At 41.5% G+C, this 56,966-nt stretch carries 54 protein-coding genes and 1 pseudogene (1 of these 55 running past the window's edge); 38 read left to right on the top strand and 17 right to left on the bottom strand.

All coding sequences use genetic code 11. The features are described from left to right. The 4 genes from HMPREF1516_RS02665 to HMPREF1516_RS02650 all read right to left on the bottom strand — a co-directional run. Positions 1-360, bottom strand: the 5' portion of a protein-coding gene (locus HMPREF1516_RS02665) for a DUF1700 domain-containing protein (RefSeq protein WP_033605744.1). Its footprint begins 234 nt before the window's first position; only the first 360 of its 594 coding nucleotides appear in the window; its start codon is at positions 358-360; its stop codon lies beyond the left edge, outside the window. Then, a complete protein-coding gene (locus HMPREF1516_RS02660; RefSeq protein ID WP_033605743.1) occupies positions 347-673 on the bottom strand; it encodes a PadR family transcriptional regulator in 327 nt (108 codons plus the stop codon). Before HMPREF1516_RS02660 ends, HMPREF1516_RS02665 begins: the two co-directional genes overlap by 14 nt. A gap of 155 nt (positions 674-828) precedes the next feature. Then, complete coding sequence (locus HMPREF1516_RS02655; RefSeq protein ID WP_050595432.1) at positions 829-2,940, bottom strand: DUF2971 domain-containing protein; 2,112 nt, start codon at positions 2,938-2,940, stop codon at positions 829-831. Between the two features lie 203 nt (positions 2,941-3,143). Then, on the bottom strand, positions 3,144-4,310 hold the full coding sequence (locus HMPREF1516_RS02650; protein WP_033605742.1) for a CynX/NimT family MFS transporter: 1,167 nt from the start codon (positions 4,308-4,310) through the stop codon (positions 3,144-3,146). A gap of 221 nt (positions 4,311-4,531) precedes the next feature. On the opposite strand from HMPREF1516_RS02650, the gene HMPREF1516_RS02645 reads away from it, so the two are divergent. Continuing rightward, complete coding sequence (locus tag HMPREF1516_RS02645; RefSeq protein WP_001114311.1) at positions 4,532-5,362, top strand: glycosyltransferase; 831 nt, start codon at positions 4,532-4,534, stop codon at positions 5,360-5,362. 75 nt (positions 5,363-5,437) lie between these two features. After that, positions 5,438-7,288, top strand: coding sequence for a polysaccharide biosynthesis protein (locus HMPREF1516_RS02640; protein WP_001035719.1), 1,851 nt, complete (start codon positions 5,438-5,440; stop codon positions 7,286-7,288). Positions 7,289-7,383: 95 nt separating this feature from the next. Here the strand turns inward: HMPREF1516_RS02640 and HMPREF1516_RS02635 are convergent, their stop codons facing one another. Genes HMPREF1516_RS02635 through sdaAB form a run of 3 tightly spaced genes read right to left on the bottom strand, consistent with a single transcriptional unit; the run spans position 7,384 to position 9,587 of the window. Next, the gene (locus HMPREF1516_RS02635; RefSeq protein WP_033605741.1) at positions 7,384-8,013 is read right to left on the bottom strand and encodes an HAD hydrolase-like protein; all 630 of its coding nucleotides are present in this window, start codon (positions 8,011-8,013) and stop codon (positions 7,384-7,386) included. A gap of 21 nt (positions 8,014-8,034) precedes the next feature. Continuing rightward, entirely contained in the window at positions 8,035-8,907 is an 873-nt protein-coding gene (gene sdaAA, locus HMPREF1516_RS02630) for an L-serine ammonia-lyase, iron-sulfur-dependent, subunit alpha (protein ID WP_009729627.1), read from the bottom strand. An 8-nt stretch (positions 8,908-8,915) separates the two neighbouring features. Continuing rightward, on the bottom strand, positions 8,916-9,587 hold the full coding sequence (sdaAB, locus tag HMPREF1516_RS02625; RefSeq protein ID WP_033605740.1) for an L-serine ammonia-lyase, iron-sulfur-dependent subunit beta: 672 nt from the start codon (positions 9,585-9,587) through the stop codon (positions 8,916-8,918). Positions 9,588-9,828: 241 nt separating this feature from the next. Between sdaAB and HMPREF1516_RS02620 the strand changes: the two genes are divergently transcribed. Then, positions 9,829-10,434, top strand: coding sequence for a LysM peptidoglycan-binding domain-containing protein (locus HMPREF1516_RS02620; protein ID WP_033605739.1), 606 nt, complete (start codon positions 9,829-9,831; stop codon positions 10,432-10,434). Between the two features lie 51 nt (positions 10,435-10,485). On the opposite strand, the gene HMPREF1516_RS02615 is transcribed toward HMPREF1516_RS02620, so the two are convergent. Then, positions 10,486-11,349, bottom strand: a complete 864-nt coding sequence (locus HMPREF1516_RS02615; RefSeq protein WP_033605738.1) for a helix-turn-helix domain-containing protein — start codon at positions 11,347-11,349, stop codon at positions 10,486-10,488. 572 nt (positions 11,350-11,921) lie between these two features. Here HMPREF1516_RS02615 and HMPREF1516_RS02605 point away from each other — a divergent pair. The 10 genes and pseudogenes from HMPREF1516_RS02605 (at position 11,922) to mnmG (ending at position 23,266) form a co-directional block, all read left to right on the top strand. Then, entirely contained in the window at positions 11,922-12,542 is a 621-nt protein-coding gene (locus HMPREF1516_RS02605; RefSeq protein WP_033605736.1) for a hypothetical protein, read from the top strand. A gap of 189 nt (positions 12,543-12,731) precedes the next feature. Beyond that, positions 12,732-13,010 (top strand): annotated as a pseudogene (locus HMPREF1516_RS02600) (lactococcin 972 family bacteriocin); the annotation flags it as partial. Positions 13,011-13,064: 54 nt separating this feature from the next. Further along, positions 13,065-15,173: a bacteriocin-associated integral membrane family protein gene (locus tag HMPREF1516_RS02595; protein ID WP_033605735.1), complete on the top strand. Its 2,109-nt coding sequence runs from the start codon at positions 13,065-13,067 to the stop codon at positions 15,171-15,173. Continuing rightward, positions 15,170-15,799 (top strand): ABC transporter ATP-binding protein, encoded by a 630-nt coding sequence (locus tag HMPREF1516_RS02590; RefSeq protein ID WP_033605734.1) that lies wholly within the window; start codon positions 15,170-15,172, stop codon positions 15,797-15,799. Before HMPREF1516_RS02595 ends, HMPREF1516_RS02590 begins: the two co-directional genes overlap by 4 nt. Positions 15,800-16,027: 228 nt before the next feature. Then, complete coding sequence (locus HMPREF1516_RS02585) at positions 16,028-16,834, top strand: ABC transporter substrate-binding protein (RefSeq protein WP_033605733.1); 807 nt, start codon at positions 16,028-16,030, stop codon at positions 16,832-16,834. A gap of 15 nt (positions 16,835-16,849) precedes the next feature. Further along, complete coding sequence (locus HMPREF1516_RS02580) at positions 16,850-18,046, top strand: argininosuccinate synthase (protein ID WP_033605732.1); 1,197 nt, start codon at positions 16,850-16,852, stop codon at positions 18,044-18,046. Positions 18,047-18,073: 27 nt separating this feature from the next. After that, positions 18,074-19,465 (top strand): argininosuccinate lyase, encoded by a 1,392-nt coding sequence (argH, locus tag HMPREF1516_RS02575; RefSeq protein WP_001125692.1) that lies wholly within the window; start codon positions 18,074-18,076, stop codon positions 19,463-19,465. Positions 19,466-19,626: 161 nt separating this feature from the next. Next, positions 19,627-20,748, top strand: a complete 1,122-nt coding sequence (mnmA, locus tag HMPREF1516_RS02570) for a tRNA 2-thiouridine(34) synthase MnmA (RefSeq protein WP_001282955.1) — start codon at positions 19,627-19,629, stop codon at positions 20,746-20,748. 140 nt (positions 20,749-20,888) lie between these two features. Then, positions 20,889-21,344, top strand: a complete 456-nt coding sequence (locus HMPREF1516_RS02565) for an NUDIX hydrolase (protein WP_000193652.1) — start codon at positions 20,889-20,891, stop codon at positions 21,342-21,344. 8 nt (positions 21,345-21,352) lie between these two features. Continuing rightward, positions 21,353-23,266: a tRNA uridine-5-carboxymethylaminomethyl(34) synthesis enzyme MnmG gene (gene mnmG / locus HMPREF1516_RS02560; RefSeq protein WP_033605731.1), complete on the top strand. Its 1,914-nt coding sequence runs from the start codon at positions 21,353-21,355 to the stop codon at positions 23,264-23,266. Between the two features lie 142 nt (positions 23,267-23,408). Here the strand turns inward: mnmG and rnjA are convergent, their stop codons facing one another. Then, positions 23,409-25,088: a ribonuclease J1 gene (gene rnjA / locus HMPREF1516_RS02555; protein ID WP_000331973.1), complete on the bottom strand. Its 1,680-nt coding sequence runs from the start codon at positions 25,086-25,088 to the stop codon at positions 23,409-23,411. A gap of 1 nt (position 25,089) precedes the next feature. After that, positions 25,090-25,323: a DNA-dependent RNA polymerase subunit epsilon gene (locus tag HMPREF1516_RS02550; RefSeq protein WP_000639588.1), complete on the bottom strand. Its 234-nt coding sequence runs from the start codon at positions 25,321-25,323 to the stop codon at positions 25,090-25,092. 802 nt (positions 25,324-26,125) lie between these two features. Between HMPREF1516_RS02550 and HMPREF1516_RS02545 the strand changes: the two genes are divergently transcribed. The 17 genes from HMPREF1516_RS02545 to dltD all read left to right on the top strand — a co-directional run bounded on the left by HMPREF1516_RS02545 (position 26,126) and on the right by dltD (position 41,134). Beyond that, the gene (locus tag HMPREF1516_RS02545) at positions 26,126-26,341 is read left to right on the top strand and encodes a hypothetical protein (protein WP_000492029.1); all 216 of its coding nucleotides are present in this window, start codon (positions 26,126-26,128) and stop codon (positions 26,339-26,341) included. Between the two features lie 333 nt (positions 26,342-26,674). Beyond that, positions 26,675-27,358, top strand: a complete 684-nt coding sequence (gene tsaB, locus HMPREF1516_RS02540; RefSeq protein ID WP_033605730.1) for a tRNA (adenosine(37)-N6)-threonylcarbamoyltransferase complex dimerization subunit type 1 TsaB — start codon at positions 26,675-26,677, stop codon at positions 27,356-27,358. Beyond that, complete coding sequence (gene rimI, locus HMPREF1516_RS02535) at positions 27,355-27,792, top strand: ribosomal protein S18-alanine N-acetyltransferase (protein ID WP_033605729.1); 438 nt, start codon at positions 27,355-27,357, stop codon at positions 27,790-27,792. The genes tsaB and rimI overlap by 4 nt, the downstream gene beginning before the upstream one ends. After that, entirely contained in the window at positions 27,782-28,792 is a 1,011-nt protein-coding gene (gene tsaD / locus HMPREF1516_RS02530) for a tRNA (adenosine(37)-N6)-threonylcarbamoyltransferase complex transferase subunit TsaD (protein ID WP_033605728.1), read from the top strand. Before rimI ends, tsaD begins: the two co-directional genes overlap by 11 nt. A gap of 103 nt (positions 28,793-28,895) precedes the next feature. Next, entirely contained in the window at positions 28,896-29,759 is an 864-nt protein-coding gene (locus HMPREF1516_RS02525; protein ID WP_033605727.1) for an XRE/MutR family transcriptional regulator, read from the top strand. 283 nt (positions 29,760-30,042) lie between these two features. After that, positions 30,043-30,243 carry a peptide pheromone VP1 gene (locus tag HMPREF1516_RS02520; RefSeq protein ID WP_033605726.1) on the top strand — a complete coding sequence of 67 codons (201 nt, stop codon included), beginning with the start codon at positions 30,043-30,045 and terminating at the stop codon, positions 30,241-30,243. 66 nt (positions 30,244-30,309) lie between these two features. Beyond that, on the top strand, positions 30,310-30,975 hold the full coding sequence (locus tag HMPREF1516_RS02515; protein ID WP_033584772.1) for a CPBP family intramembrane glutamic endopeptidase: 666 nt from the start codon (positions 30,310-30,312) through the stop codon (positions 30,973-30,975). Positions 30,976-31,045: 70 nt separating this feature from the next. Beyond that, positions 31,046-32,272, top strand: a complete 1,227-nt coding sequence (locus HMPREF1516_RS02510) for an MFS transporter (protein ID WP_033584774.1) — start codon at positions 31,046-31,048, stop codon at positions 32,270-32,272. 158 nt (positions 32,273-32,430) lie between these two features. Further along, positions 32,431-33,126: an AzlC family ABC transporter permease gene (locus HMPREF1516_RS02505; protein ID WP_081730819.1), complete on the top strand. Its 696-nt coding sequence runs from the start codon at positions 32,431-32,433 to the stop codon at positions 33,124-33,126. Continuing rightward, entirely contained in the window at positions 33,116-33,439 is a 324-nt protein-coding gene (locus HMPREF1516_RS02500) for an AzlD domain-containing protein (RefSeq protein ID WP_033605725.1), read from the top strand. Before HMPREF1516_RS02505 ends, HMPREF1516_RS02500 begins: the two co-directional genes overlap by 11 nt. A 103-nt stretch (positions 33,440-33,542) precedes the next feature. Continuing rightward, a complete protein-coding gene (locus HMPREF1516_RS02495; RefSeq protein WP_000724973.1) occupies positions 33,543-34,373 on the top strand; it encodes an amino acid ABC transporter substrate-binding protein in 831 nt (276 codons plus the stop codon). 153 nt (positions 34,374-34,526) lie between these two features. Beyond that, entirely contained in the window at positions 34,527-35,381 is an 855-nt protein-coding gene (locus HMPREF1516_RS02490; RefSeq protein ID WP_000694517.1) for a MetQ/NlpA family ABC transporter substrate-binding protein, read from the top strand. Positions 35,382-35,479: 98 nt separating this feature from the next. Next, positions 35,480-36,853 (top strand): M20 family metallopeptidase, encoded by a 1,374-nt coding sequence (locus HMPREF1516_RS02485; protein WP_000231829.1) that lies wholly within the window; start codon positions 35,480-35,482, stop codon positions 36,851-36,853. Further along, a complete protein-coding gene (locus HMPREF1516_RS02480) occupies positions 36,846-37,907 on the top strand; it encodes a methionine ABC transporter ATP-binding protein (protein WP_033605724.1) in 1,062 nt (353 codons plus the stop codon). Before HMPREF1516_RS02485 ends, HMPREF1516_RS02480 begins: the two co-directional genes overlap by 8 nt. Position 37,908: 1 nt before the next feature. Beyond that, a complete protein-coding gene (locus HMPREF1516_RS02475; protein WP_000137507.1) occupies positions 37,909-38,601 on the top strand; it encodes a methionine ABC transporter permease in 693 nt (230 codons plus the stop codon). Between the two features lie 158 nt (positions 38,602-38,759). Further along, the gene (gene dltB, locus HMPREF1516_RS02470; RefSeq protein WP_033605723.1) at positions 38,760-39,914 is read left to right on the top strand and encodes a D-alanyl-lipoteichoic acid biosynthesis protein DltB; all 1,155 of its coding nucleotides are present in this window, start codon (positions 38,760-38,762) and stop codon (positions 39,912-39,914) included. 47 nt (positions 39,915-39,961) lie between these two features. Continuing rightward, positions 39,962-41,134 (top strand): D-alanyl-lipoteichoic acid biosynthesis protein DltD, encoded by a 1,173-nt coding sequence (gene dltD / locus HMPREF1516_RS02465; RefSeq protein WP_033605722.1) that lies wholly within the window; start codon positions 39,962-39,964, stop codon positions 41,132-41,134. Between the two features lie 174 nt (positions 41,135-41,308). On the opposite strand, the gene HMPREF1516_RS02460 is transcribed toward dltD, so the two are convergent. Beyond that, positions 41,309-41,878, bottom strand: coding sequence for an MptD family putative ECF transporter S component (locus HMPREF1516_RS02460; protein ID WP_007520842.1), 570 nt, complete (start codon positions 41,876-41,878; stop codon positions 41,309-41,311). 133 nt (positions 41,879-42,011) lie between these two features. Here HMPREF1516_RS02460 and HMPREF1516_RS02455 point away from each other — a divergent pair, with 133 nt between their 5' ends. From HMPREF1516_RS02455 to nrdI, 5 genes are all read left to right on the top strand, one after another. After that, complete coding sequence (locus HMPREF1516_RS02455) at positions 42,012-42,626, top strand: YesL family protein (RefSeq protein WP_000514462.1); 615 nt, start codon at positions 42,012-42,014, stop codon at positions 42,624-42,626. Continuing rightward, complete coding sequence (locus tag HMPREF1516_RS02450) at positions 42,604-44,274, top strand: sensor histidine kinase (RefSeq protein WP_084647635.1); 1,671 nt, start codon at positions 42,604-42,606, stop codon at positions 44,272-44,274. The genes HMPREF1516_RS02455 and HMPREF1516_RS02450 overlap by 23 nt, the downstream gene beginning before the upstream one ends. A gap of 11 nt (positions 44,275-44,285) precedes the next feature. Next, positions 44,286-45,572: a response regulator transcription factor gene (locus tag HMPREF1516_RS02445; RefSeq protein ID WP_000278915.1), complete on the top strand. Its 1,287-nt coding sequence runs from the start codon at positions 44,286-44,288 to the stop codon at positions 45,570-45,572. Positions 45,573-45,630: 58 nt separating this feature from the next. Further along, entirely contained in the window at positions 45,631-46,164 is a 534-nt protein-coding gene (locus HMPREF1516_RS02440; protein WP_000740034.1) for an ABC transporter permease, read from the top strand. A 77-nt stretch (positions 46,165-46,241) separates the two neighbouring features. Continuing rightward, complete coding sequence (gene nrdI / locus HMPREF1516_RS02435; RefSeq protein ID WP_007520838.1) at positions 46,242-46,712, top strand: class Ib ribonucleoside-diphosphate reductase assembly flavoprotein NrdI; 471 nt, start codon at positions 46,242-46,244, stop codon at positions 46,710-46,712. A gap of 81 nt (positions 46,713-46,793) precedes the next feature. Here the strand turns inward: nrdI and HMPREF1516_RS02430 are convergent, their stop codons facing one another. The 4 genes from HMPREF1516_RS02430 to argS form a co-directional block, all read right to left on the bottom strand. Next, complete coding sequence (locus HMPREF1516_RS02430; RefSeq protein WP_232216677.1) at positions 46,794-47,903, bottom strand: NRAMP family divalent metal transporter; 1,110 nt, start codon at positions 47,901-47,903, stop codon at positions 46,794-46,796. Positions 47,904-47,915: 12 nt separating this feature from the next. Further along, positions 47,916-48,056, bottom strand: a complete 141-nt coding sequence (locus HMPREF1516_RS10100) for a hypothetical protein (RefSeq protein ID WP_232216676.1) — start codon at positions 48,054-48,056, stop codon at positions 47,916-47,918. A 214-nt stretch (positions 48,057-48,270) separates the two neighbouring features. Beyond that, complete coding sequence (locus HMPREF1516_RS02425) at positions 48,271-48,516, bottom strand: hypothetical protein (RefSeq protein ID WP_000084849.1); 246 nt, start codon at positions 48,514-48,516, stop codon at positions 48,271-48,273. Between the two features lie 327 nt (positions 48,517-48,843). Continuing rightward, entirely contained in the window at positions 48,844-50,535 is a 1,692-nt protein-coding gene (gene argS, locus HMPREF1516_RS02420) for an arginine--tRNA ligase (RefSeq protein WP_033605721.1), read from the bottom strand. Positions 50,536-50,690: 155 nt separating this feature from the next. On the opposite strand from argS, the gene argR reads away from it, so the two are divergent. Further along, a complete protein-coding gene (argR, locus tag HMPREF1516_RS02415; protein WP_001231483.1) occupies positions 50,691-51,137 on the top strand; it encodes an arginine repressor in 447 nt (148 codons plus the stop codon). Positions 51,138-51,187: 50 nt separating this feature from the next. Further along, complete coding sequence (mutS, locus tag HMPREF1516_RS02410; RefSeq protein WP_033605720.1) at positions 51,188-53,722, top strand: DNA mismatch repair protein MutS; 2,535 nt, start codon at positions 51,188-51,190, stop codon at positions 53,720-53,722. Between the two features lie 40 nt (positions 53,723-53,762). Here the strand turns inward: mutS and HMPREF1516_RS02405 are convergent, their stop codons facing one another. Continuing rightward, complete coding sequence (locus HMPREF1516_RS02405) at positions 53,763-54,221, bottom strand: DUF3021 domain-containing protein (protein WP_033605719.1); 459 nt, start codon at positions 54,219-54,221, stop codon at positions 53,763-53,765. Beyond that, on the bottom strand, positions 54,218-54,658 hold the full coding sequence (locus HMPREF1516_RS02400; protein ID WP_000861954.1) for a LytTR family DNA-binding domain-containing protein: 441 nt from the start codon (positions 54,656-54,658) through the stop codon (positions 54,218-54,220). Before HMPREF1516_RS02400 ends, HMPREF1516_RS02405 begins: the two co-directional genes overlap by 4 nt. 207 nt (positions 54,659-54,865) lie before the next feature. Between HMPREF1516_RS02400 and mutL the strand changes: the two genes are divergently transcribed. After that, positions 54,866-56,815, top strand: coding sequence for a DNA mismatch repair endonuclease MutL (mutL, locus tag HMPREF1516_RS02395; protein ID WP_033605718.1), 1,950 nt, complete (start codon positions 54,866-54,868; stop codon positions 56,813-56,815). Positions 56,816-56,966: the final 151 nt, after the last annotated feature.

Genomic DNA, 56,966 nt, shown 5'->3' with positions numbered 1-56,966 from the left:
GGTAAAGAATGCTAAAATGACGGAGACGGCTGCGATAATAATACCGATGATAGCAATGAGGATGCCGATCCCGACCGGAATTCCGATAGGAGCTACTAGCAGGGCCAGGAGGGCAATGTGTAGCAGTTGACGGTCATTCTTTTGAGCAGGGGCTTCATTGACTTTTTTATCGAGAAGATCAGAGAGGACATCATGGGCAGCTTCTTTTGGTGTTCCCAGACTGGCAATGAGTTCCTCTTCGCCCTCTGGGCCTGCATCGTCAAATAGTTCCTTAAAGTAGTCCATAGCTTCGATGCGGTCAGCTTCAGGCAGTTTATTGAGATAGGTTTCTAACTGAGTCAGATAGTCAGATCTTGTCATGGCGGATACTCCCTTCTATGATGCCGTTGACGGTGTCGGTATAGAGCGTCCACTCTTCCTTTAGAGTAACGAGCTGCTCTACGCCCCGATTGGTCAAGGAATAGTATTTGCGCATACGCCCCTGAAACTCTCTAGAGTAGGTGGTCAGAAAGCCACTGGCTTCCAATTTTTTGAGAATGGGATAGAGCGTAGATTCTTTTATATTGGCGATGAGCTTAATGGTTTGACTAATCTCATAACCATAAGAATCCCCCTGCTCCAGTACAGCCAAGATGAGAAACTCAATCAAGGCAGAGGATGTTGGGAAGTACATGGGAAACCTCCTTTATATTATATAAAAATTTTATATATACTCTTTTCAAATATATTGTATCTCAAAATGAAAGCCCTGTCAAGAAATATGTGTAAAAATTTTACATATAAAAAACTCCTAGTAAAAATTAGGAGTTTAAGGGATTTTATCAGCCTTTATCTAAATTTTATCGTAGATTTCTTATACTTAATTTTCTTATCCAAAAGTTTCAATAAAGGAGTCACGTACTCAGGATTCGGAAACTTAGGACCGAAAATGACTTCACCGATTTGAATTGAATTTTTTCGCTCTACATAAAGTTTACCTACTCCAGAAGTTTTATCAATTTTAATTTCCTTATTGTTAGGGTCTAGGTTCGCATAGCGTAAGATACGAAGTTCGTTTTCATATTTGTAATCGACAGATTTAAATAAGTAGCGGATTTCTTCGATACATTCAGAGATGGCATCTTGATAATTCTCCTCCGTGACTTTTGAACCGATATCTAGTTTTTCTTTTAAACTATTCAATAAGCTTTCTAAATCTTTTATTTCGGACCTATCAAATAGTTCGGTTTGTTCAAGTTCTATATCTTCACGTATATTTTTAACATAGGCAATTCGGTAGAGATAATCTACATTTCCTTTTGAAGCACTATCTTTTTCTTCAGGATTCGTTTCAGTTCCTTCGCCATTAACTGCATTGACTGAATTTTCGCTTTCATTCCGAGAGATAGATCTTTCAAAACCACTATCTAATTCAGATTTCATTAAATACATCTTATCAGAGAATTCTAAAAAGTTTTTTTCTTGACGCCAAGAAACATCATTGAAGGAAGTAAATCTTGAAAAATCATCTTCCCGAAGTACTAGACAAACACCTTTAGCGTCATCACCATACTGAGACCACATGGCTAGGTCATCTGTTTTACTAGTAAAACTCATTAAAAACCAGGAGCTTGGTTCCAAAACATCTCGTCTATCTAAGCCCAACATCTGTTCTATGACGATTCCTTCCTCAGGATCATTCATATAATTTGCATTATACAGGCGAGTTTTTCCAGATACTGAAAAATAACCTTTCTTCTTTTCATTCTCCTCTTGATCTAACATAATTTGGAGAGTGCTTCCCTTGGTGTAATGGCCGAATTTAAGCACCTGATTTTTATCCTCGTCTTTTAATCCCAGTTGATATTTGATTTTCTGAACAAGTTGATAAATTGATAGCAAGTTATTTAGTTCAATCGAGTCTTCTTTATAACAATCTGCCCATTTTTGTAAGATAGCATATTTAGTATTCTTTAAAAGACCTTCCCTTAGGATAAAGTTGAATAGTTTATAAGCAACACTGTTACAAACATTATCATCACGAAAAAATAGGTCATCAAAGTTTTGTAACATAAAGTTGGAGAATTGTTCATAGAGATCTTCAATTATTTCTTTGGTTTGAAGACGTTCATCTAACTCCGTTTGATGATTAAATAAGCTTGCTAAGACCATACCATATATAAAAGCAATTTCTTCAGATTCTCGGAAGGGTTCATGTTCATGCAATTCCTGTAATTTTTTAGCAGTGGTTTTGAGTTTATTTAACTCAGTCTGCTCGGTGGATAAATTGAATAAAATCCTAGCAAATGCTTCTGCTATATCATGCGAATCCTGGAATTGTTGCTGTAATTTCTCTAATTTTTCGACAGTAGCCTCTAGTTCTTTCAACTCAGTTTGCTTGGTTGACAAATTGAACAAAATCCTGGCATAACGTAAAGCTATATCATGCGAATCCTGGAATTGTTGCTGTAATTTCTCTAATTTTTCGACAGTAGTCTCGAGTTCCTTCAACTCAGTCTGCTCGGTTGATAAATTAACCAAAATCATGGCATACGGCAAAGCTATATCATGTGATTTATGGAATTGTTGCTGTAATTTCTCTAATTTTTTAGCAGTAGCCTTCCGTTCTTTCAACTCAGTTTGCCTGGTTGATAAATTAACCAAAATCCTAGCAAATGCTTCTGCTATATCATGTGATTTATGGAATTGTTGCTGTAATTTCTCTAATTTTTCGACAGTAGCCTCTAGTTCTTTCAACTCAGTTTGCTTGGTTGATAAATTAACCAAAATCCTAGCATACCGCAACGCAATGTCTTCTGATTCAGGATATTGTTCATAAATATTTCTTGCTTTTTCTGCTAGAGCTTCACAGGCAGTCTTATCTGTCTCCTTGGTTGATAAGTCAAAGAGCTTATCTAAATCTGCTTTACTTTGATCCAAATTGTATTTCTGTTCATCCATTCTATGCACCTCGCTTAAAATAGTAGCTATCTTATAAACTAATTTATTTTTCGCATGACAATTAGTTTCTATACATCTTATTATATCAAAAACACTACCTTTCTGCTAACAGATGGATGGTGCTTTTTCTTGATAGAAACGCCTAAAAAACCAGACAGAGTCTGGCTTTGCATTGTTTATAGCTGTGATGGATTTTAGAAGAATTAAAGAATCTTATCCGCCCGATCTACCATAAAGAGCGAGACGGTCATGATGATATCGATGACTAGAAGGGCAAGGACAGCTGGAACCCAAGATTGGAAAAGTTCAAAACTGTAACCAAACAAGGTAGGACCAAAGGCCGCCAAGATGTAGCCCCCTGTTTGCGCCAGACCTGAGAGTTGCGCAGTCTTTTCAGGCGAGCTGGTCTTAAGTGAGAAGCAAACCATGAGATAAGGAAAGAGGGCGCTACAGGCCGTTCCAATCAAGAGATGGACGACTAACCAGTAGAGGAAATTATTGGCTGGATACAAGAGCATAGCAATTCCTATCATACCAGCGATAGAGATAATTGCCAGCATGATTCGACGATGACCATCTGACAGACGAGTTGTCAGACTTGGAACAGTCATTGAAAAAGGAATGCTGATCAGCGAGAAGATAGAAGCCAGAAGAGCCGCATCACTATTAGAAAGACCAGCACTAATAGCCATAGTTGGCAACCAGGTCATGCTTGTATAAAAGAACAAGGACTGAAGACCACCAAAGATAATGATGGCCCAGACATCTTTACTTTTTAGAATATTTTCTTTGGCTTGCTTTTCTTTTTGGCCTTCTAGGTGGTGGTTGTGGCGATGATTTGGCAACCAGACTAGCAGAGTGACCAAGCAGAGAAGGCTGAGCACGAGGATGAGGCCCTTCCAAGAACTAGCTTGAGTGATAGGGACCGAAAGATAAGAAGCGATGGCCGTTGAAACCCCCATGGCAGTGACATAGAGAGTTGTTAGGAAACTAATCTTTTGAGGCTGATTTGCCTGGATCATACTTGGGAGGAGTACATTGAAAATGGCAATGCTCGCTCCGATGATCAGAGTTCCTAGATAGAGAAGGGGAAGATTGAAAATCCGAATGGCAGAGCCAACAGTTAAGAGGAGGAGACAGTAAGTAAAGAGATGTTCCAACCCGATTTTTTGTGCCAAGCGACTCGCAAAAGCAGAGAAAAGAGCAAACATCAAGAGAGGGAGACTGGTTAAAATCCCAAGAGAACTAACCTCCACTCCTAGTCCTTGAGCGATATCTCCTAAAATGGTTGGAAGAGCAGTGAAAGGAGAGCGTAAAACAGTCCCGATTAAGACAATTCCTAGGATAAAAAAGAGTGATTGTTTTTTCATAAAAACCTCGAATAGATGATTTTATTAACAGCTTATTTTAAGGTTTTTCCTATATAATGTCAAGTAATGACAGCTAAGAAAGTTCGATTGATTTAAGCGAGAATAGAGTGAAAGGAGATACATTTCTTTACTAGAATTTTCCTTGATTTGATATAAAAATAGGAAAGTGAGAAAATTTGTGATAAAATAGTGGAAGGAAATCTATATATTGGAGAAAAACGGTGCCTGAAAAGCAAAAAATCAGCGTCTTGATGTCGGTCTATGTAAAGGAAAGCCCGACGTTTTTGAGAGATGCTATCAAAAGTGTTCAAAATCAAACCTTGAAACCGAGTGAACTTGTTCTTGTTGAGGATGGGCCCCTCACGCCTGAGCTCTATCAGGTGCTAGATGAAGTGGAAGCTCAGTCAGACATTCCAGTGAAACGGTGCCCCTTAGAGCAAAATCAAGGTTTAGGCTTGGCTCTTCGTTACGGTGTTTTGCAGTGCCAGCATGACATTATTGCCCGCATGGATACGGATGATTTAGCCGTTCCGGATCGTTTTGAGAAACAGCTTCAATTAATGGAGAAAGAAAATCTCGATCTCTTAGGTGGGCAGATTGCAGAGTTTATTGATAATCCAGATGAGATTGTGTCTTATCGTCGTGTTCCAACTCAGCACGCAGACATTGTGGCTTATCAGAGAATGAGAAGCGCCTTTAACCATATGACAGTCATGTTCAAAAAGGACATGGTCCTCAAGGCGGGCAACTACGAAGACGGGCTTTACATGGAGGATGATCTCCTTTGGCTCAATATGATTACGGCAGGTGCCAAGACTGGCAACCTAGATCAAATCTTGTGTAAGGTTCGTGTAGGTGCCGGGATGTTTGAGCGTCGAGGTGGCTTGCGTTACCTTAAATTCTACCGTCAGGCTCGCCAACGGATGCTGGAGCGAGGGCAAATTTCTTACATAGAATATGCTAAAAGTATGTTCATTCAGGCAATTGTTGCACTTTGTCCAGGTTTTGTACGTCAGTTTATCTTTGTCAAACTTTTAAGAAAGAGCAAGTAAGACCTGATAGATTGAACGATTCGGGTTATCATAACAATAGTATCATTTGACTCTTTTAAGGGGGAGTAAATTCCTATGAATAAAAAACTAACAGATTACGTGATTGATCTGGTTGAAATTTTAAATAAACAGCAAAAACAAGTATTTTGGGGGATATTTGATATTCTGAGTATGGTGGTTTCCATCATCGTGTCTTATATCTTGTTTTACGGCCTAATAAATCCTGCGCCTGTGGACTATGTGATCTACACTCTTTTAGCCTTCCTTCTCTATCAAATCATAATTGCATTTTGGGGGCTGAATGCTAGTATTAGTCGCTACAGTAAGATTACGGATTTTATGAAAATCTTTTTTGGAGTGACACTCAGTAGTGTTCTTTCTTATGGAATCTGCTATGCCTTTCTTCCATTATTTTCAATCCGTTTCATCGTGCTCTTCATTTTGTTGAGTACCTTCCTCATCTTGCTTCCTCGCATCACCTGGCAGTTGATTTATTCCAAACGTAAAAAGGGTAGTGGAGATGGAGAGCATCGTCGTACCTTCTTGATTGGTGCGGGAGATGGTGGTGCCCTCTTTATGAATAGCTACCAACATCCAACCAGTGAGCTTGAGATAGTGGGGATTTTGGACAACGATGAAAAGAAAAAAGGGCAAAAACTAGGTGGAATCCCAGTTCTAGGCTCTTATGACAATCTACCTGAATTGGCCAAACGTCACCAAATCGAGCGTGTTATCGTAGCAATCCCTTCGCTTGATCCATCAGAGTATGAACGTATCTTGCAGATGTGTAATAAACTAGGTGTCAAATGTTACAAGATGCCTAAAGTTGAGACAGTTGTTCAAGGATTACATCAATCAGGTAGTGGTTTCCAAAAAATTGATATCACAGACCTTTTGGGCCGTCAGGAAATTCGCCTTGACGAATCACGTCTGGGTGCAGAAATTACAGGTAAGACCATCTTGGTGACAGGAGCCGGTGGTTCGATTGGTTCGGAGATTTGTCGCCAGATTAGCCGCTTCAACCCAGAGCGTATCGTCTTGCTTGGACATGGTGAAAATTCAATCTACCTTATTTATCATGAGTTGATTCGTAAATTCCAAGGGATTGATTATGTTCCTGTCATTGCAGATATTCAGGATTATGATCGTCTTTTACAAGTGTTTGAACAGTATAAACCAGCAATCATCTACCATGCTGCAGCCCACAAACACGTTCCGATGATGGAGCGCAATCCAAAAGAAGCCTTCAAGAACAATATCCTCGGGACCTACAATGTTGCCAAGGCTGTTGATGAGGCCAAAGTACCTAAGATGGTCATGATTTCGACTGACAAGGCGGTCAATCCACCGAATGTTATGGGTGCGACTAAGCGCGTGGCAGAGTTGATTGTCACTGGCTTTAACCAACGTAGCAAATCAACCTACTGTGCAGTTCGTTTTGGGAATGTTCTCGGTAGCCGTGGTAGCGTGATTCCTGTCTTTGAACGTCAGATTGCTGAAGGCGGTCCCGTAACGGTGACAGACTTCCGTATGACACGTTACTTCATGACCATTCCAGAGGCTAGCCGTCTGGTCATCCATGCTGGTGCTTATGCTAAGGACGGAGAAGTCTTTATCCTTGATATGGGCAAACCGGTCAAGATCTACGACTTGGCTAAGAAAATGGTCCTTCTAAGCGGGCACACAGAAAGTGAAATTCCAATCGTTGAAGTCGGTATTCGCCCAGGCGAAAAACTTTACGAAGAACTCTTGGTTTCGACCGAATTGGTTGATAACCAAGTCATGGATAAGATTTTCGTTGGTAAGGTTAACGTCATGCCTCTAGAAGCCATTGATCAAAAGATTGAAGAATTCCGTTCACTCAGCGGAGATGAGCTCAAAGAAGCGATTATTTCCTTTGCAAATGAGACAACCCACGTTGAGTAAGAGTGTCCAACCAATTAATTATAAATAGAAGGCCAAGGTTCTGTTTGTACAGGACCTTGGCCTTTTTACTCTGTAATTTCAAATCGTTGTATTATTTATAGTTGCTTAATGATATCGTCAATGGTACGGGCAATCCAGTCAGGTTGATAGCTGAGTAAATCAGCCTCTTCTCCAAATCCCCAAGTAACAGCGAACTTTTTAATGCTAGTTTCTTGGGCTCCAATCATATCAAACTTGGTGTCCCCAATGATGAGGACTTGGTCTGCAGGGAGTTGATGCGTCTGTAAGGCGTAACGGATGACATCCGCCTTGTGTGGCGTTTCAGGACTAGAGCCGTAAATGCCATCAAAGAAATGATGGATTCCCAGATTTTTAGTCATATCATGAGCAGTAGGAGTATTCTTTGTTGTAGTGATATAGAGAGGGTAGTTTTGTGAAAGTGCTTGAAGCAATTCCGTCATTCGGGGGAAGAGCTGCGCTTCGTGGATTCCTTTTTTCTTGTAGTAAGAGCGGTAGATTTGAACAGCCTCTGAGATTTGCTCCTTGGGAAGACACGTTGCAAAACTACTTTCAAGTGGCGGTCCCATAAAACCACGAATGGTTTTGGCATCAGGGCTTGGAACTCCTAGCTCTTTAAAGGTATGGGTAAAGGCATTGTGGATCCCTAGGGAACTGTCAACCAGAGTTCCGTCTAGATCAAAAAAGATAGCTGAGATAGAGGGCATGATTTCTCCTAGTAGATAAGCTTATTCTCCGAAGATTTCTTTTTGTAGGCGACGACCAGTCGGGGTGGCTGCGAGTCCACCTTCAGCCGTTTCACGAAAGGCAGTTGGGAGGCTGGATCCGACTTGGTACATGGCATCGATAACTTCATCGACAGGGATCTTAGACTCGATACCTGCTAAGGCCATATCTGCCGCGATAAAGGCAAAGCTGGCTCCCATGGCATTTCGTTTGACACAAGGAACTTCAACCAAACCAGCGACAGGGTCACAGATGAGACCCAGCATATTTTTAATGACAAAGGCGATGGCTTGGCTAGCCTGATAGGGGGTTCCACCTGCAGCCAAGGTCAAGGCTGCGGCACTCATGGCAGAGGCAGAGCCGACTTCGGCCTGGCAGCCACCTTCAGCACCTGAGATAGAGGCGTTGTTTGCGATAACCAATCCAAAGGCACCAGCAGCAAAGAGGAAATCCAGCTGTTCTTCGTGGCTAAGGTCTAATTTTTGGATAGCGGCAGTGAGAACGGCTGGCAAACAACCAGCACTTCCTGCGGTTGGGGTGGCACAGACCAAACCCATTTTAGCGTTGTGTTCGTTGACCGCGATGGCATTACGGGCTGCTGATAGGATGGTAAAGTCAGACAAGGCCTTGCCACTTTTGAGATGGCGGTCTAGTTTGGCAGCATCGCCACCCGTTAAGCCACTACGGGATTTATTTTCACTGAGACCGAGCTCAACAGAGGCTTTCATGACTTCTAGATTGCGTTCCATGAGGAGGAGAACTTCTGGCCGTTCTCGACCGGTTAATTGATATTCTGTCGCAATCATGAGTTCGGCGACATTTCCTTGGAAGTCTATATCTGCTTGCTCGACCAATTCTTTGATAGAATAAAACATGCTTCCTCCTACTTAAAGAAATTGACATTGTGGAGATGAGGGATTTTTCGGATTTCTTCAATCGCCTCTTCGCAACTTCGACTATCGACTTCGATAATCATAATGGCTTTTTCTCCAGCTTTTTCTCGAGTCACATTCATCTGAGCGATATTGATATCGAAACGAGAGAGGGATTCAGTAACATGGGCAATCATACCTGGAACATCCTGATGCACGATGATAATGGTTGGTGTGTTCATGTTGAGAGAGACAGCAAAGCCGTTAAGCTCCGTAACTTGGATATTTCCTCCACCGATGGAAATTCCTGTCACACTGATGGACTTGTGTTCATTCTTCACAGTAATTTTAGTGGTGTTTGGGTGAGGAGCGTTGCTGTCTTTCTGAATGGTCCAGACAATCTTGATACCACGTTTATGGGCAATTTCTAGGCTATTTGGAATGTCAGGATCGTCCGTATCCATACCTAATATACCAGCGACGAGAGCAAGGTCAGTTCCATGACCACGGTAGGTCTTGGCAAATGAATTAAATAATTGGAATTCGACTTCTGTTGGCGTATCGTCAAAGATGGAGGAGACGATTTTCCCAATACGAACAGCTCCAGCTGTGTGGCTACTTGATGGGCCAATCATGACTGGTCCGATAATATCAAAGACAGATTGAAAACGAAGTGATTGCATCTGTTTCCCCTTACAAAGATTCTTATATCTATTATATCAAAGAATGGACCTCTGCGCTTATTTCCCTTATCAAAAGCTTAAAATGATTAAAGATAGTATAAAATAAGGTCTTTTGTGACAAAACGCTCCTTAAAACGGTAAATATAAAACATTTTTGTAATATTTCTACATATAACCGTTAAACAACGGTAACATTTAAAAGGTATCATAGATGTATTCAATGGAAGGAGAATTTTTAGATATGTCATTAACAACTAAAAAAATCAAAACAACTATCGCAGGAGTAGCAGCTTTGCTTGCTTTCTTTGCTCCAGCTCTTGCCTCTGCGCAAGAAACTGTAACTTACACTGTTAAATCAGGTGATACTCTTTCAGAAATCGCTGAGAAGTACAACACGACTGCTGAAAAATTAGCAGCAAAAAACAACATCAAAGATATTCACCTTATCTATGTTGACCAAGTTTTGGTCATCGAAGGAACAGCTTCTACTGCAGCTCCAGCAGTAACAACGGAAGAAACAGCTCCAGTAGCTACAGAAACAGTTGAAGAAGCTCCAGCTGCAACTACAACTTATGAAGCACCAGCAGCAGAAAGCAACACTGTAGCAACATCTACTGTAAGTGGTTCTGAAGCAGAAGCCAAAGAATGGATCGCTCAAAAAGAATCAGGTGGTAGCTACACAGCTACAAACGGCCAATACATCGGACGTTACCAATTGACAGATTCATACTTGAACGGTGACTACTCAGCTGAAAACCAAGAACGTGTAGCAGATGCCTACGTTGCAGGACGTTACGGTTCATGGACAGCTGCCAAGAACTTCTGGCTTAACAACGGTTGGTATTAAGAACTAGCTAACAGAAAAATATGTAAAAGTCGAGGAAATCCCTCGACTTTTTTATATTTCCTTTGGTTGATGATAGGTCTCTACTTCTTTTTTGAGATGAGATAGCATGGAGGTTTCATCGGTTAGTTCCAGAAGGGAGAATCCTTTTTGGATAAGTTTAGAATCATGCGTACAAATCCCAATACGGACATAGCAGATAGCAAGCCTATCGTAGCTTTTCTTGTTCTTGGCATCCTCCAGTAAAGTGTAGCATATTTGTTTACACATATTTCTATCTTGATTGTATAAGTAAATGGTAGAGAGGTTGAGTAGGATTGCCATTCGCAAGTCATATAAATGTTGATAGTCTTTATAGACTTCTAAGCGTTGCAAGATTTTTCCAGTGATGAGATGGATATGTTCTATAGGAAAGGTAAAGAGAATGGTATTGAGGATTTTTAAGTCATTCCCGTACCAAGTGTCCTGCTTTTCTATCTTCTTCCATAGCTTCTTTACAGTATTGTTAACTTCGATTGACAGTTTTTTAGTCCCATTTTGGCGGATATAGATAACAATTTTTAGCATATCTCTTATCTCTTTTATAGGGAGGTCGTGGTGAGTTTTGAGGTAGTCTTGACATTTTTGAAATAGTTTTTCGAGTTCACTAGTCCCTAGGATTGAGCTCATATTGAGATAGGTTTGCATAATTTCTGTGCGTTGACTTGGTTGATAAAGTTGACAGATATATTCAAACTCTTCAAAACTCATATTGACTTGTCGGAGAAGAAACTCCATATTCTCATATTTAGGAGTTGTTTTCCCGCTTTCGATTTTTGATAGGCTGGTTCTTGAGAGAACATCCCCACAGACCTCCTCTTGAGTTAACCCTTTTGACTCACGGATTTCTTTATAAACATTTCCAAAATCGTAGCGCATGATTTCCTCCTTATTTGTGAAAAAAGTTAACAAAAAATAGAAATTGATTAAAAATATTGTATCATAAAGACAGAAAAAGTAAAATAAAGATCTAAGATAATTTTGTGAAAAAGCAAACAAAGATCTTTGGCGTTAAGAAAAAGAGTTATAATATAGCTATAAAAAGATAGGAGAAACATTATGGATAAAAAAGTATTTCGCTTTTTGGTCTTTTTTGCATTCTTGGTCACCTTAGCTTCACAGTTTCCGTGGAATTGGCCAATATAATGCGCTAGTTATTTAATCAAGAGAGGAGGGAGCTTACGACATATAGAGACGTAATGTGCTATCATTAGCCAATTGGTGTTAGATTTGTATAGTGCTAGGAGGTGATATTTTTGAAAAGAAATAAAAATGACTATATAGTTGATTTTATTTTTGGTGTCGTTTTCATGGGATTGTTGTTGACGGGTTGTTATATTTCATTTTTTCAACCAGATATTTATAAGATTCAAATTATATTTTTGATACTGTTAACATTCCCTATTAGTTATGTTGTCATTAAATATTTTATAAAAAAGTAGGTTTGCAAAATGAAAAAATGTTCTCTGTTTCTTTTGACCATAATTTTTCTTAATATATTCTCTCCAACGGCTTTAGCTTTAGAATCTGCTATGAATAGCAAATCTAATTTGACAACGTCTGATTTTCAATCCAATCCGTCGTATGTTCGTGTTGTAGATTCACATAATCTAGCAATCACAAACGAAGATGGAACGGTGTCAAAAGTATATATTGATGACGAACACAATGTTTTTATTGATGGGGTCTTAGAATTAACCTCAGATGAATTTGATAGTATGGTTCAAGTAAGTAAAGATGAAGAGCAGTCAACTGAACAGCCTGTTATGGCGAGATCAGCTACTACTTGGTATTATCTTGATACACATACTTATAATATTGACTTTCAAAATAGAGGTCGTACAGTATTGCTAGGTGTTATTTCTTCTCTAATCCCTTATTTAACCCCTGCGATTGGTATTGGTTCAATATTAGATGCCTTATTAGGACAAGGAGCTCCGGGCATGTATGTAAAACTAAACAGATACTATCGAAAAGGGTATCAATTTTACAAATACTGTTACAATTTTTACTATGATGCAGCAATGAGATATAAGGTCGCTTATAGAGAAGAAATCAAACGAATGTGGTAATATATTACAATTTCTAGTTTTAAGAATAAAGATAATAGTTAAAATATTTTTCAAATCAAGGGAGTCAATATGGGACTCCCTTGTATTCTTCAAAAAATGTTATAATCAATCTTGTTTAAAGAACAGAACTTCGATGTTTACAAATGAATAATTCTATCTTTTTTCTGAAAATACTGTATAATATGAAGCAAATATGAAAAAAATGGTGTAGCAACCGTAATGGCATGCGGTTTGCTTGCTACTACAAATGCTTTAGCAGTATGGGTTGATGGTGGTCAATGGAATTATGGAGTAGGTTGGACAGGAACTTTTGGATATTCTGATTATTTACATTCTACTCGATCTCATACAGCAACGGTCCGACATGGTAGTAGAATCTCTAAGGAGCGTGAAGCTCCCTAGGTTTGGGCTCAAGCTTCCCTCACAAAGATTCCGCCAACAGGATTAGAATATTTCTATGGATTTTAAGTGGAATTTTCCCTCTCCTATTAGGAGAGGGAGAACTTTATTGGAGATATCTTTATGAAAAAAATCAGTAATTTCTGTATGTTACTCCTGCTTTTGTGTACCACTTTTTTTGTTTTTAATATAAACTACACACAAGAAGTGGTGCGGATTCGGGAAATGGGAAAGACTGTAGATTCTTTGGATTTGTATTTGAAAGGTATTAACGAACCTGCAGCATCTGTACTTCGATTTTTTGAGGATGTATCAAAGGAATACAAAGTTTCCATCATCAAAACAGACAGTGGTGATGAGGTGGTCAAGTCTGGTGTTTTTGATAAAGATACCTTCCCCTACCAAGAGTTTGGGATTTCTTCTCTTGATTTTACCACAGATGGTGAGGGAGTTTACAGTAATAAAGAAATTTCCAATAAACTTGGTACGATTCCGACTTTTCTAAAAGCCAAGCCTATTCAGCTTATGACTTTTCAAACCTATATCAAGGATACATCTCGTAGTTTAAATGGTCGCTATACGATAACTTCTACACAAGAGATGGACAAGGATAGGATTGTACAGAAATGGAGCGATTTTTTCAAGATAGACCAGGCTACCTTGCTAGAGCCGACCTATAAAAGTGCAGTGGAAGTCATAAATCGAGATTTGCTTTTATCTGCCATTGTTTTTGTCTTGGCTATTTTACTTCTTGTGTTAGTGACAGTGTATCAACCGATGATGGAGATGAAAAGAGTTGGAGTACAAAAATTACTTGGTTTTCAAGATCGGGCTGTTTTAGCTGATGTTGTGAAAGGCAACCTCTACCTCCTCCTAGGTGGGGCGCTTGTGATCAATCTAGGAGTGTGTTTCTTGCTTGATTACAAGCCAAAAAATTTGTTCCCTATGTTATGGTTGTCGCATTTTTTGCTTTTGCAACTTTATCTCTTTATCAGTTGGTTGACCTATCTCTTGATCCAAAAAATGACAATCAGCTCTCTGCTGAAAAGTTTTTCATCTTTCAAATTTGGTTTACTCTTTAATTATTTGATGAAAATTGGAACTACCATTTTACTGACAGTCTTGCTAGTTGGGGTAGGAAAAAGTTTGGAGCAAGAAAACAAAGAGTTGGATTACCAGAAACAGTGGATCAGTCAAGGAAATTATCTGACCTTGGAAACTTTCCAACTCAATGATAACTTGTGGCAAGAGCAGTTGGCAGGCTCAGGGCAGGCAGTAGATTATTTCTATCGATTTTATCAGGATTTGGTAGAAAAAACGCAGGCGGGCTATGTGCAAACTAGCAACCTGCCTATAAAAAATTTTGCCACTGCAGAACAAGTGCAACGGTATCAACTGGCTGATATGCTAACTGTTTACTATGCCAATCGTCATTTTTTAGAAAGTCAGGGATTCAAGTTACCAGATACCGGCGCAAAAAAAGTTATTTTGATGCCAGCAAGTACGAAAGGTGAAGAAGATAAAAATCAGCTCTTGGGGAAATTAATTGCCTATCTTTCGATGAAGTATGAAGAGCAGCAAAAACGAACGATAGAGGAGATGGATGTCGAGATTGCCTATTATGAAGGAGATTGGTCGTTCTTTCCATATAGTGATAAGCGAAAGGAAAATCTCTACAATCCAATTATTAGCTTGGTCAATGATTCTGATATGATGTGGGATGAAAAAGCTCGCCTGTCAACAACAGGTTTAAATAACCCGATTAAAATCGAAAATACGGCTCAACACCAAAAAGAGGTGACAGCGTTAGTTGAGAAATTATCAGATGGGAATTATTTAAAATTTTCATCTATTCAAGCCATTCAACAAGATAAAGTAGATTCTTATAGGGATGCTGTTCGGAATTTCAACATACTCTTTGCTTTGGTTGGTCTTCTTAGTATGATGATTTCCTACTTCTTACTAGTAACAACTTTCTTGTTGAAGCGAACAGATATTATTACCAAGAAGTTTATGGGTTGGAAATTGATAGATCGGTATCGTTCCTTGCTGGGCCTTCTATTAGCCGTTTATAGTCTTCCTTTTATGGTTTTGCTATTCTTTACACAGGCACTTTTCCCGCTCCTACTTTTCGCAGGATTTACAGGCTTAGATATTTTGTTTGTACTTTTCTTGGGCTCTAAGATGGAAAAAAGAAATGTAGTGCAGTTATTGAAAGGGGATCACTTATGATAAAGTTGGAAAATGTTACGAAAACCATTGGGAAAAAAGTTATTTTGGAGAACTTATCTCTAAAAATTAACCAAGGAGATTTAGTTGCCATCGTTGGGAAAAGTGGTAGTGGCAAGTCGACCTTGTTAAATCTATTGGGTTTGATAGATGGCGATTACAGTGGGCATTATGAAATTTTCGGTCAGAAAAATGTACCTGTCAATTCTGTTAAGTCGCAAGCGATTATCCGCGAACATATCTCTTATCTGTTTCAAAATTTTGCTCTGATTGCCAATGAAACGGTAGAGTATAATCTCATGCTTGCTCTAAAGTATGTGAAATTGTCCAAGAAAGACAAAGTCAAAAAGATAGAAGAAATTTTAGAGAGAGTGGGGTTGCCATCAACTCTACATCAAAAGGTTTCAGAGTTATCTGGAGGGGAACAGCAGCGAATCGCAGTTGCTAGAGCCATTTTAAAACCCAGTCAGCTCCTTTTAGCAGATGAACCAACCGGTTCTCTAGATCCTGAAAATCGAGATTTGGTTTTGAACTTTCTCTTAGATATGAACAAGGAAGGGAAAACGGTCATTATCGTTACCCACGATGCCTATGTGGCTCAACAATGCCATCGAGTTATTGAATTGTGAAAGAGAATGTGGAGAGTTCGTTGATCTCTTCATCTTACCTGTAATTGGACAATTGTATTTTTAAAAAATCAAACAGTATAAATAATCTTATTATGTGCAAAAATATATCATATAATAACCTTTTGCTTGTATTGAATGAAATAAAATACAGTTTTCTCTTGACAAACGAGAATGGGAAGGGTATTATTTATACAATGATAAAGTATAAAAACAAAAGGAGGCTCTTCTATGAATAAAGTGAAGAAGGTGTTGATGACGATGTTTGGTTTGCTTATGTTTCCCTTATTATTTGCTTGTAGTAACACTCAATCCCAAGGTGTTGAAGCCATTAAGGCTAAAGGAAAATTGGTGGTGGCCCTAAATCCAGAGTTTGCTCCATTTGAATATCAGAAATTAGTTGATGGGAAAAATCAGATTGTAGGTTCAGATGTTGAACTAGCCAAAGCCATCGCAAAGGAACTGGGTGTAGAAGTGGAGTTCTCTCCAATGAGTTTTGACAATGTACTGGCTAGTCTTGATTCAGGTAAGGCCGATCTTGCCATATCAGGTGTTTCTAAAACGGAGGAGAGAAGTCAAGTCTACGATTTTTCAATTCCCTACTACACTTCGAAAAATAAGGTTATCGTAAGAAAATCTGAATTAACGAATTACCAATCAGTCAAGGATTTGGCTCAGAAAAAGGTTGGAGCGCAGAAAGGTTCTATCCAGGAAACTTTGGTCAAAGAAACCTTGCAGAATTCTTCTCTCGTTTCACTTCCTAAAAATGGAAATTTGATAACAGACTTGAAATCAGGGCAACTGGACGCGGTTATCTTTGAGGAGCCAGTGGCGAAAGGATATGTAGAGAATAATCCAGACCTAGCCATCGCTGAGTTTGATGTTGACAATGACAAAGAAGATTCCTACGCTGTTGCGATGAAAAAAGACAGTAAAGAATTAAAAGATGCGGTTGACAAAACCATCCAGAAGCTGAAGGATTCTGGGGAATTGGACAAATTGATTGACGATGCTTTTAAAGCCTCTATCGAAAAATAGAAAGAAGGAAGAGAAATGAGTAAGGAAAAAGTTATTTTAGCCTATTCAGGTGGATTGGATACATCAGTTGCGATTACATGGTTAAAAAAAGACTATGATGTGATTGCTGTTTGTATGGATGTGGGTGAAGGAAAAGATTTGGAGTTCATCCACGATAAAGCTCTCAAGGTTGGGGCTGTTGAGTCTTATGTCATTGATGTTAAGGAAGAATTCGCTAATGACTATGTTTTAGTGGCCCTTCAGGCTCATGCCTACTATGAACAGAAGTATCCCTTGGTATCTGCTCTGAGTCGCCCTCTTATTTCAAAAAAACTCGTTGAAATAGCTCATCAGACGGGGGCAACCACAATTGCCCATGGTTGTACAGGTAAGGGAAACGACCAAGTTCGGTTTGAAGTCTCTATTGCAGCTTTGGATCCCAATTTAAAGGTAGTTGCACCTGTTCGTGAGTGGAAATGGTCTCGTGAAGAAGAAATCCAATATGCCAAAGAAAACGGCGTCCCAGTTCCCGCTGACCTTGACAATCCTTACTCTGTCGATCAAAATCTTTGGGGACGTGCAAATGAATGTGGTGTCTTGGAAAACCCTTGGAACCAAGCGCCAGAAGAAGCATTTGGAATCACATCTTCTCCAGAAGAGGCGCCAGACAGTCCAGAATTTATTGACATTGAGTTTAGCTGCGGGGTGCCCATCTCCCTTAATGGTAAGAAGATGAAAGTGGCAGATTTGATTCAAAAGCTCAATGAAATTGCAGGCAAACATGGTGTCGGACGGATTGACCATGTGGAAAATCGCCTAGTTGGTATTAAGTCAAGAGAGATTTATGAGTGCCCAGGTGCTGTGACTTTATTGGCAGCTCATAAGGAGATTGAAGACTTGACTCTTGTGAGAGAAGTGGCTCATTTCAAACCCATTATCGAAAATGAGTTGTCCAATCTCATCTATAATGCCTTGTGGTTTAACCCAGCAACTCAGGCTTTGATTGCCTATATCAAGGAGACACAGAAAGTTGTCAATGGAACTGCAAAAGTTAAACTCTATAAGGGGAACGCCCGGGTAGTGGCGCGGAAATCTCCAAATTCTCTTTACGATGAAAATTTGGCGACTTATACTAGTGCGGATACCTTTGACCAAGATGCGGCTGTTGGATTTATCAAGCTTTGGGGGCTTCCGACTAAGGTTTATTCAGAAGTTCAGAAAAATGTTGAGTAGTGACGCGATAGAAAGGGACGACAGGATATGCCGAAAAATACAAAATTATGGGGTGGTCGATTTGAAGGCACTGTGGAAGATTGGGTAGAGCAGTTCGGTGCGAGTATTTCCTTTGACAACCAGCTGGCAAAATTTGATTTGATGGGTTCCCTAGCTCATGTTCAAATGCTAGGACAGACTGGCATTTTGAGCTTGGAAGAGGTAGATCAGATCCAAGATGGTCTGAAAGCTTTGTTGCGAGATTTAGAGGCAGGAGAGCTTCATTTTGATATTGCAAATGAAGATATTCATATGAATATGGAAGTGTTGCTGACAGAGAAAATCGGTCCTCTGGCTGGGAAATTGCACACGGCTCGTTCTCGGAATGACCAAGTCGCAACGGATATGCACTTATATCTAAAGGAGCAACTTGGGCATGTCTTGGATAAGTTGGCGAATCTGAACAGTGTTTTGCTGGGTTTGGCTGAAAAACATGTGGAAACCATCATGCCAGGCTATACCCATTTGCAACACGCCCAACCGATTAGTTTTGCCCACCATCTCATGGCTTATTACAATATGTTCCAAAGGGATAGCGAACGATTTGCATTCAACCTAAAACATACGGACCTATCTCCCCTGGGTGCGGCTGCCTTGGCGGGGACAACTTTTCCAATCGATCGTCAATTATCGAGTGATTTATTGGGCTTCCAACAACCCTATACCAATTCCTTGGACGCAGTGAGTGACCGTGATTTTATCTTGGAATTCCTGTCAAATGCCAGCATTTTGATGATGCATATGAGTCGTTTTTGTGAGGAAATCATCAATTGGTGCAGTTTTGAGTATCAGTACATTAGCTTGTCTGATAGCTTTTCAACGGGTTCGTCTATCATGCCCCAGAAGAAAAATCCTGATATGGCTGAATTAATTCGAGGGAAGACAGGACGGGTTTACGGGCACTTACTCGGACTATTGACCGTCATGAAGTCTTTGCCTCTGGCCTATAATAAGGATTTGCAAGAAGACAAGGAAGGCATGTTTGATACAGTAGAAACGATTTTAAATTCTCTGGATGTGCTGGCAGGTATGCTATCGAGCATGCAGGTTAATCAGGCCAAAATGCAGCAGTCCACAGAGAATGATTTTTCGAATGCGACCGAACTGGCAGATTATTTGGCAGAAAAAGGCCTCCCCTTTAGAGAAGCGCATGAAATAGTAGGGAAATTGGTTCTAGACTCTATCAAACATGGTAAAAATATCCAAGATTGGGATTTGGAGGAGTTGCAAGCCTACCATCCCTTGATTGAAGAGGATATTTATATCTACTTGCGTCCGGAGACTGCTGTTCAGAGACGGAATTCCTTAGGAGGAACCGGCTTTGAGCAAGTGAAATACCAGATAGAACAAGCGAAGAAAGAACTTGAAGGGGAAAATTGATTCGTTTGCAAAGTAAGAAAGAGAGGTTGAGATGATTTATCAGCCTCTTTCTTGTCTTCTCCAACCAAGCGTGTTATAATGAATACTGCTCAAGCGACCTTCAATCGTTAAAGCACACACGACCTTCAATCGTGAATAAACGAATAGATGGGAGACTTACCATGAGTGATAACTCTAAAACACGTGTTGTCGTGGGGATGAGTGGTGGTGTTGATTCGTCGGTGACGGCTCTCTTGCTCAAGGAGCAGGGCTACGATGTGATCGGTATCTTCATGAAGAACTGGGACGACACAGATGAAAACGGCGTCTGTACGGCGACCGAAGATTACAAGGATGTGGCTGCAGTGGCAGACCAGATCGGCATTCCTTACTACTCTGTCAATTTTGAAAAAGAGTACTGGGACCGCGTCTTTGAGTATTTTCTAGCGGAATACCGTGCAGGACGCACGCCAAATCCAGATGTGATGTGCAACAAGGAAATCAAGTTCAAGGCCTTTTTGGACTATGCCATGACCTTGGGTGCAGACTATGTAGCGACTGGGCACTATGCCCGAGTGGCGCGTGATGAGGACGGGACAGTTCACATGCTTCGTGGCGTGGACAATGGGAAGGACCAGACCTATTTCCTCAGTCAACTTTCGCAAAAACAACTCCAAAAAACCATGTTCCCCTTGGGACATTTGGAAAAGCCTGAAGTTCGCAGACTAGCTGAAGAAGCAGGACTTGCGACTGCTAAGAAGAAAGACTCGACAGGGATTTGCTTTATCGGAGAAAAGAACTTTAAAAACTTTCTCAGCAACTATCTGCCAGCTCAGCCTGGTCGCATGATGACTGTGGATGGTCGCGATATGGGCGAGCATGCAGGTCTGATGTATTATACAATCGGTCAGCGTGGCGGACTCGGTATTGGAGGCCAACACGGCGGTGACAATGCACCGTGGTTCGTTGTCGGAAAAGACCTAAGCAAGAATATCCTCTATGTCGGACAAGGATTCTACCATGACTCGCTCATGTCAACAAGCCTAGAGGCCAGTCAAGTCCACTTTACTCGTAACATGCCAGAGGAATTTACGCTCGAATGTACAGCTAAATTCCGCTACCGTCAGCCTGACTCTAAGGTGACAGTACATGTTAAAGGAGATAAGGCAGAAGTTATCTTTGCGGAACCGCAACGCGCGATCACACCAGGACAGGCAGTTGTCTTTTACGATGGTGAAGAGTGTCTAGGTGGTGGTTTGATTGACAATGCCTACCGCGATGGACAAGTTTGTCAGTACATTTAGATTGACAAATTTTCTCAATTTGCTACAATAATAAAAGCAATAGAAATGATGGTCAAAGCTCATGGATGTTGCAGGCTTTTTTGTCCTGCACTTCTTTGGAGTTTTGACTGTTTTTGTGTCGTTTAAGGGAAAGGACAAAAATGACTCAACAAGACTTTCGGACAAAAGTGGGAAATACAGTCTTTGGTGTTCGGGCGACAGCCTTGATTCTTCAAAATCGCAAGCTCCTAGTTACCAAAGATAAGGGCAAGTATTACACTATCGGCGGTGCGATTCAAGTCAATGAAAGCACGGAAGACGCGGTAGGCCGTGAAGTGAGGGAAGAACTGGGTATCAAATCTCAAGCAGGGCAGCTAGCTTTCGTAGTTGAAAATCGTTTTGAACAAGACGGTGTTTCCTATCACAACATCGAGTTTCATTATCTGGTAGACTTGCTTGAGGATGCACCATTGACCATGCAGGAAGATGAGAAAAGGCAGCCCTGTGAGTGGATTGACTTGGATCAGCTCCAGAATATCCAGCTAGTTCCAGCCTTTTTAAAAACAGCCCTACCAGAATGGGACGGCCAACTAAAACACATTCATCTTGAGGAATAGGAGAGAAAATGACTTATAATTTTATAGAAGAATACGATATTATTGTAATCGGTGCGGGGCACGCTGGGGTAGAAGCATCTCTAGCAGCCAGCCGTATGGGCTGTAAGGTTTTGCTTGCGACCATCAACATCGAAATGCTGGCTTTCATGCCTTGTAACCCTTCGATCGGTGGTTCTGCCAAGGGGATTGTCGTGCGTGAAGTCGATGCCCTTGGTGGTGAAATGGCCAAGAATATTGACAAGACTTACATACAGATGAAGATGCTCAACACAGGGAAGGGGCCAGCTGTCCGTGCCCTTCGTGCGCAGGCTGACAAGGAACTTTACTCTAAGGAGATGCGCAAGACAGTTGAAAATCAAGAGAATCTGACCCTTCGTCAAACCATGATTGATGAGATTTTGGTGGAAGATGGCAAGGTTGTCGGTGTGCGTACAGCCACTCATCAAGAGTATGCTGCCAAGGCTGTTATCGTGACGACAGGGACTGCACTCCGCGGAGAAATCATCATTGGAGACCTCAAGTACTCGTCTGGCCCTAACCACAGCCTAGCTTCGATTAACCTAGCTGATAATCTCAAGGAATTGGGCCTCGAAATCGGTCGTTTCAAGACAGGAACTCCTCCACGTGTCAAGGCTTCTTCTATCAATTACGACGTGACAGAGATTCAGCCAGGGGACGAAGCGCCAAATCACTTCTCATATACTTCACGTGATGAGAATTATGTCAAAGACCAAGTCCCATGTTGGTTGACCTACACCAATGGTACCAGTCATGAGATTATCCAAAATAATCTCCACCGTGCGCCTATGTTTACAGGTGTGGTTAAGGGAGTGGGACCTCGTTACTGTCCATCAATTGAGGACAAGATTGTGCGCTTTGCGGACAAGGAACGCCACCAACTCTTTCTAGAGCCAGAAGGGCGTAATACAGAGGAAGTCTATGTCCAAGGTCTTTCAACCAGTCTGCCTGAGGATGTACAGCGCGAGCTGGTTCATTCCATCAAAGGGTTGGAAAATGCTGAGATGATGCGAACAGGTTATGCCATTGAGTACGACATGGTCTTACCTCACCAGTTGCGTGCGACTCTGGAAACCAAGAAAATCTCAGGCCTCTTCACAGCTGGTCAGACAAATGGAACGTCAGGTTACGAAGAAGCTGCTGGTCAAGGGATTATCGCGGGTATCAATGCGGCTCTGAAAATCCAAGGCAAGCCTGAGTTGATTTTGAAGCGCAGTGATGGTTATATCGGGGTGATGATTGACGACTTGGTGACCAAGGGAACCATTGAACCCTATCGTCTCTTGACCAGTCGTGCTGAATACCGTCTCATCCTCCGTCATGACAATGCGGATATGCGTTTGACAGAGATGGGGCGTGAGATTGGCCTTGTGGATGATGAACGCTGGGCTCGTTTTGAAATCAAGAAAAATCAATTTGACAATGAGATGAAGCGTCTCGACAGCATCAAACTCAAGCCAGTCAAGGCAACCAATGCCAAGGTTGAGGAGATGGGCTTCAAGCCGTTGACAGATGCGGTTACAGCCAAGGAATTCCTTCGCCGTCCAGAAGTTTCTTACCAAGATGTGGTGGCCTTCATCGGACCTGCTGCCGAGGACTTGGATGACAAGATTATCGAATTGATTGAAACAGAGATCAAGTACGAAGGCTATATTTCCAAAGCTATGGACCAGGTTGCCAAGATGAAACGCATGGAAGAAAAACGAATTCCAGCCAATATTGACTGGGATGATATTGATTCTATCGCGACAGAAGCTCGTCAGAAGTTCAAACTTATCAATCCAGAAACTATCGGCCAAGCCAGCCGTATTTCGGGAGTAAACCCAGCAGATATTTCTATTTTGATGGTGTATCTGGACGGTAAAAATCGTAGTATTTCTAAAAATCAAGAAAAGAAAGCATAGAAAAAACAGCTCCGAAGACGGAGCTGTTTTGTTGACTTGTACTCAATGAAAATCAAAGAGCAAACTAGGAAGTTAGCCGAAGGCTGTACTTGAGTACGGCAAGGCGAAGCTGACGTGGTTTGAATTTGATTTTCGAAGAGTATTATTCTTCATCTGGTGTGAGGATCATCGGGATGATGATCGGTTCACGTTCTGTATTTTCATAGAGGAAGGGGCGAATGGCGTTGACAATGGCACCATTGACAGATTGTACGCTAGCATCCTTATTTTTTAGTGCGATACGAATAGCATTGAAGAGGATGCGCTGGCTTTGGCGAATCAAGTCACCAGACTCTCTCATGTAGACAAAGCCTCGGCTGAGGATGTCTGGGCCAGACAGAATCATCTGCGATTTGAAGTCAACAGTTGCGACTGCTAGAACGACACCGTCTTCAGATAGATCACGACGGTCTTTGAGGACAGCAGCGCCGATTTCACCGATACGATTTCCATCGACATAGATGTCTTGGGCATTGAAATGGCCTGCGATACGAGCTGAGTTAGCAGTAAGAGCAAGCACATCACCATTACTCATGATAAAGATATTGTCCTTCTCGACACCCGTATCCACCGCTAGTCCAGCATGGACTTTTTGCATGCGGTATTCACCGTGGACAGGCATGAAGTATTTTGGCTTAATCAAGCGGAGCATGAGTTTTTGCTCTTGCTGACCACCGTGTCCAGATGTATGGATATTGTTCACTTTACCGTGGATAACTTCGACACCAGCTTCAGAAATAGTGTTAATCAATTTGTTGACGCTAGTGGTATTTCCAGGGATTGGGCTAGAAGAGAAGATAACAGTATCGCCGGGTTGGAGTTGCACCTGACGGTGGGTTCCGTTAGCGATACGAGAGAGGGCTGCCATCGGCTCACCCTGACTACCTGTACAGAGGATAAGAACCTCGCCAGCAGGGTAGTCTTTGATTTCATTTGGCTCGATAAAGGTTCCCTTAGGAGCTTTGATGTAGCCAAGCTCGATCCCGTTGACAATGGCCTTTTCCATAGAACGACCAAAGACCGCAATCTTGCGTCCAGTCTTAACAGCAGCATCTGTTGCTTGCTGGAGACGGAAGATATTTGAGGCAAAGGATGCAAAGATGATACGTCCTTCAATGCCTTGAATGATCTTCATGATGGACTGGCCAACGACTTTTTCAGAGTTGGTAAAGGTTGGCACTTCTGCATTTGTCGAGTCAGAGAGGAGACAGAGAACACCCTCTTCACCAAGGGCAGCCATACGGTGCAAGTCTGCAGGTTCACCAACTGGAGTGAAGTCGAACTTGAAGTCACCCGTACAGACGATTTTTCCTTGAGGAGTATGGATAACAATCCCCAAAGGCTCTGGAATGGAGTGGGTTGTTCTAAAGAAAGTTGCCTTGAGATTTTTAAAGGTTAACTCAGTGTTATGGTTGATTTCGTAAAGTTTGGCGTTACGCAAGAGACCGTGTTCTTCGAGTTTTCCACGGATCAAAGCCAGGGCAAGCGGTCCAGCGTAGATAGGGACATTTGCTTGTTTGAGCAGGAAAGGAATTCCACCAATGTGGTCCTCGTGTCCGTGTGTGATCAAGACAGCCTTGACGCGGTCAATATTGTCTACGATGTAAGAGTAGTCGGGGATAACATAGTCGATACCCAGCAAGTCATCTTCTGGGAATTTAATCCCAGCATCGACGATGATAATCTCGTCTTGGTATTCAATCCCATATGTGTTTTTTCCGATTTCTCCCAGACCACCGATGGCAAAAACGCCGACTTCTTCAGGTTTAAGAGTATAAGCCATATTAGAACTCCGTGATTTCGAAGACGCCAGTTTCTTTTTCGTAATCTAGCAATTTGTCAGACAAGAGTTCGATATACTCGATGTTGTACTCTGGGCGATTTTCTTCGACAAGTTGGCGAGCAGCGATACGGCCCTCAAGTTCTGAGCTGGCATCGATGTCTAGGTAAAGTGAGCGTGTTGTTTCACGGCGTGGGCTACGTTCTTTTGTTTCTTGATAAAAAACTTTGTAAATCATATAGTTCCTTTCTATTTATAGGTCAACTTATTCCAAACTTTTAGCAGAGATTTGCTTGATTTCATTCCATTTTGTGTCTAGATTGACCTTGATTCGTTACAATTATTTCAATTATACCACAAAATGAAAAATTAGTAAAAGACGGAAAATGAGAAAGTCGTGAGGGGAAAAAGGAGCAAAAAGACAGGTGGAATTTGGTCGGAGAGTACTTAGGTGTTATAATTAAAGGGGAAATCTAAAGAGATAGTAGATTTAAGGAAAAACATAGTTCTAGTTTCATTAATCGTTGGAGTAGATGGTTGGGAAAAATGATATCTTTGAAAAAAGAAAAAGCCCTTGAGAAATCTCAAGAGCAACCAAAAAGGCTGAGACAAAACTCGGGGATTTTCCTGAAGCAGTCCAGATGGCAGCACCTCTACCTGAAGCGAATGCATCGCAACCTTTGAATGACTTGTCACCAAATCAAACTCGATCTCAGCCTTTACTTAATTCTATCATCTATGAGGCTAAGAAGTCAATCTATAAGTAAAATGATGTAGAAATAGCAAGATGGAGTGGATTGCTTACTAAAAGGTAAAGAAAAGCCCTTGACCGAAGTCAAGAGCCATCTAACACTGGGGGCGAATTGTTCAATCGCAATTTCAGTTCTTTAGAAACCAAAGTTTCAGGGATAGCACTGCAACCCGAGGAGTCAACGACTCAACCTGATTTTCCTACCAGTGTTAAATTACATCTTAACATTGATAGACCAACATTGTCAACAGTTTATATAAAAATAGGAATACCAAAAGGAGGATTAAGAATGTTTAGTTTGTTTGAATTTGCAGTAGGGGTTCGCCTCTTGATGTTTGTAGTCTTTGTAGCTTGTGTCTATGGGGGAAATGCCCTGTTTGTGCATCTGGAACACCGCAAAACAAAATTCCTTTGGAAGCTTGCTTTTGTGACGCTCTATTCAATTTTTCTCCTCCTGGTCACCTATGTTGTCTGGCTCGTTTTCTACTTTGGTTTAAATGCCTAAAGTCAATTATTCATCTAGATATACAGAAAATCCACCTCGTCTTGATAGATGGGATGGACTTTTTCTATTTTTAGATGCTATCTTTATTGTTATGACGATGATTTCTAACGTCGAAAATCGAGTTGAAACATATATGACTTATCTAAACTTCCTACGAAGAACCTTTCAATTTCCTTGTTCACTTTTCTATTCAAAAAAGCTACAACTTTTTTGAATTTTCTGTGTAGAATTGCTTGTCTAAATGACATGCCCTTTTGTTTCAAAACAAAGAAAATTCCCATGTGCTGGCTTTTGTAGTATAATAGTAAACAGACAAAAAGATAGGAATGTGTTATGAAAGTATTAGCTTTTGATACGTCCAGCAAGGCTCTTTCTCTCGCTATTTTAGAGGACAAGCAGGTTCTTGCCGAGACGACGATTAATATTAAGAAGAATCACAGTATTACCCTCATGCCTGCCATCGATTTTTTGATGGCAAGTTTAGATTGGACACCCAAGGATTTGGACCGAATCGTGGTGGCGGAAGGGCCAGGTAGCTACACAGGCTTACGAATCGCGGTAGCAACTGCCAAGACCTTGGCACATACTCTGAACATTGAGTTAGTGGGGATGTCTAGCCTTTTAGCTCTGGTACCGAGCCAGCAGGAAGGTTTGGTTGTTCCTTTGATGGATGCGCGTCGCAACAATGTTTATGCAGGATTTTATGAAAATGCCAAACCTGTCATGCCAGAAGCACACCTGTCCTTTGCGGAAGTGCTAGAAAAAGTCAAGGATGTTGAACAGGTGACCTTTGTTGGAGAAGTTGGAGCCTTTGTGGAGCAGATCCAGGAACAGCTGCCACAAGCTAGCTATCAAGAAACCTTGCCAAATGCAGCTAATCTAGCTCTTTGGGCATGGGACAAGGAAGCAGACTCCTTGCACGACTTTGTACCAAATTACCTCAAACGTGTTGAAGCCGAGGAAAATTGGCTCAAGAACCACACCGAGTCTGGCGAGTCCTACATTAAACGCCTATGATAGAAATCAAACGAATCCAACAGCGACCTGCCCTAGCTCAAGCCATCTACGCTGTCATGGCAGCTGTTTACCCAGTCAGCCCTTGGACACTGGAACAAATCCAAGCAGACCTGTCCCAAGACCAAACTTGGTACGCTCTAGCCTATGATGGAACAGAAGTGATTGGATTTCTAGCTGTGCAGGAGAATCTCTTTGAGGCAGAAGTCCTGCAAATCGCTGTCAAAGGGGCCTATCAGGCTCAGGGAATTGCGTCAGCCTTGTTTGCAACATTGCCGACAGACAAGGAGATTTTCCTCGAAGTCAGAAAGTCAAACCAACGAGCGCAAGCATTTTACAAGAAAGAAAAGATGGCGGTCATCGCTGAGCGAAAGACCTACTACCATGACCCAGTCGAGGACGCCATTATCATGAAGAGAGAAATAGATGAAGGATAGATATATTTTAGCATTTGAGACATCCTGTGATGAGACCAGTGTCGCCGTCTTGAAAAACGACGATGAGCTCTTGTCCAATGTCATTGCGAGTCAAATTGAGAGTCACAAACGTTTTGGGGGCGTAGTGCCAGAAGTGGCTAGTCGCCACCATGTCGAAGTTATCACAGCCTGCAACGAGGAGGCGCTAGCAGAAGCAGGGATTACCGAAGAGGATGTAACAGCTGTGGCGGTTACCTACGGACCAGGCTTGATTGGAGCACTGCTAGTTGGTTTGTCAGCTGCCAAGGCCTTTGCTTGGGCACATGGACTTCCGCTGATTCCCGTTAACCACATGGCTGGCCACCTCATGGCAGCTCAGAGCGTAGAGCCTTTGGAGTTTCCCTTGCTAGCCCTCTTGGTCAGCGGTGGGCACACGGAGTTGGTCTATGTTTCTGAGGCTGGGGATTATAAGATTGTTGGGGAAACGCGGGATGATGCAGTTGGTGAGGCCTATGATAAGGTCGGCCGTGTCATGGGCTTGACCTATCCAGCAGGTCGCGAGATTGATGAGCTAGCTCATCAGGGGCAGGATCTTTATGATTTCCCTCGTGCCATGATTAAGGAGGACAATCTAGAGTTTTCATTCTCCGGTTTGAAGTCTGCCTTTATCAATCTTCACCACAATGCCGAGCAAAAGGGAGAGAGCTTGTCCAAGGAAGACCTGTCAGCATCTTTCCAAGCAGCAGTCATGGATATTCTTATGGCCAAAACCAAGAAGGCTTTGGAAAAATATCCTGTTAAAACCCTAGTTGTGGCCGGTGGCGTGGCAGCTAATAAAGGGCTCAGAGAACGCCTAGCAGCTGAAATCACAGATGTCAAGGTCATCATCCCACCTCTGCGCCTCTGCGGAGACAATGCAGGTATGATTGCCTATGCCAGCGTCAGCGAGTGGAATAAAGAAAACTTTGCAGACTTGGACCTTAATGCCAAACCGAGTCTCGCCTTTGATACCATAGAATAAAGAGTCAGCTTGAGGCTGGCTTTTTAACTCCGGAAAATGTCAGAATATTTTGACATAAATGTAAAAATGATGATATAATATGTAAAAATTAGGAGGTGGTCAGATGATTGAGAGAATGGAATTGGGAGAATTTTACAAGGAATTACGTTTGGCGAGAAAACTCAAGCAGTCAGATGTGGCTTGTGAGGGTCTGACAGCATCCCAGCTATCCAAGTTTGAACTGGGACAGTCTATGCTGTCTGCGGATAAACTGATACTAGCTATCCAAGGAATAAATGTGACTTTCGACGAGTTTGGACACAAGCTTAACAACTATCAAGAATCTCCACATATGAAATTTGGTAGAATGGTTGTCGATCGCTTTGCCCATCAAGATGTGGCTGGCTTAGAGAAACTATTAGAGGAAGTCGAGCAAGAACAGATGGCACATACCTATCGTCGTTTGAATGCCGTCGTGATTAAAAATGCTATCCATTCCTTGGATAAAAACTATCCGCTAGAGGAGGAGGATCGTGAGTTTTTGACCACCTACCTTTATGCTATCGAGTCTTGGACCTGGTTTGAACTCTATATATTTTGTAACACCATGCCCTTCTTGAGTAATCAAGATCTGATCTTCTTATCAACCTCCTTACTCGAAAAATCCAAGGAATTTAAAGAATTGGCACACAATAGACTGTATATGAAAAGTGGCTATCTGAATATCATATCAGAGCTCATGGAGCGTAAGCTTTTCTCTTACATCCCAATCTTTGAAGCCGAGTTGGAGAGTATGCTCCGACCATATGATGTTTTTGAGAAATTATTGTGGCAGTTTTTAAAGAAATTGAGCATTTTCCTTCAAACCAAAGGAAGCAATCAAAAAGAGATTGAACACTTTATCCAATCTCTACAAATATTAGAGAATCCCCAATTAACAGCCCTTTTTGAACTACGATTACAGCAATACAAAGACCTGATCGATTAGTTAAAGATGGGAAATGATAATAATATCAGCAACGATTGTCAATAATGCTATGATTTGTTTCTTCATTTCATGTCCTCCTACATAACAGCAACTATATTATATCAGTGAAATAATCAAATCTACAAAAATCGCAAATGTGAAATTTCCATGAGAAAAAATATCAAATATGCGATTTTCTAAAATGAGCTAATTTCCGTGTTATACTATCCTTGTAAATCATTTGAAGCAAATCCTAGGTCGCAGGAGTGGTTTACAAAGAAAAATAATTGAAGGAGAGTAAATAATGTTGAATTTACAATTTGCAGAAACAATGGAACTAACAGAAATGGAGTTAGAGGCGGTTTACGGAGGAGATCTTGTGTATGCTGCTGTTATCCCAGGCGGTGGAGGCTGGGGAGGTTTCGGAACACCTTGGTCAATCACTAATTTCTGGGAGAAATATTTTAACCATGATTCTTCCACTGTTAATCGTCGCCGTTATTGATATTAAAAGCCCTTGCCTTATCTTGGGTAGGGGCTGTTTTTATTTCATAGTATAGGAGAAAATAGAATGAAAAAGATAATCTCACGCTACTATTTTTTAATAGCTATTCTACTTGTCATTTCTGACCAGTTCTTCATTCGTTTGCTTTTACATAGCGACCTTGCTGCTGGTCTATCTGACTTTGCCTATTATTTGTCAGATATGCTGTTGAATTTTCTTGTGGTTCTGCTTGCTATTATTGTTATGATTCGGTCAGGGAAATGGCAGAAAATCAACAGTCGAAAATTTAGAGGTTCCTATCTTCTCTATTGCTTCCTATCTCTCCTAGCTTTTGTTATTTGGAACTTCGTCACATTTTTTATTTTTCCGCCTACCAAAAATGAAATTGCTTATCAACTGGATGTTCCTACTTTTACGGGAGCAACGGCATTTTTGATGTATTTTTTCTATCCTGTGATTGCAGGTCCTATTTTTGAAGAGATGATTTATCGTGGATTGGTGATGACAGCTCTGGAAAAAGGAAAGAAATGGGGACTGGATGTGCTCGGTTCGGCTGCTTTGTTTGGAATCTTGCACATTAGTAACCACGGTTGGGTCTTGACAGACTTTTTCGTATATATGGGTGGCGGTCTCATATTTGCAGTCTTATTTAGAGTGACAAAGTCCATTTATTGGCCTATTGGACTGCACATAGTCTACAATGGCATTGGTCAAATTTTACCGTTGCTGTAATTTTGGGTGCTCAGCAATATCGGTCTATCCTTGGGGAAAAGTTCCCATTTGAACTCAAAAAGGAGTTGCGATGAAAGTATTTATTCAAAATAGAGATTTTAGGCAACTAACCATCAACCAGTGGATTTCAATGGTTGGGGATACAATTTTTTATCTTGCTTTTTTGAATTATGTGGCAGATGCTTCGTTTGCCCCCTTGGCAATTTTACTCATTACGATTTCAGAGACTGTTCCTCAAGTTCTGCAAATTTTTATGGGAGTTTTGGCTGACTTTCAACACCATCGTGTTCTAAAGTATACGGTTATTAGTTTTGTCAAATTTGTACTTTATTCTATAGTGGCGCTTTCGCTTTCAGGGCAGCCCTTTTCCTTATGGCTTGTATTCTTTATTTGTTTAATGAACCTTTTGTCGGATACATTGAGTTACTTTTCAGGAGCCATGCTTACTCCTATTTTTATAAGAATCATTGGGAAAGAACATCTGACAGAAGCTATTGGCTTTAAACAATCAACAGTTAGTTTAGTTCGGACAATCAGTAATATTCTAGGAGGGGTTTTACTAGGAATTCTTTCCATTCAGTTCATTTCCTTGCTAAACGCTCTGACGTTTCTGATAGCATTTGTAGGTATTCTTCTCATAAAAAATGATCTTTTGAAAGTTGAAAAAACAATTAGCTATCAAGAAGGTCTTTCTATAAAATCGTTTTGCCAGCATTTGTTCCAATCATCAAAATTGATCTGGAATATGGATAGAGTGATCTTCATTTTATTTATCGTCTCTATCAGCCAAGCTGTGATCAATGTCACTGTTCCTATTTCAACTCTTTTTTTAAGAAACCAACCGTTTTTGGATTTACAAACTGGTCAATCACTCGCTTTGTTATCAACACTAGAATTGTTAGCACTTATTGTCGGAAGCCTTGTAAGTGGCTATCTGAAAAATACGATTTCTATAAAAACAGCTCTATACGCTTCGGTCGTCATCCAGTTACTCCTTCTAGTAGGATTTGCCACAGTTCATTTTGGTTTGATTCTGCTTTTCAGCTCCTTGGATGCCTTCATCGCAGGGTTACTCTCTCCTAGATTGCAAGAACTCGTCTTTAAACAAATACCTGAGGAGTCAATGGGAGCGGTTCAATCCTCTATTGGTGCTATTACGGTTGTCTTACCAAGTCTATTCACAATCGTTTTCGTAACGATTGCTACAAGTTTTGGGGTCCTAGCGGTCAGCTTTATTCTATTGCTATTACTCCTAACCGCATTTGTCATGCTCTTGAATATTCGTGAGAGCATTTAGAGGAGAATTTGTATAATAGGTGTTTGAGACTGGATCGCCAGTCTTTTTATGACGGCCAAAATCAGCAGACTTTTTTCTCTTCTTTGAATATGTTATAATAGTCCGTGCTGTGGCTGTGATGATGAACAGCCTCAACTGGAGAAAATATGAGGAGAAGGATGAAAGAAAAAGGATTTTGGGAAGGTGTACATGCGGCCATGCCGACTGCCCTCGGCTATGTTAGTATCGGTCTGGCTTGTGGGATTATCGGTGCGCCCTATGTGACACCTGTTGAGATGGGTTTGATGAGCCTCTTTGTTTATGCTGGGAGTGCCCAGTTTGCCATGTTGGCACTGATTGCGGTACAAGCGCCTGTGGCAGCTATTGCTATGACGGTCTTTTTGATCAACTTGCGACTCTTTTTGCTGAGCTTGCATGCATCGACCTATTTCCGTCATACTAGTCTCTGGCAAAATATCGGCATGTCTAGTCTCCTGACAGATGAGACCTATGGCGTTTTGATGGGAGAATTAGCCCATACAGATAAAGTCCATCCTATGTGGATGCACGGGAACAATCTCAATAGTTATGTAGCCTGGTTTATTGGGACAGTGGCGGGGACGGCTTTAGGTGGCCTTCTTCCAAATCCTGAAGTCTTTGGCTTGGACTTTGCCCTTGTTGGGATGTTTATCGGGATTTTTACTTCACAATTTCAGATTATGCAAAGACGGGTTCCTGTACGGAATCTGCTACTAATCCTAGCCGTTGTTGCGGTGTCCTTCTTTTTGCTCTTGACAGTAGTGTCTCAGTCGCTAGCTGTTTTGTTTGCGACCTTGCTAGGTTGTACCATGGGGGTGGTCTTAGATGGTCAGTAAATATCTTTTGTTAGCCGTTATCTTTTCAGGCCTAGTGACTTGGATTCCCCGTATGATTCCCTTCATCTTGGTTAAGTACAAGGGCTTGCCAGCTATCGTCGAGCGGTTTTTGAAGTTTTTGCCTGTTTCCATTATCTTTGCCTTGATCCTTTCAAGCGTAGTGACTGGCAAAGTTGGCAGTCTCCCTCAAATCAAATGGCTGGACTTTTTAGCAGTCTTTCCAACGGCTTGGGTAGCCTTTCGCTACCGCAATCTAGTAGGTACGGTTCTTTTTGGGGTAGTCTTGGTTGCAGTCTTGCGTCTGGTCTTTTAAATCAGCCATAAAAAAAACCTATCACCGAGATAGATATCATATAATGGCAAAAAAAAATATTTTCTGTTAAGATAGTAAAGTATTCTATTTTGGAGGAAATGACATGAAAAAAATCGTTAAATACTCATCTCTTGCTGCTCTAGGACTTGTGGCTGTAGGTGTGTTAGCAGCTTGCTCAGGTGGTGCGAAAAAAGAGGGAGAAGCAGCTAGCAAGAAAGAAATTATCGTTGCAACTAATGCTACACCAAAACCATTCAACTATGAAGAAAATGGCGAATTGACTGGTTACGAAATTGAAGTGGTTCGCGCTATCTTTAAAGACTCTGACAAGTATGATGTCAAGTTTGAGAAGACAGAGTGGTCAGGAGTCTTTGCAGGACTTGATGCTGACCGTTACAATATGGCTGTTAGCAACATCAGCTACACTAAAGAACGTGCTGAAAAATACCTTTATGCAGCTCCAACTGCTAAAAACCCTAACGTTCTTGTAGTGAAAAAAGATGACCCTAGCATCAAATCGCTTGATGATATCGGTGGAAAATCAACAGAAGTTGTTCAAGGGACAACTTCTGCTAAACAGCTAGAAGACTACAACAAACAACATTCAGATAATCCAACTGTCCTAAAGTATACTAAAGCGGACTTCCAACAAATCATGGGACGCTTGAGCGATGGCCAGTTTGACTACAAGATTTTTGATAAAATCGGTGTTGAAACAGTCATCAAGGACCAAGGTTTGGACAACTTGAAAGTCATTGAACTTCCAAGCGACCAACAACCTTACGTTTACCCACTTCTTGCTAAAGGTCAAGATGAGTTGAAAACATTTGTAGACAAACGTATCCAAGAACTCTACAAAGACGGAACTCTTGAAAAGTTGTCTAAACAGTTCTTCGGAGACACTTATCTCCCAGCAGAAGCTGATATTAAATAAGTTTGTAAATCATCCATTCTCTCGTAGGTGGATGATTTTGCAACTTCTAGACTTATAGTTTCAAACTATATGTCTGCCTATCTAATAACAATTTGCGAAATCAAATAAAGTATGAGATACTATTACGGTATTATTTTTAAAGGAGAAAGAATCATGAAAATTAAAAAATGGTTAGGCGTAGCAGCTATTGCTACAGTAGCAGGCCTTACACTTGCAGCTTGCGGAAATTCAGACAAGAAAGCAGACAATACAACTACAGTTAAAATTGCGACTGTTAACCGTAGTGGCTCAGAAGAAGCACGTTGGGACAAAGTCCAAGAATTAGTTGAAAAAGACGGCATTAAATTGGAATTCACAGAGTTTACAGATTACTCACAACCAAACAAGGCAACTGCTGATGGTGAAGTAGACTTGAACGCTTTCCAACACTACAACTTCTTGAACAACTGGAACAAAGAAAACGGGAAAGACCTTACAGCGATTGCAGATACGTACATCTCACCAATCCGTCTTTACTCAGGTAAAAATGGTGAAGAAAACAAGTACACCAAAGTGGAAGAAATCCCAGATAAGGGTGAAATCGCTGTACCAAACGATGCAACAAACGAAAGCCGTGCGCTTTACTTGCTTCAATCATCTGGTTTGATCAAATTGGATGTTTCTGGAACTGCTCTTGCAACAGTTGCTAACATCACAGAAAATCCAAAGAACTTGAAGATTACTGAATTGGACGCTAGCCAAACAGCTCGTTCATTGTCATCAGTTGATGCTGCTGTTGTAAACAATACCTTCGTTACAGAAGCAAAATTGGACTACAAGAAAGCACTCTTCAAAGAGCAAGCTGATGAAAACTCAAAACAATGGTACAACATCATCGTTGCGAAAAAAGATTGGGAATCATCACCTAAGGCTGATGCCATCAAGAAAATTATCGCAGCTTACCACACTGATGAAGTGAAAAAAGTTATCGAAGAGACATCAGACGGTTTGGACCAACCAGTTTGGTAATAAGACACAGGGAGGTGGGAGAGAGTTTCCACCTCTTGCTTTTGTATAGAGCATGAATTGTAAAGAAGACTATAGGTTCATAGAAAGGTAGAGAGAATATGGTTTTTCCTAGCGAACAAGAACAGATTGAAAAATTTGAAAGGGATCATGTAGCCCAGCATTATTTTGAGGTTTTGCGTACCTTGATTTCTAAGAAATCAGTCTTTGCCCAGCAGGTTGGACTCAAGGAAGTTGCCAACTATCTGGGTGAGATTTTCAAGCGTGTAGGGGCTGAAGTGGAGATTGATGAGACTTATACGGCTCCCTTTGTCATGGCGCATTTCAAGAGTTCGCGTCCGGATGCCAAGACCTTGATTTTCTATAACCACTATGACACCGTGCCAGCGGATGGGGATCAGGTCTGGACAGAGGATTCCTTTACGCTTTCGGTCCGCAATGGTTTCATGTATGGGCGTGGGGTTGATGATGATAAGGGTCATATCACAGCTCGTTTGAGTGCTTTGAGAAAATATATGCAGCATCATGATGACCTGCCTGTCAATATCAGTTTTATCATGGAAGGAGCGGAGGAATCGGCTTCAACAGACCTAGATAAGTATCTGGAAAAACATGCGGACAAACTCCGTGGGGCGGACTTGCTAGTCTGGGAACAAGGGACCAAGAACGCCTTGGAACAGCTTGAAATCTCTGGCGGAAACAAGGGAATTGTAACCTTTGATGCCAAGGTAAAAAGTGCGGATGTGGATATCCACTCGAGTTATGGTGGTGTCGTGGAGTCAGCGCCGTGGTATCTTATCCAGGCTCTAAGTAGTCTGCGAGCTGCTGATGGATGTATCTTGGTAGAAGGCTTGTACGAGGATGTTCAAGGGCCAAATGAACGAGAACTAGCCTTGGTAGATACCTATGCCCAACGCAATCCTGAGGAAATTAGTCGCATTTATGGTTTGGAATTGCCTCTCTTACAAGAGGATCGTGCAGCCTTTCTAAAACGGTTCTTTTTCGAGCCGGCCCTTAATATCGAAGGGATTCAGTCAGGTTATCAAGGGCAAGGGGTTAAAACGATTTTGCCAGCAGAAGCCAGTGCTAAGTTAGAGGTTCGTTTGGTTCCTGGCCTAGAACCGCATGATGTTCTGGAAAAAATTCGGAAACAGCTAGACAAAAATGGCTTTGATAAGGTAGAATTATACTATACCTTGGGAGAGATGAGCTATCGAAGCGATATGAGCGCGCCAGCTATTCTCAATGTGATCGAGTTGGCCAAGAAATTCTATCCACAGGGCGTTTCAGTTTTGCCGACAACAGCGGGGACAGGCCCCATGCATACGGTCTTTGATGCCCTAGAGGTACCAATGGTGGCCTTCGGTCTAGGAAATGCCAATAGCCGAGACCATGGTGGAGATGAAAACGTGCGAATCGCCGATTACTACACCCATATTGAATTAGTAGAGGAGCTGATTAGAAGCTATGAGTAGAGATATTATCAAGTTAGATCAGATTGATGTGACTTTTCACCAAAAGAAGAGAACCATCACAGCGGTCAAGGATGTGACCATTCACATCCAAGAAGGGGATATCTACGGAATCGTTGGATATTCTGGAGCAGGGAAATCAACCCTTGTACGGGTGATTAACCTCTTGCAAAAGCCATCTGCTGGGAAAATTACCATTGATAACGACGTCATTTTTGATGGCAAGGTGACCTTGACAGCAGAGCAGTTGCGTCGTAAGCGTCAAGACATTGGGATGATTTTCCAGCATTTCAACCTGATGAGTCAAAAGACAGCAGAGGAAAATGTGGCCTTTGCCCTTAAACACTCTGGACTCAGCAAGGAAGAAAAGAAAGCTAAAGTAGCTAAGTTGTTAGACTTGGTTGGCTTGGCGGATCGTGCTGAAAACTACCCTTCACAACTATCAGGAGGGCAAAAACAGCGTGTGGCCATTGCGCGTGCCTTGGCAAATGATCCGAAAATTTTGATTTCAGATGAGTCAACGTCTGCCCTTGACCCTAAGACAACCAAGCAGATTTTGGCTTTGTTGCAAGATTTGAACCAAAAATTAGGCTTGACCGTTGTCCTGATTACACACGAAATGCAGATTGTTAAAGACATTGCCAACCGTGTGGCAGTCATGCAGGATGGGCATTTGATTGAAGAGGGCAGTGTCCTTGAAATCTTCTCAGACCCTAAACAACCTTTGACCCAAGACTTCATCTCTACTGCAACAGGTATTGACGAAGCCATGGTTAAGATTGAGAAGCAAGAAATCGTGGAAAATCTGTCTGAAAACAGTATCTTAGTACAGCTCAAGTATGCAGGAGCTTCGACAGACGAGCCACTTTTGAATGAATTGTACAAGCGTTACCAAGTAACGGCCAATATCCTCTATGGAAATATCGAAATTCTCGATGGCACTCCCGTTGGAGAATTGGTTGTGGTCTTGTCAGGGGAAAAAGCAGCGCTAGTAGGTGCTCAAGATGCCATCCGTCAGGCTGGTGTGCAGTTAAAAGTATTGAAGGGAGGACAGTAAGATGACAGAGTTGATTCAAACTTATCTACCAAATGTCTATAAGATGGGCTGGGCTGGTCAGGCAGGCTGGGGAACAGCCATCTACCTAACTCTTTATATGACAGTTCTTTCTTTCATCATCGGAGGGTTCTTGGGGTTGGTAGCAGGTCTTTTCCTCGTCTTGACAGCGCCAGGCGGTGTCTTGGAAAATAAGGTTATCTTCTGGATTTTAGACAAGATTACCTCTATTTTCCGCGCGGTACCATTTATCATCCTCTTGGCAATCATGTCGCCACTCTCTCACTTGATTGTTAAAACAAGTATCGGGCCAAATGCAGCCCTTGTCCCCCTTTCTTTTGCAGTCTTTGCCTTCTTTGCCCGTCAGGTGCAGGTTGTCTTGGCTGAGCTGGATGGCGGTGTCATTGAGGCGGCTCAAGCGAGCGGAGCGACCTTCTGGGATATCGTGGGTGTTTACCTATCAGAAGGTTTGCCAGATTTGATTCGTGTGACGACTGTGACTTTGATTTCCCTTGTTGGGGAAACAGCCATGGCGGGAGCAGTTGGTGCTGGTGGTATCGGTAACGTGGCCATTGCTTATGGATTTAACCGTTACAATCACGATGTGACCATCTTGGCAACCATCATTATCATCTTGATTATCTTTACGATCCAGTTCTTGGGAGATTTCTTGACCAAGAAACTAAGTCATAAATAATGGAAGGAGTTCAAAGGGACTCCTTTTTGTTTTCTCACCGAAATGCAAGAAGGATAAAGCTTCTTTTTAGAAATATGCTATAATAAATAAAGGTCCTCAATTAGCAAATCAAAAAGTTTGCTGTAGGAGGGATGATAATGTAAAGGAGTTTGGCTGGTATGAATTATTTCGAGGGGAATGAGTTTTTCCTTCTCTTGTTTGTAGTTTTACTGATTGGTTTTGTGGTAAACTTTTTTGAAAAACGTAAGGACTACTATATTTTGGCGCTCTCCCTCTTATTTGCAGGAGCTATCTATGGTAAGAGTCGAGCGATGATGGTCTATTTGCTCGCCTTTGTCGTTTACCAATATTTTCTGGTTTTTCTAGCACAGAGGATAGAGGCAAAGCGGCTGAAACCACTGGTTTTCCTTTCCATTCTTCCTTTGGTAATCAATAAAGTCTTTGCCCTGACTTCTCTGCATTTGTTGGCCTTTATTGGAATTTCTTACATGTCCTTTAAGACCATTCAGATCATGCTAGAGATATCGGATGGCTTAATCAAAGAAAATATCAGTGTAAAAGATTATCTACAGTTTTTGCTCTTTTTCCCAACAGTTAGTGCTGGTCCAATTGATCGGAGTAGGAGATTTTTAAAAGAGATAAACGAGGTCATGCCCCGAAAAGAGTATCTAGAATTAGCAGGGGACGGTGTGTATCGTATCGTTCTAGGCCTTCTTTACAAGATTGTTTTATCAACCTATGTGTACCAGATGTTACTCGCTCTAAATAATACGGGCGCAGTCGTTTACTCAATCAAGTATATGTACCTCTATACCTTGTATCTGTTCTTTGACTTTGCAGGCTATAGTCTAATGGCCGTTGGAAGTAGTAATATTCTAGGTATTCAGACACCGATGAACTTTAACAAACCTTTCTTGAGTGTCGATATCAAAGATTTCTGGACTAGATGGCATATCACCTTGTCGATCTGGTTGAGAGATTTTGTATTTTCAAGAGTATTGATGCAGGTTATCAGGAAAAAATGGTTTAAAAATAGACTACACAATGCAACCTATGCCTATATGGTCAATATGTTGGTCATGGGTTTTTGGCACGGTCTTAGTGTTAGTTACATTGTCTATGGTTTTTATCATGGTGTCTTGATGGCTGGATTTGAAGTGTATCAAAAGAAAAGCAATTTTTATAAGAAAAATAAAAACAAAAAATGGTATAAGCTATTAAGTTGGTTTGTGACTATGAATTTGGTTATGGTTGGTTTCTTTATCTTTTCAGGTGAACCCTATAAAATCTTACTGACGATTTTAAAGAGATAAGAGATTGAAAAGAAATCGGATAGATCGAAGGGATAGGATAAAACGAGATGATTAAATTAAAAGCATTTTTACTATCGCTTGTGCTCGTAATTGCGACGCTTGCCCTTTTAAATGTGACGTATGTCAAGAAGATTGATGATTATTATAAAGTCAAGGATAACAGTATTCGTTACAGCACCTCGTATGAAAAGTATAAAAGTAGAGATATTCTAACAAGCAATATCACCCCCAATACACTGGTTCTAATGGGTTCTTCAGAGTTGGTTGCGACGATAAATGAAGACTATCATCCAAATAAAATTTTTAACTACAACGATTTTAATATCATGCAGATTGGGACCAGTTATTCTCAAAACATCATTCAGGCTACGACCTTGGGCTCTATTGAAGGATCGATGACTAAGCGAAAAGTAGCTATAGTAGAGTCTGTTCAGTGGTTTGAAAAAGATGGGACCCATCAAGATGCCTTTTTGAATAAGGCTTCTCAGGAACATATTTTCCACATGCTAGATAATGGCAAGATTAGTAAAGAAACGAAAGAAAAACTAATCAATCGCATTATCGAGATTACCAAGGGAAACAAGCAACAAAATGACATCTACAAAAAATACAAAAGTTATTTCATAGATGGAAAAGGAACCATTGTTGATAAAAAACTATTAGAGTTTGAGAACGCGATGTATTCCTTTAAGCTCAAACAGACTTTTTATCAAAAACATGCTAAATCAGATTATCCTTCACTAGGAGACAAAACCCCAGACTATGATTGGCAGAAGATGACGAATCAGTTTGTGGAAGAGGTCAAACAGAAAACAGACAATAATGACTATGCTGTTGATAATAACTACTACAATACTTACTTAAAAGATCGCTATGCATCGCTGAAAGATTCCAATAAAGATTTGAGCTATCTGGAGTCACCAGAATATTCAGATATGGAACTCTTCTTGACAGTTGCCAAAGAATTGGGCATTGAAGTTGAGGTTATTATTTTCCCAGTAAACGGGAAATGGAACGACTACACTGGTGTCTCAAGAGAAATGCGAGAAAAAACTTATAAAAAAATAGAAGATGTCGCAAAAAGCCATGGTGCAACGGTACTAAACTATGGAAACAGAGAGTATGATGATTACTTTTTATTTGACGTGATGCACGTTGGAGTGAAAGGATGGATGGAAGTTGAAAAAGAACTTTACAAATTTGCAAACCAAGCTAACTAACACACACCGTTTAATCTTGTGGACGCTATTTTTCTATACGGTTATCTTGAGCATCGTGATTTACTGTTTTGTGACCGATTTTTCGAATATTCAAGAATTTATCTATAGTGAATTTTAGGATTGTATACAAAAAGGCCCTGGAACTAGGCATTGCTAGTCTTCAGGGCCTTTAGCTTATAGTTTATCAGCTATTTTTTGACTTAGAAATTGGCCAATAACAGCTCCCATCAAGGCGCCTAGGAGGATACTTATGACAAAGAGAAGGATTTTGTCCAACTCTGGAGCGACCATGATACGGTCAATGTATTCTTGGGATTTTCCACGCGCGAGTAAGGTGGCCACGTAAGCTTTGGGGCTGATCCACATGAGGAGGATAGGGCCACTTGTGCTGAAAGCAAAGACGAAGAAGGAGAGGGTGTTTTTGATTCGATCTTTGTAGTTACCGAGACGAGCGATGGCATCTGCTGCAAGACCACAGATGATACCTGGAAGAAAGGTACCAGCACCATGTTTGCTAGCTAGGAAAAAAAGTGCCATAAAAAGACCTAAAGTGGTGATAGCGCCAAAACGAGGGACCTTCGTCAAAAGAAGCATGTAGACACTGCCACCGACAAGGGCAGAAAAGGCAGGTGCGTAGAACATATTACCTGTCTGGTCGACCAGGTGTCCTAGGAAGACTCCAATCCCCACACAGAGAAAGTAGAGGACGGCGGCTAAGAGGGTGGTTAAGATATTTTTCTTCATGAGGATCTCCTTGATGCAAACTAACAAAACCAATTGTATCACGCTTTTTAAGGATTGTAAATGAGAACTCTATATTTTTGAAAACGCTTGAAATATGATATAATGGTTACATTGTTAGTTTAAGGAGAGTAACATGGGAAAATTTCTAGAATTCGTCTTTAATCGTATCTTTTTAGGAATGATTGCGACAGCTTATTTCTGGCTATTAACACTAGCAGGAGGAGTGGTCTTTGGTTTGGCACCAGCTAGTGCCACCCTTATGAGTTTGTATGCGGAGCACGGTTATACCTATCGAGCATACCATTTGAAGGAAGCTTGGGAATTGTATAAGAGCAATTTTGTCAAGAGCAATCTGACTTTCTATAGTTTTGTGTTTGTGGATCTTGTACTGGTTTATGGTTTGTATCTTCTAGTTCAATTGCCCCACCAGACGATTTTCCACCTCTTGGCGACCTTTCTCAATGTCCTTGTAGTTGCTCTTGTCTTTCTAGCCTACACTGTTTCCTTGAAACTTCAGGTGTACTTTGATTTATCCTACCAAAATACTTTGAAACTGTCCCTTATCGGGATTTTCATGAGCTTACCTGCGATTACCAAGGTTTTACTCGGGTCCGCTCTCCTTGTAGGAGTTGGTTATTATATGCCTGCCTTGCTCTTTTTTGTAGGAATTGGAATGTGGCATTTCTTTATCAGTGATATGTTGGAACCTATTTATGAAAGTATCCATGAAAAATTGGCGACAAAATAGAATGAAGCAGTTCTGGCTTCACTCTCTTTTACGGATTTATAGTTTGGTTATGATTGTGATCATTGCCAGTTTTGCGATTATGCTCTCGTATGCTGACTGGGATTCACGTGAGAAAGAAGCCCAACGGGTTGCAGAACGTGTGACTACTCGGACAGTGAGTGAAGTGGAATATTATCACAGAGAGTCAACCCAACTCGCTCAGTCTTTGGTTGAAAATCAAGCCCGAATTGAAGGGATTTATAAGTATTTCAGTCTTAGCACCCCAGACTATTTCTATTGGCAATTAGAGCGTAAAACTTCGCCTTATGTCTCTGTTTCCCTGTATGAAAATATTGATAATATCTATGTTCGGAATGATTTTGTGACTGGAGTGGCTATTGTCCTTCAGGACTATAAGGAAGTGTATGTTTCTACTAGAGAAAAACGCAGCGGAGAGAAAGTCCCTGCGGAGGATTTTAAGCCGACAGCCAACAGTTTTGCCATTCCCGTTTCTGATCCTGTGTCTGACAAGGATTTAGGAGTGATCTATATCTCCCTATCCCCAGATGTTTTACATGGAGCTATTGACAATACTCGGGGTCATATCCCAATGGCTGTAACAGTAACTTCGCCTTTTGAGACTGAGATGTTCCATATTGGGGAGAAGGTCTCAGCCGAGCGAGAAAACTGGTTTGTGGGTGTCACCTCTCACGGTTATCAGGTTCGAGTTGCTGTTCCTAAAAATTTTGTTCTTACAGGAACTTTGACGAGTTCAGCTGTCATTATTGGGCTAAGTATTCTCTTTATCATTATTTTGTACGTGACCCTTAGACAGACTTTTTCAAATTACCAAAAGCAGGTCGTAGACCTAGTAGATTCGATCGAGGTGATTGCTCAAGGAGAAGAAGGCCTTCGAATCGATACCTCTGAAAAAGACCAAGAATTGCTTCTCATTGCAGAAACAACCAATGATATGTTGGACCGCCTGGAAAAAAATATCCACGATATCTATCAGCTAGAGCTCAGTCAAAAAGATGCCAATATGCGAGCCCTACAGGCTCAAATCAATCCTCACTTTATGTACAATACTCTGGAGTTTTTACGGATGTATGCCGTCATGCAAAGTCAGGATGAACTGGCAGATATTATCTATGAATTTAGTAGCTTGTTACGCAACAATATCTCCGACGAGCGGGAAACCACGCTGAAGCAGGAGTTGGAATTCTGCCGAAAATATAGCTATCTCTGCATGGTGCGTTATCCTAAATCCATTGCTTATGGTTTCAAGATTGCACCAGAATTGGAAGAAATGAGGATTCCAAAATTTACACTCCAACCATTAGTAGAAAACTACTTTGCCCATGGTGTTGACCATCGCAGAACAGATAATGTCATCAGTATCAAAGCCTTGAAGGGTCAAGGATTCGTTGAAATCTTAGTAGAAGACAATGGTCGAGGAATGTCCTCTGAGAAACTAGCTAGCTTGCAAGAAAAATTAGCTCAGCGAAGTTTTGAACACGAGGCAAGCTACAGTGGAGAGCGACAATCAATTGGAATAGTAAATGTACACGAACGCTTTGTTCTCTACTTTGGGGATCGCTACCAAATCAGTGTAGAGTCAGCTGAGCAAGAAGGTGTTCGTTACCATATCACTATCCAGGATGAATAGAAAGGGTAGAAATGTATAAAGTTTTATTAGTAGACGATGAGTACATGGTGACAGAGGGGCTCAAGCGATTAATCCCCTTTGAAAAATGGGATATGCAAGTCGTCGCGACAGCTAATCACGCAGATGATGCTTTGGACTATGTTAAGAAAAATCCAGTGGATGTGATCATTTCCGATGTCAACATGCCAGATAAGACAGGACTTGAGATGATTAGGGAAATGAAAGAGCTACTTCCAGATACCTATTATATCTTGCTGTCTGGTTATCAGGAGTTTGATTATGTCAAAAAAGCCATGAACCTTAGTGTCGTGGATTATCTGGTCAAGCCAGTAGACAAGGTGGAGTTGGGCAATTTACTAGAAAAGATTGCGCTACAGCTTCAAGAAAAGGTGGAGCAAAGTCAGACCCTCAGTCAAGAATTAGATGAAGAAGGCTTTATCAGTTTCTTAGCAGGTAAAGAAAACTGGTGGATAGGACTTTCAAAGGAAAAGCAAGGCTCTTTTACCATTCCTTACTATGTTTTGGGGCAAGACTGGCAGATTTTCATCTCTGATCAACCGCTCGATGGCATCGTCGTGACACCATTTGAAGCACCCTACCAGCAGTCCTTTGAGAATTGGAAGATCAATGCTGAAAAAGCCCTCTTCTACGGTTCAGTCAATCTAGAAAAATCCGAGAGTTTGTTTGCTTATTACGAGCCGATTTATCGGGTGATTATCCAAGGGAATATCAATCAAATCATTGAAGAATTAACCCTGCTAGAGAAGGTTGTTTTGAAGAATACCCCGCGCGTGGCCATCACGAAGCAGCTCTTCACCCAGTTTGTCATGGATGTCTTCCATTTGTTTGAACACCTAAAAGCAGATGATATGACGGAGATTGTCAAAGCCATCCATGCCATTAACTCCTTTGAAGAATTGGTTGCCTATATCAAAGAAACCTTGACCAAGTTCTTTGGCCAGTACCGCATGAATGAAAATGTGGTGAGCGTTCTGGAGGTGATTGGGCGTGATTATCAGAAAGAGCTCTCACTTAAGGATATCAGTAAGGATCTCTTTATCAATCCTGTCTATCTCGGTCAGCTAATCAAGAGAGAAACCAACTCAACCTTTGCGGAATTGCTCAATAAACAGCGAATTAAGGCGGCGCAACAACTCTTACTTTCAACCAGTGATAGTATCGAAGATATTTGCTATGCAGTTGGCTACAGTAATGTTGGATATTTCTACAAGGTTTTCCGTAAATTGTGCGGAAAATCACCGAAAGCCTATCGGAAACAAGTTGAAACCAGCTTGTAAAAGTTGTATTCCTGTACAAAAAATGCTATAATGTTCAAAATATCTTATGGAGGAAAACATGAAAAAGAATCCTATTTATCTTTGGGTCTTGTTAGTTCTATCAGCCCTTATTTCATCTATGTCACTATTTGGAATCTTGAGTCCATTGCCAAGTAAAGATGCTCTTCGTGCTAGCCTGGCAAATAGCGGGACGCTCACTGCCCAGCAATTAGAAGACACGGTCAACTATACTTACAAAGTATCAGAATCCTCTCACTCTATTTTTAATATGTTGTTGATTATTTTATCTGCAATTTTAGTTGTAGTAGCCTTTGTATTTCTCGTACGTAAAAACGTACAATTCGCAAACTATACTTATGTTGGCTATGTTCTACTAGCTATTGTTGGTTTGGTTTATAGCTATATGAACGTTCAAGATGCGGTTCAATTAATCAAAGATAGTGCCCTTGGCTTAGGAATGGGAGCATTAGCAAAAGGAACGAATATTTTGTTCATCATCATCAATGTTCTCTTTTTAGCCTTAGTCTTTTACAAGATGTGGCGCCAACAAAAGGACTTGGCTGAGGAAGTTGAAGCAGAAGAAGCTGCCTAAGTATTGACAAAAAAGAACTATCAAGTTACAATTTTGGTAGTTCTTTTTATATCGTAAACATAAAAATCGAGGTCAACATGAAAAAAATATCCTTAGTGTATATCAGTCTGAGTGGGAATACAGAAAGTTTTGTAACCCGACTCAAGGACTATCTCTTGTCCCAGTACGAAGGGATTGAGGTCCAAAAAATCCATATCAAGGACCTAGTCAAGGAAGGTCAAGAATTCTTTGAAATGGAACATCCCTATATCGCTTTCTTGCCGACCTATCTGGAAGGTGGAAATGGTGTCGATAACGGCGATGTCGAGATTTTAACAACTCCACTGGGCGACTTTATCGCCTATGGGGACAATGCTAGTAAGTGTTTTGGGGTAGTCGGTTCTGGTAATCGTAATTTTAACAATCAATACTGCCTGACAGCCAAGCAGTATAGTCAGCGCTTTGGTTTCCCAGTTTTGGCTGACTTTGAAATGCGTGGTATGCTGGGAGATATTAAAAAGGTCGCAGCGATCATTGCAGACTTGTATGAGTTAGAAACAGAAAAATAAAGTAGTACTGAGGGGCAGTTGAGATTGTCAACTGCTTTTTGAGTATACAAAAAGCACCCCGTAAGGGTGCCATTTTATAAACTATCCTGCTTTTCCGATGGCAAGTGCATAGATAAAGAAAATAGCAAAGCCAAAGAGGAAAATCAATCCTGCGATAGCGAGGAGTTTTAGCCAAGAAGGAAGATTTTTATTTTCACGTGTCACCAATACATAGTTCAAAAGAGCGAAGAATGGTGTTGTCAGGAAAGAACCAATCATGGCGAAGCGAAGCATAGTTGATACTTGACCAGCAAAGAACTTGATGATGATGATACCGATAACAGCTGTGAGGGTCATCCAGATGTTCAAAGATTTGCTATCATCCTCTTTTTGACTTAACAAGAGTCGTAGGGAAACCTGATTAACGCGGGAATAGCCATCGATAACAGTAATGACTGTTCCAAAGATACAGAGAAAGGCGATGAAGGTGATCAAGTAACGGGACCATTCTCCAAGAACAGAGGCATACATACCCACGAATTGAGAGATGTATTTGGCTGAAGCGGCCTCAACTGCTTGTCCTGTAGGATACTGAATGAGTGCTCCGAGTGCTACAAAGAATACAGCCAGGATAGCAGTTCCAATGTAACCAACGTTAAAGTCGAAAAGGGCGTCCTCTGTATTAAAGTTGACAGTCTTTTTCTTTTCAGCAGACCAGAGTGAGTTGATGGCTGAAATTTCAATAGGGGCAGGCATCCATCCTAGGAGGGAAACGATAAAAGGGAGGGCTGCCATTTGCCAAGGTGTCTTCTCGACAAAATCAGAGCTGTATTCTGGATGCTTAATTGCTGCAATGATAACTGCAAGAACAGTTGCAATAGTCAAAGCAGACATGATCCATTTTGCCATACCATCCAATAGTTTGTAGCCACCAAATAGTAGCATGGCCCAAATGACTGCAACAAGGATCAGGGACCACTGAGTGATGCTAAGGCCAATCATTGGGAAGGCGCTAGCGATGATGGCTGAGCAAAGGATAGCGACTCCAGCTGTGTTGACCATGGCAGAGAAAACATTGAGGACAAAGAAAATCCAGAGATAGATTTTTCCTTTTTCGGCATAGCCTTCGACCAAGGTTTTACCAGTGTCAGCAGTATATTCGGCGCCAAAACGGAAAAATGGGTATTTAAAAACATTGGCCAAGATAACCAAGAGGAGTAGTGACTAACCATAAGAACCACCAGCTTGAGTAGAGGATACAATGTGAGAACCTCCAACGGCGGCAGAAGCCATGAGGATTCCTGGTCCCATTGCCTTTAGTTTGCTTGCCCAGGTTGACTGGTTTGATAACGTAACTTGTGACATAATAAACGCTCCTATTTTTGAATTTTCAGAATAATCTGAATAGATAGCTACTATTCTACAAAAAACTTAAAAGAAATGCAAGAATATTTTGAAAAAAGTTAGAAAATCCTGAAAAAATTCACAAAAATCATATGAAAATAACTGTGGCTGTTTCAAGGGGATGACGTTGACTAGGGCGAATAAAAATCCGAGAAGAAAGCTTCTCGGATTTTGATTATTTCAATTGATCTGTGACGTCTTTTGAGAGCAACATTCCCAGATGGTAAGTTTTATTGATATGTGCAATGACATCATTGATGTTGTCAGTCGTGTGAATTTTCTCTTTGATGTCAGCCTTAAATATTTCATCCTTCAAGAGTTGCTCTTGGTAGAGCTTTTGCAGTCTTTCTTTCTCGTACTTATTGAGCAGAAAAAGGAAAACCAAGCTAATTATAACGAGGATATAAGCATATTGGCTCATAGGAAATCTCCATGTATGATAAAGAAATAGTAGTGAATAGATCGAATTAGTGAAGCGCCTAACCAAATCTATGATAGGCTTTGACATTCGTTGCTTAGATTGACTTGCATTCAAGTGACTTGAAGATTACGACCAGCCCTTAAACTAATTAATAGATTTGATTGACCAATTTAGTGAGGTGTTTAGGCAAGTGTCTCTGGTTACGACGTAAAGAAACATAAATCGAGAATATTTATGTTTCTTTACTAGTGAAGCGCCAAGCCAAATCCCTGATAGGATTTGGTGTTAGTTACTTAGATTGCTTTGCAATCAAGTAACTTTGGCGATTTACATCTTCTCTGGCGCTTCTACCCCGAGCAAACGAAGAGCTTCTTTGAGGACGACTGCGGTTGCGTAGCTGAGGGCCAGACGACTGTCGCGCTCAGGACTTTCATCTAGGATACGTGTATGTGCATAATATTTGTTAAATGCTTGAGCCAAACTAATCGCAAATTTCGCAATGATAGAAGGTTCAAAATTATCTGCTGCACGATTGATAATACGTGGGAAGTCTTGGAGTAGTTTAATGATTTCCCAGCTTTCAGCATCATTCAGGCTGTAGTTGCCAGTCGTATTTGGTTTGAAATCGGCTTTGCGCAAGATAGATTGGATACGAGCGTAGGCGTATTGAACGTAAGGTCCAGTTTCTCCTTCAAAGGATACCATAGCTTCAAGGTCAAAGTCATATCCATTTGTACGGTCGGTCTTAAGATCATAGAACTTGATAGCCCCAACTCCAACAGCATGGGCAACCTGGTCTTTATTTTCTAACTCAGGATTTTTCGCTTCGATTTGGGCCTTGGCACGACTAACAGCCTCAGCGATAGTCGGTTCTAGCAAGATGACATTTCCTTTACGAGTAGAGAGTTTTTTCCCTTCTTTTGTTACCAATCCAAATGGAACATGGACAATGTCTTGACTCCAATCGTAGCCCATCTCTTGTAATACTGCCTTGAGTTGTTTGAAGTGGGCAGATTGTTCTTGGCCAACGACGTAGATAGATTTAGCAAATTGGTATTTGTTTTTACGGTAAAGGGCTGCAGCCAAATCACGAGTGATATAGAGAGTTGCCCCATCAGATTTCTTGATAAGGGCTGGATGTTCAATTCCATATTTCTCAAGATTAACGACTTGGGCTCCTTCTGACTCAACAAGAAGTCCTTTTTCAGCAAGAATGTCTACAACAGCATCCATCTTATCATTGTAGAAGGCTTCCCCGTTGTAACTGTCAAATTCGACTTGCAATTCATTGTAAAGGCGGTTAAATTCCACCAAACTTTCATCACGGAACCATTGCCAGAGAGCGAGAGCTTCCTCATCTCCATTTTCCAGTTTGCGGAACCATTCGCGTGCTTCTTCATCCAAGCTAGGATCCTTTTCAGCTTCAGCGTTGATGCGAACGTAGAGTTTAAGAAGTTCATCGATTGGATGAGCTTTAATAGCTTCCTCGCTTCCCCATTTCTTGTAGGCAACGATCAACATTCCAAACTGTTTACCCCAGTCTCCCAGATGGTTGACCTTAACCGTTTGATAGCCGATCTTTTGGAAAATATGTGACAAGCTATCCCCGATAACGGTTGAACGCAAGTGCCCAATAGAGAATGGTTTTGCGATGTTGGGACTAGACATATCGATAACGACATTTTCTTGCTTGCCAATGGTTTGGTCGGCATAGTGCTCTTTTTCAGTGATAACATTCTGCAATACTTGAGCCGAAATAGCGCTTTTATCAAGGAAAAAGTTGACGTAAGGTCCTGTAGCAACAACCTTCTCAAAGGCTTGACTATTGATTTTTTCAGCAATATCTGCTGCGATCATTTGCGGAGCTTTACGCTCGACCTTTGCTAGAGAAAAGGCAGGGAAGGCGATGTCTCCCATTTCTGAGTTTTTAGGTGTTTCCAGTAAATTTAAAATAGCCTCTTGATCCAGGCTATCAATGACGCTAGCCAACTCGCTAGCAATCAGTTCTTTTGTATTCATAAGGGCTCCTTTTTGGACTTTTCTACTATTTTATCACAATTTACTACATTTTTTGAGAAAGAAAAGAATTTTTTTGAATTCTCTATTTTTTTTGGTATAATGTAGTTATAAAATAAATGTAAAATTTGTTATAAATATTCACTTAAGAGGATAATATGAGAAAAAGAGAACGGCATCAATTGATTAAAAAGATGATCACCGAAGAGAAACTTGGGACACAAAAAGAGATTCAAGATCGTTTAGAAGCTCGTAATGTTTATGTGACACAAACGACTTTGTCGCGTGATTTGCGTGAAATCGGCTTGACCAAGGTTAAGAAAAATGATATGGTGTATTATGTACTAGCAAATGAGACAGATAAGATTGATTTAGTTGAGTTTTTGTCTCATCATTTAGAAGGAGTTGCAAGAGCTGAGTTCACCTTGGTACTTCATACCAAACTTGGGGAAGCTGCAGTCTTAGCAAATATTGTAGATGCAAACAAGGATGAATGGATTTTAGGAACGGTTGCTGGTGCTAATACCTTATTGGTTATTTGTCGAGACCAGCACGTTGCCAAGCTGATGGAAGATCGTTTGCTAGATTTGATGAAAGATAAATAAGGTCTTGGGAGTTGCTCTCAAGACTTATTTTTAGCAAGGAGAGACGGAAAATGGCAACAGAAAAGCTATCACCCGGCATGCAACAGTATGTGGATATTAAGAAACAATACCCAGATGCTTTTTTGCTTTTTCGAATGGGTGATTTTTACGAGTTGTTCTATGAAGATGCAATTAATGCAGCGCAAATTTTAGAAATTTCCTTAACAAGTCGGAATAAAAATGCAGAAAATCCGATACCCATGGCGGGCGTCCCCTATCATTCTGCCCAACAGTATATCGATGTTCTGATTGAGCAGGGCTATAAAGTTGCTATAGCTGAACAGATGGAAGATCCCAAACAAGCGGTCGGTGTTGTCAAGCGAGAGGTGGTCCAGGTCATCACACCTGGAACGGTTGTCGATAGCAGTAAGCCGGATAGTCAGAATAATTTCTTGGTTGCCTTAGATCGTGATGGCAATCAGTTTGGTCTAGCTTATATGGATTTGGTGACGGGTGATTTCTATGTGACAGGTCTATTAGATTTCACGTTGGTTTGTGGGGAAATTCGCAACCTCAAGGCTCGAGAAGTGGTGCTGGGTTATGACTTGTCTGAGGAAGAAGAACAAATCCTCAGCCGTCAGATGAATCTGGTACTTTCTTATGAAAAAGAAGGCTTTGAGGACCTTCATTTACTGGATTCACGACTGGCAGCTGTGGAGCAAGCAGCAGCTAGTAAGCTCCTCCAGTATGTTCACCGGACCCAGATGAGGGAGTTGAACCACCTCAAACCTGTTATCCGCTATGAAATCAAAGATTTCTTGCAGATGGATTATGCGACCAAGGCTAGTCTGGATTTGGTTGAGAATGCCCGTTCAGGTAAGAAGCAAGGCAGTCTTTTCTGGCTTTTGGATGAAACCAAAACGGCTATGGGTATGCGGCTCTTGCGTTCTTGGATTCACCGTCCTTTGATTGATAAGGAGCGAATCGTCCAACGTCAAGAGGTGGTGCAGGTCTTTCTTGACCACTTCTTTGAGCGCAGTGATTTAACGGACAGTCTCAAGGGTGTTTATGACATCGAACGTTTGGCTAGTCGGGTTTCTTTTGGCAAGACCAATCCCAAGGATCTCTTGCAGTTGGCGACCACCTTATCCAGTGTACCACGGATTCGTGCGATTTTAGAAGGCATGGAGCAGCCTGCTCTGGGCTATCTTATCGCACAGTTGGATGCCATTCCTGAGTTGGAGAGCTTGATTAGCGCAGCGATTGCTCCTGAAGCTCCTCACGTGATTACGGAAGGTGGCATTATCCGTACGGGATTTGATGAGACTTTAGACAAGTACCGTCGTGTGCTCAGAGAAGGAACTAGCTGGATTGCTGAGATTGAGGCTAAGGAGAGAGAAAACTCTGGCATCAGCACGCTTAAGATTGACTACAATAAAAAGGACGGTTACTATTTCCATGTGACCAATTCGCAACTGGGAAATGTGCCAGCCCACTTTTTTCGCAAGGCGACACTGAAAAACTCAGAACGCTTTGGTACCGAGGAATTAGCTCGGATCGAGGGGGATATGCTGGAGGCGCGTGAGAAGTCAGCCAACCTAGAATATGAAATCTTTATGCGCATCCGTGAGGAAGTCAGCAAGTACATCCAGCGTTTGCAGGCTCTAGCCCAAGGAATTGCGACAGTTGATGTCTTGCAAAGTCTGGCGGTTGTGGCTGAAATCCAGCATTTAATTCGACCGGAGTTTGGAGAGGATTCACAAATTGATATCCAGAAAGGGCGCCATGCTGTCGTCGAAAAGGTCATGGGAGCTCAGACCTATATTCCTAATACCATTCAGATGGCAGAAGATACGAGTATTCAGCTAATCACAGGGCCAAACATGAGTGGGAAGTCTACCTACATGCGGCAGCTAGCCATAACAGCGGTTATGGCCCAGCTAGGCTCGTATGTGCCAGCAGAAAGTGCGCATTTGCCGATTTTTGATGCCATCTTTACCCGTATCGGAGCAGCAGATGACTTGGTTTCAGGTCAATCAACCTTCATGGTAGAGATGATGGAGGCCAACAATGCCATTTCGCATGCGACCAAGGATTCCTTGATTCTCTTTGATGAGTTAGGTCGAGGAACTGCGACTTATGATGGGATGGCTCTTGCCCAATCCATCATCGAATACATTCATGAACATATCGGAGCCAAGACCCTCTTTGCGACTCACTATCATGAGTTGACCAGTCTGGGGTCTAGCCTGGAACACTTGGTCAATGTTCACGTGGCAACCTTAGAACAGGAAGGACAAGTCACCTTCCTTCACAAGATAGAACCAGGACCAGCTGACAAATCCTACGGTATCCATGTTGCTAAGATTGCTGGTTTACCAGCAGAACTTTTAGCAAGGGCGGATAAGATTTTGACACAACTGGAGAATCAGGGGACGGAAAGTCCTGCTCCAATGAGAGAAACAAGTGCTGTCACAGAGCAGATGTCACTCTTTGATGCGCCTGAAGAACATCCTATCCTAGCAGAATTAGCTAAACTGGATGTGTACAATATGACACCTATGCAGGCTATGAATGTCTTAGTCGAGCTCAAACAAAAATTATAAAAAGAGCCCACTCATGCATTTGTGAGTGGGTTTTTCTCTATTACTTTTTATGGGACAAGAGTTGATTGATGTGGTCTACTTTTTTAGCTTCTCTTTTATAGAGAATAACCCAGATGATGAGGTAGACGATCGCAAACTCTGGAATGAGCTGGAGATAGAAGGTCCAGTGGAAGGGGAACCAACCAGCCAGAGTTGCCAGTGGGACAAAGCCAGCCAGCATGAGGAAGAAATGGGAAAGTGTGGCACGGAGCAGGCTCCAGTCACGGCTGAATAAGCGGCTGCCAAAGCTAAAGAGAACGCCGATAGCTGACCAGATAATCGTGCAGTAGAGCAAGACCAGGGCACCGTGAACCTGATGTTGAACCATCGCTCGGCCGATGAGAGACTCGGGACTCAGTGGCGCATAGGTGTTTGGGGCATAAATGAGTGAAAAAAGGATAGAGAGGATGAGGCCGATAAGTACACCAGCGGCTGCATCGTGAAAGATTTGTTTTTTCATAGTTCTAATTTCTCCTTGATGGTTTTTAGGTAACGGCGTGAAGAGTAGGTGAAGCTTTCATTTTTTAAGAAAATTTCAACCAGACCATTGGGCGTGAGCTTGAGATGAGAGATAGCGTCAATATTAACGATTTCTGATTGGGAAATTTGGATAAAAGTGGTCGGCAGAATGTCAAGAACTTGATAGAGACGCGAATCAATGGTATAGGTCTGAGATGCAGTTTCTGCTAGAACCTTGCGATTCTCGATATAGAAGCGCTGAATCTTACCAATTTCAACTAGATAGACCTGATCATCAATCTTTCCTTTGATTGTTTCTTTTTGGTCAAGATTTTCAGCGAACTCGATGACTTTTTGGACTTTTTTGGTTTCTTGAGGTGCTTGGACAATCAGCTTTTCTTCCTCGTAAAACTCGCTAATCTGTAGTTCTACTTTCATAAATTTTTCTCCTTACATTTCATACAAAATTGTGATCACTTCCTGTACACCTTTATTAAACACTATTTTACGACCCATGGCAAGGGACTTTGTCTATGTGGAGGGATTTGGAGTCTATGTGGCGCTTGATTTTTCGGTCCTATCTGAAATGTGGTATAATAGCACTAATCAATTTCTAGGAAAATAGATACAGAAAGGGGCTGAAAGATGTCTCATATTATTGAATTGCCAGAAGTGCTGGCAAACCAGATTGCGGCAGGGGAAGTGATTGAACGTCCTGCCAGTGTAGTCAAAGAGTTGGTAGAAAATGCCATTGACGCGGGTTCTAGCCAGATTATCATTGAAATTGAGGAAGCCGGTCTCAAGAAGATCCAAATCACAGATAATGGTCATGGAATTGCCCACGATGAGGTGGAATTGGCCTTACGTCGCCATGCGACCAGTAAGATAAAAAATCAAGCAGATCTCTTTCGGATTCGGACGCTCGGCTTTCGTGGTGAAGCCCTGCCTTCTATTGCTTCTGTTAGTGTCCTAACTCTGTTGACTATGGTGGATGGCGCAAGCCACGGGACTAAGCTCATTGCGCGTGGGGGTGAAGTTGAGGAAGTCATCCCAGCGACTAGTCCTGTGGGAACCAAAGTTTGTGTGGAGGACCTCTTTTTCAACACACCTGCCCGTCTCAAGTATATGAAGAGCCAGCAAGCGGAGTTGTCTCATATCATTGATATTGTCAACCGTCTGGGCTTGGCCCGTCCTGAGATTTCTTTTAGCTTGATTAGTGATGGCAAGGAAATGACGCGGACAGCAGGGACTGGTCAACTGCGTCAAGCTATCGCAGGGATTTACGGTTTGGCGAGTGCTAAGAAGATGATTGCCATTGAAAACTCGGACTTAGATTTCGAAATTACAGGTTTTGTGTCTCTGCCTGAGTTGACTCGGGCTAATCGCAACTATATCAGCCTCTTCATCAATGGTCGTTATATCAAGAACTTCTTGCTCAATCGTGCTATTTTGGATGGTTACGGAAGCAAGCTTATGGTGGGCCGTTTTCCACTGGCTGTCATTCACATCCATATTGATCCCTATCTAGCTGATGTCAATGTGCATCCAACCAAACAAGAAGTGCGGATTTCTAAGGAAAGAGAGCTGATGACGCTGGTTTCAGAGGCTATCGCAAAGAGTCTGAAGGAACAGACCTTGATACCTGATGCCTTGGAAAATCTTGCCAAATCTACCGTGCGCAATCGTCAAAAGGTAGAACAGACCATTCTCCCACTCAAAGAAAATACGCTCTACTATGAAAAAACAGAACTCTCAAGACCTTGTCAAGCTGAGGTGGCTGATCATCAGGTTGAATTAACTGAGGAAGGTAGGGACCTAACCCTGTTTGCCAAGGAAACCTTGGACCAGCTAACCAAGCCCGCAAAACTGCATTTTGCGGAGAGAAAGCCGGCTAACTACGACCAACTAGACCATCCAGAGTTGGACCTTGCTAGCCTCGATAAGGCTTATGACAAGCTGGAGCGAGAAGAAGCATCCAGCTTCCCAGAGTTGGAGTTTTTCGGACAAATGCACGGGACCTATCTTTTTGCCCAAGGGCGAGATGGCCTCTACATTATAGACCAACATGCAGCCCAGGAACGGGTCAAGTATGAGGAATACCGTGAAAGCATAGGTAATGTTGACCAGAGCCAGCAACAACTCCTAGTGCCCTACATCTTTGAATTCCCAGCAGATGATGCCCTTCGTCTCAGGGAAAGAATGCCTCTCTTAGAGGAAGTGGGTGTCTTTCTAGCAGAGTACGGAGAAAATCAATTTATCCTACGTGAACATCCTATTTGGATGGCAGAGGAAGAAATCGAGTCTGGTATCTATGAAATGTGTGACATGCTGCTCTTGACCAAGGAAGTTTCGATCAAGAAATACCGAGCAGAGCTAGCCATCATGATGTCCTGCAAGCGGTCTATCAAGGCTAACCATCGTATCGATGACCATTCAGCCAGACAACTCCTTTATCAGCTCTCTCAATGCGACAACCCCTATAACTGCCCCCACGGACGTCCTGTTTTGGTGCATTTCACCAAGTCAGATATGGAAAAAATGTTTCGACGCATTCAGGAAAATCACACCAGCCTCCGTGAGTTGGGGAAATATTAATACTCTTCGAAAATCTCTTCAAACCACGTCAACGTCGCCTTGCCGTATATATATAGATAACTGACTTCGTCAGTTTTATCTACAACCTCAAAGCAGTGCTTTGAGCTGACTTCGTCAGTTCTATCTGCAACCTCAAAACAGTGTTTTGAGC

Origin of the sequence: Streptococcus sp. CM6 (genome assembly GCF_000526095.1) — a bacterium.
In the GTDB taxonomy this organism is placed as follows: domain Bacteria; phylum Bacillota; class Bacilli; order Lactobacillales; family Streptococcaceae; genus Streptococcus; species Streptococcus oralis_BW.
This window is presented reverse-complemented; position numbering and strand designations above follow the sequence as displayed.

What these genes read in the sequence shown, in the direction of transcription:
- HMPREF1516_RS02660 (WP_033605743.1), bottom strand. Translation starts at nt 673, where the DNA reads ATGTACTTCCCAACATCCTCTGCCTTGATTGAGTTTCTCATCTTGGCT.
- HMPREF1516_RS02655 (WP_050595432.1), bottom strand. Translation starts at nt 2,940, where the DNA reads ATGGATGAACAGAAATACAATTTGGATCAAAGTAAAGCAGATTTAGAT.
- HMPREF1516_RS02650 (WP_033605742.1), bottom strand. Translation starts at nt 4,310, where the DNA reads ATGAAAAAACAATCACTCTTTTTTATCCTAGGAATTGTCTTAATCGGG.
- HMPREF1516_RS02640 (WP_001035719.1), top strand. Translation starts at nt 5,438, where the DNA reads ATGAATAAAAAACTAACAGATTACGTGATTGATCTGGTTGAAATTTTA.
- HMPREF1516_RS02635 (WP_033605741.1), bottom strand. Translation starts at nt 8,013, where the DNA reads ATGCCCTCTATCTCAGCTATCTTTTTTGATCTAGACGGAACTCTGGTT.
- sdaAA (WP_009729627.1), bottom strand. Translation starts at nt 8,907, where the DNA reads ATGTTTTATTCTATCAAAGAATTGGTCGAGCAAGCAGATATAGACTTC.
- sdaAB (WP_033605740.1), bottom strand. Translation starts at nt 9,587, where the DNA reads ATGCAATCACTTCGTTTTCAATCTGTCTTTGATATTATCGGACCAGTC.
- HMPREF1516_RS02620 (WP_033605739.1), top strand. Translation starts at nt 9,829, where the DNA reads ATGTCATTAACAACTAAAAAAATCAAAACAACTATCGCAGGAGTAGCA.
- HMPREF1516_RS02615 (WP_033605738.1), bottom strand. Translation starts at nt 11,349, where the DNA reads ATGCGCTACGATTTTGGAAATGTTTATAAAGAAATCCGTGAGTCAAAA.
- HMPREF1516_RS02605 (WP_033605736.1), top strand. Translation starts at nt 11,922, where the DNA reads ATGAAAAAATGTTCTCTGTTTCTTTTGACCATAATTTTTCTTAATATA.
- HMPREF1516_RS02595 (WP_033605735.1), top strand. Translation starts at nt 13,065, where the DNA reads ATGAAAAAAATCAGTAATTTCTGTATGTTACTCCTGCTTTTGTGTACC.
- HMPREF1516_RS02590 (WP_033605734.1), top strand. Translation starts at nt 15,170, where the DNA reads ATGATAAAGTTGGAAAATGTTACGAAAACCATTGGGAAAAAAGTTATT.
- HMPREF1516_RS02585 (WP_033605733.1), top strand. Translation starts at nt 16,028, where the DNA reads ATGAATAAAGTGAAGAAGGTGTTGATGACGATGTTTGGTTTGCTTATG.
- HMPREF1516_RS02580 (WP_033605732.1), top strand. Translation starts at nt 16,850, where the DNA reads ATGAGTAAGGAAAAAGTTATTTTAGCCTATTCAGGTGGATTGGATACA.
- argH (WP_001125692.1), top strand. Translation starts at nt 18,074, where the DNA reads ATGCCGAAAAATACAAAATTATGGGGTGGTCGATTTGAAGGCACTGTG.
- mnmA (WP_001282955.1), top strand. Translation starts at nt 19,627, where the DNA reads ATGAGTGATAACTCTAAAACACGTGTTGTCGTGGGGATGAGTGGTGGT.
- HMPREF1516_RS02565 (WP_000193652.1), top strand. Translation starts at nt 20,889, where the DNA reads ATGACTCAACAAGACTTTCGGACAAAAGTGGGAAATACAGTCTTTGGT.
- mnmG (WP_033605731.1), top strand. Translation starts at nt 21,353, where the DNA reads ATGACTTATAATTTTATAGAAGAATACGATATTATTGTAATCGGTGCG.
- rnjA (WP_000331973.1), bottom strand. Translation starts at nt 25,088, where the DNA reads ATGGCTTATACTCTTAAACCTGAAGAAGTCGGCGTTTTTGCCATCGGT.
- HMPREF1516_RS02550 (WP_000639588.1), bottom strand. Translation starts at nt 25,323, where the DNA reads ATGATTTACAAAGTTTTTTATCAAGAAACAAAAGAACGTAGCCCACGC.
- HMPREF1516_RS02545 (WP_000492029.1), top strand. Translation starts at nt 26,126, where the DNA reads ATGTTTAGTTTGTTTGAATTTGCAGTAGGGGTTCGCCTCTTGATGTTT.
- tsaB (WP_033605730.1), top strand. Translation starts at nt 26,675, where the DNA reads ATGAAAGTATTAGCTTTTGATACGTCCAGCAAGGCTCTTTCTCTCGCT.
- rimI (WP_033605729.1), top strand. Translation starts at nt 27,355, where the DNA reads ATGATAGAAATCAAACGAATCCAACAGCGACCTGCCCTAGCTCAAGCC.
- tsaD (WP_033605728.1), top strand. Translation starts at nt 27,782, where the DNA reads ATGAAGGATAGATATATTTTAGCATTTGAGACATCCTGTGATGAGACC.
- HMPREF1516_RS02525 (WP_033605727.1), top strand. Translation starts at nt 28,896, where the DNA reads ATGATTGAGAGAATGGAATTGGGAGAATTTTACAAGGAATTACGTTTG.
- HMPREF1516_RS02520 (WP_033605726.1), top strand. Translation starts at nt 30,043, where the DNA reads ATGTTGAATTTACAATTTGCAGAAACAATGGAACTAACAGAAATGGAG.
- HMPREF1516_RS02515 (WP_033584772.1), top strand. Translation starts at nt 30,310, where the DNA reads ATGAAAAAGATAATCTCACGCTACTATTTTTTAATAGCTATTCTACTT.
- HMPREF1516_RS02510 (WP_033584774.1), top strand. Translation starts at nt 31,046, where the DNA reads ATGAAAGTATTTATTCAAAATAGAGATTTTAGGCAACTAACCATCAAC.
- HMPREF1516_RS02505 (WP_081730819.1), top strand. Translation starts at nt 32,431, where the DNA reads ATGAAAGAAAAAGGATTTTGGGAAGGTGTACATGCGGCCATGCCGACT.
- HMPREF1516_RS02500 (WP_033605725.1), top strand. Translation starts at nt 33,116, where the DNA reads ATGGTCAGTAAATATCTTTTGTTAGCCGTTATCTTTTCAGGCCTAGTG.
- HMPREF1516_RS02495 (WP_000724973.1), top strand. Translation starts at nt 33,543, where the DNA reads ATGAAAAAAATCGTTAAATACTCATCTCTTGCTGCTCTAGGACTTGTG.
- HMPREF1516_RS02490 (WP_000694517.1), top strand. Translation starts at nt 34,527, where the DNA reads ATGAAAATTAAAAAATGGTTAGGCGTAGCAGCTATTGCTACAGTAGCA.
- HMPREF1516_RS02485 (WP_000231829.1), top strand. Translation starts at nt 35,480, where the DNA reads ATGGTTTTTCCTAGCGAACAAGAACAGATTGAAAAATTTGAAAGGGAT.
- HMPREF1516_RS02480 (WP_033605724.1), top strand. Translation starts at nt 36,846, where the DNA reads ATGAGTAGAGATATTATCAAGTTAGATCAGATTGATGTGACTTTTCAC.
- HMPREF1516_RS02475 (WP_000137507.1), top strand. Translation starts at nt 37,909, where the DNA reads ATGACAGAGTTGATTCAAACTTATCTACCAAATGTCTATAAGATGGGC.
- dltB (WP_033605723.1), top strand. Translation starts at nt 38,760, where the DNA reads ATGAATTATTTCGAGGGGAATGAGTTTTTCCTTCTCTTGTTTGTAGTT.
- dltD (WP_033605722.1), top strand. Translation starts at nt 39,962, where the DNA reads ATGATTAAATTAAAAGCATTTTTACTATCGCTTGTGCTCGTAATTGCG.
- HMPREF1516_RS02460 (WP_007520842.1), bottom strand. Translation starts at nt 41,878, where the DNA reads ATGAAGAAAAATATCTTAACCACCCTCTTAGCCGCCGTCCTCTACTTT.
- HMPREF1516_RS02455 (WP_000514462.1), top strand. Translation starts at nt 42,012, where the DNA reads ATGGGAAAATTTCTAGAATTCGTCTTTAATCGTATCTTTTTAGGAATG.
- HMPREF1516_RS02450 (WP_084647635.1), top strand. Translation starts at nt 42,604, where the DNA reads ATGAAAAATTGGCGACAAAATAGAATGAAGCAGTTCTGGCTTCACTCT.
- HMPREF1516_RS02445 (WP_000278915.1), top strand. Translation starts at nt 44,286, where the DNA reads ATGTATAAAGTTTTATTAGTAGACGATGAGTACATGGTGACAGAGGGG.
- HMPREF1516_RS02440 (WP_000740034.1), top strand. Translation starts at nt 45,631, where the DNA reads ATGAAAAAGAATCCTATTTATCTTTGGGTCTTGTTAGTTCTATCAGCC.
- nrdI (WP_007520838.1), top strand. Translation starts at nt 46,242, where the DNA reads ATGAAAAAAATATCCTTAGTGTATATCAGTCTGAGTGGGAATACAGAA.
- HMPREF1516_RS10100 (WP_232216676.1), bottom strand. Translation starts at nt 48,056, where the DNA reads ATGTCACAAGTTACGTTATCAAACCAGTCAACCTGGGCAAGCAAACTA.
- HMPREF1516_RS02425 (WP_000084849.1), bottom strand. Translation starts at nt 48,516, where the DNA reads ATGAGCCAATATGCTTATATCCTCGTTATAATTAGCTTGGTTTTCCTT.
- argS (WP_033605721.1), bottom strand. Translation starts at nt 50,535, where the DNA reads ATGAATACAAAAGAACTGATTGCTAGCGAGTTGGCTAGCGTCATTGAT.
- argR (WP_001231483.1), top strand. Translation starts at nt 50,691, where the DNA reads ATGAGAAAAAGAGAACGGCATCAATTGATTAAAAAGATGATCACCGAA.
- mutS (WP_033605720.1), top strand. Translation starts at nt 51,188, where the DNA reads ATGGCAACAGAAAAGCTATCACCCGGCATGCAACAGTATGTGGATATT.
- HMPREF1516_RS02405 (WP_033605719.1), bottom strand. Translation starts at nt 54,221, where the DNA reads ATGAAAAAACAAATCTTTCACGATGCAGCCGCTGGTGTACTTATCGGC.
- HMPREF1516_RS02400 (WP_000861954.1), bottom strand. Translation starts at nt 54,658, where the DNA reads ATGAAAGTAGAACTACAGATTAGCGAGTTTTACGAGGAAGAAAAGCTG.
- mutL (WP_033605718.1), top strand. Translation starts at nt 54,866, where the DNA reads ATGTCTCATATTATTGAATTGCCAGAAGTGCTGGCAAACCAGATTGCG.